We start from the raw sequence: 57,671 nt of genomic DNA, 5'->3' as shown, positions 1-57,671 counted from the left end.
CGTCGCCTTGCGAGCGAGGTTCGCCTTCACGCCGCGCAGCCACTTTTCGGTCGCGGCTTCGCCGTCGTGCGCGATCATCGCCGCGACGAGTGCCGTGTTGTACGGATGCTGCCCCGAGCGGATGCAGACCTTGCCCTTCCATTTCGGATCGGCGAGATCCTCGTAGCGGAACGCGTCGACCTTCAGGTCCTTCTCCACGTACAGCACGCGATCGCGCAGCGACAGCGCGTACCAGTCGCCCTGCGCGCCGCGCAGGTTCGCGGGGATCGCGTCGTCGAGCACCTTCGAGCGTACCGGCTGCGCGAGCCCGCCGTCGACGAGATCGAGCAGGTTGCCGATGTCGACCGTCATCAGCACGTCCGCCGGCGACTGCGTGCCTTCCGCCTTCACGCGCTCGAGCAGGCCGTCCTTCACGAACACCGTATTGACCTTGACGCCGCTCTGTTTCGTGAACGCGTCGATGAGCGGCTGGATCAGCTTCGGTTCGCGGGTGGTGTACAGGCTCACTTCCTCGGCCGCGTGGGCCAGCGGCGCGAATGTGGCGGCGGCAAGGGCCAGGGCGCCGGCGAGCGGCAGCAGGCATGTGCGCGGATTCGACATGGAGACTCCAATGAGGCAGGCGGACGAGGAAGCGTTCCGGGGCGAGCCTGCCGCCTGAGCGACCCGAAACATTACAAAGCGAAAGATTTCGGATTCTAGATCGGAATGGGAATGATTATCAAATGAAAGGTGATGGAAAGTGCTGCGGAAGGAACGGGGAGGGGCACGGCGACGGGGCGTCGCGGCACGGGCGCAAGCGCGTAGAATGCCCGCTTCAACGAATTCGACGGAGCCGCACCGACCATGAACGATCAGCGCAAGAAGAACCCTGTCCGCAACGTGAGCATCCTGATCGTCGTGGTCGTGCTGTTCGTGATCGGGACGATCTTGTACAACGCGATCTCGCAGAAGCGTGCGTACGACGAGGCCCATCCGGCCGAGGCCGCGAGCGCCGCGTCGCACTGACGCTGACACGGATGCGCATGGTCGCTGCGTGGCCCGGTCGGGCGGCCAGCGATGTGTGTGTGGGAAGCGGGAAGCGGCGGCGGGCGACGCGCGAAGCGCCGCGTTACGCCGGGAGAGACGCGGGCGCCGAAGCCGGCGCGCCGCATGCAAGGATCAGGCGTGCGTCATCGTGACGCAGGCGCAAACTTCGGGCGGATCCGAGCGTAGAACACGGCCGCGAGCAGCGCGAGCCATGCCGCGCCGACGTAGAGCGCGACACGCGTATCCTCGAACCAGCCGAGCATCACGATCACGAAGCCCATGAACGCGATCGTCAACGCTGGCGCGACGGGCCACAGCGGCACCTTGAACTTCAGCGCCGCGACTTCCGCGCTCGACAGGCGACGGCGCATCGCGACCTGCGACAGCAGGATCATCAGCCACACCCACACGGTCGCGAACGTCGCGATCGCCGCGACCACCAGGAACACGTCCTTCGGCATCAGGTAGTTGAGCAGCACGCCGACCAGCAGCGCGCCGGCCATCACGAGCACCGTGACCCACGGCACGCCGTGCCGCGACGTCGTCATCAGCACGCGCGGCGCCTGGCCCTGCCGCGCCATCCCGAACATCATCCGGCCCGCGCCGAAGATGTCGCTGTTGATCGCCGAGATCGCCGCGCTGATCACCACGAGGTTGAGGATCGTCGCGGCCGACTTCACGCCGAGCGCCGAGAAGATCTGCACGAACGGGCTGCCGTCGCTGCCGACGCCGGTCCACGGGCTGATCGACATCAGCACGACCATCGTCAGCACGTAGAACAGCAGGATGCGCGCGGGCACCGCGTTGATCGCGCGCGGAATCACGCGCTCCGGGTCCTTCGCCTCGCCGGCGCTCATCCCGATCACCTCGATGCCGCCGTACGCGAAGATCACGACCGACAGCGACGCGATCAACCCGCCGATCCCGTTCGGGAAGAAGCCGCCGTGGTTCCACAGGTTCGCGAACGTCGGCACGTCGGCCGAATGGCCGAAATGCATGCCGCTCAGCAGGATCGCGACGCCGCCGCCGATCATCGCGACGATCGCGCCGACCTTGATGATCGACAGCCAGAATTCGAGCTCGCCGAACACCTTCACGTGGCACAGGTTCAGCCCGCAGATGACCGCGACGACGCCGAGCACCCAGATCCATTGCGGGACATCCGGAAACCAGAAGCCCATGTAGATGCCGAACGCGGTGATGTCGGCGATCGCGACGATCACCATTTCGAGCGTGTAGGTCCAGCCGGTGACGAAGCCCGCGAACGGCCCGAGGTTTTCCGTCGCGTAGTGGCCGAACGAGCCCGCGACGGGCTCGCGCACGGCCATCTCGCCGAGCGCGCGCATCACCATGTAGACGGCCGCGCCGCCCAGGATATAGGCCAGGATCACCGCCGGGCCCGCGAGCTGGATCGCGGACGCCGAGCCGTAGAACAGGCCGGTGCCGATCGCCGAGCCCAGCGCGAGAAAGCGGATGTGCCGCGCGCTCAGGTGGCGCTGCAAGTTTTTCATCGAGTCTCCGATATCGTTTTATGCGACGGACCGGGCAAGCGGGACCGGTCCCGATGGCTCAAGTTGTCTATACAACTTAAATGTGAACGAATGATAACAAGCCGGGCCATGTGACCGGAATCGGGTATTCCCTGACTGGCGCAACCGGCGGAATCGGGCGTGGGGCCATCGCGCGGCGGGCGCGCGGGCCCTGTGGGGCGTGCGGGGCGGGCGGGGCATGCGTCGGAAGGGGATTGCGGGAGCGGGGCGCGCCGCTGGCCGGCCTGCATGCGCGGGCGGCCGGCGGCGGGACAACTTCATGCCGTCATGCGGGCAGGCGAATGACGCTTGCGTCCTTGCGGATCAGCAGCGACGACGCGAGCATCTGCTTGCACTGGTGCGCGAGCACCTTCAGGTCGTGCGTGAGCTCGGCGCCCACCGCGTCGGATTTTTCCGCGGACACGACCATCGCGTCGAGGTCACGCGTGATCTGCTTCGTCGCGTCGAGCTGGTCGGCCGGCGGCGGCTCGCCGGCTTCCGCCTTCTCGAGATTCTCGAGCACGGCGGACAGGCCGCGGCGCAGCGCATCGTCGTGGACGAGGTGCGCGTCGGCCGCGCATGCGCTTCGGATCAGCGGGGCGGCGGCGGTGATCTGCGCGCCGAGCACGTGCGTCTGCACGAGCAGGTCGTTCAGTTCGGGCACGAAGCGCTGGTGCGCCTTCGGCTCGATCATCATCCGCTGGAACGCCTGGCCGAGGTTCGCGAACGCGATGTGCACGTCCTTGCGCGCAAGGCGGTAGCGGTAGTCGTCGTCGAGGGTGGCGGCCGGTGTCTCGATCGCCGCGGCGACGACCGGCACGACCGCCGCGCCGTCGGCGGCCGGCACCGGCGGAGGCGATGCACCGCGCCCGGCGCGCCAGACGGCCTCGAAATACTTGCGGGTCGACGTCAGCATGTCGCTGACGAGCTTGCCCATCAGCCGGTATTCCCAGTACGGGAACAGGCGGCTCGCGGCGATTGCGATCATGCAGCCGACCACCGTGTCGATCGCGCGCTCGCCGATGATCCGCATGCTGCCCGGCGCGAGCAGGTGGAACATCAGCAGTACATAAGACGACGTGAATACGACGCTCGCCGCGTAGTTGAACAGCAGCAGGCTGTAGCTCATCACCATCGACCCGAACATGATCGCGATCAGCAGGTGCGGCTCCTTGACCGTGTAGATCAGCGCGATGCTCGCCGCGCAGCCGATCAGCGTGCCGACGATACGCTGGGCGTTGCGCTGCTTGGTGAGCGAGTAGCCGGGTTTCAGGATGATGATGGTCGTCATCACGATCCAGTACGCGTTCGTGAGCGGCAGCAGCCGGCCGAGCCAGAAGCCGACCGCGACCGCGATCGTCACGCGCAGCGCGTGGCGGAAGCTCGGCGAGCGCATGTTCAGGTTCGAGAAGATCAGCAGCGGCGACATCCGGCGCCGCTGCAGGAAGCGCGTGAGCGCCTTGTCGATCTTCAGTTCGGTCTGCTGCGGGTCGGCATGGCCCGACAGGTTGCGGCGCATCCGGTCGATCAGGCGCGTCGCGCTCCAGATGCGCCGGAACGTCGCGAGCACGGCCGCGTAGGCTTCCGCGTTGGTGGCCGGAAAGCTCTTCTTGCGCATCAGCTCGATCTCGTACTCGATCGCGCGCAGTTCGGCCTTCACGCTGATGCGCGAATGCGGCGCGCGGTTCTCGAGCACCGCGAGACCGATCTCCTCGAGATCGGCGGCCGCCTTGCAGATCAGGTCGCGATAGAAAATGATCAGGTCGGAGCCGCCGAACGTGTTGCGTATGAGCGGGTAGTCGGTGTGTGCGCCAACGAACAGTTCGTGCAGGTCGACGCTGTTGATGAACAGGTTGTACATCGTCGCGCGGCCGGGATCGAGCTTGCCGCGGCGCAGCTTCGGCAGGTTGCGCAACACGATGTCGCGCGCGGTTTCCTGCGTCTCGACCGCGGTGATCTGCTTCGCGACGAGATTGCGGTAGCACTCGTCGAGATCGGCGTCGAGATCGTAGAACCGCGCGCGCGCGAGCAGGTAGTCGGCGCACGCGAACAGGCTTTCGGCGAGCGCTTGCTGCTCGATCCGGCGCGCCTGCCATTGCGACACGAGCGTCGCCCAGTACGTGTACCAGAGGCCGCCCGCGAGAATCCAGCCGGCATTGATGAACGCCTGCAGCGGCGTGAACTTCTCCTCGAGCGTCATCACCATCATGAACAGCGTCGCGAAGCTGATCTGCGGCCAGCGGTTGCCGTAGACGACGATCAGCGACAGCACGAACGTGAGCGGCACGATCGTCAGCCACAGCGCGAAGATGTTCGGCGTGGCGAGGCCGGTCGCGAGCGCGGCCAGGAAGCCGATCACGCTGCACGCGAGCATTTCGTTGTGCTTGTACTTCAGCGGGCCCGGCATGTCGACGACGCACGCGCCGAGCGCGCCGGTCGAGATCGTGAAGCCGAGCTCCCGGTTGTGAAACACGATCAGGCACAGCACGGCCGGCAGCGATACGCCGACCGCGATCCGCAGGCCGCCGAAAAAGTACTGGCTGTAGAAAAACTTTCTGATTTCGACCGAATAGCGCATCGATGGGCTGAATGACAGACGAAGACGCCCGGGGCGGCGTATTGACTGGCGACGAGTCTATCGTATTTCGCGGTCCGCAAAACCTGGCCGTTCGGACGAGGTTCATCGCGACGGCCCTTTTGCTATCCTTGGTGCTCCCGTGCGCCCGGCCCGTCCGGTGCGAGGCTCCGACACCCGCTTCATGCTCCATCTCTTCTATTCGAACCGTCACGAGACGCTGGCCGACGCGCTGCTCGACGACCTGGCCGCGTTCCCGGCCCGCAACGGCCCGTGGGCGCCACAGCAGGTCATCGTGCCGAGCGCGGCGCTGCGCCGGCGTCTGGAACTCGACATCGCCGCGCGCCACGGCGTGTGCGCGAACGTCGAATTCACGTATCTCGCGCAATGGCTGTGGGCGCAGATCGGCCGCGTGCTGACGGTGCCGGCACGCTCGCCGTTCGCACCCGATCGCCTCGTGTGGCGCTGCTACCGGCTGTTCGCGCAGGGCGCGGGCGGCGCGCCGTGGCTCGCGTCGCCGCGGCTGGCCGCGTATCTGTCCGCGTCCGACGATGCAATGCGCTACGAGCTCGCGCAGCGCGTCGCGGCCGTGCTCGATCATTACCTGACTTACCGGCCCGAATGGCTGGCCGCATGGCAGGCCGGCGAATCGGTGCTCGCGGGCGACGCCGCGCCGCGCGGGATCAGCGACGCCGCACGCGACGACGAGCGCTGGCAAGCCGCATTGTGGCGCGCGCTGCTCGCGGAGCTGAGCGACAGCGGCACGCCGCCCGCGCATCGCTTCCTCGTGGAGGCGCGCAACCTCGATCCCGAAACCGTCCCGCGTGCCGACTGGCCGGAATCGGTCAGCGTGTTCGCGCTGCCGACGATGCCGCCGCTGCACGTCGCGCTGCTGCGCGAGCTGTCGCGCTGGATCGACGTGCGCGTCTATGCGCTCAACCCGTGCCGCGAATTCTGGTTCGACATCGTCACCGCCGCGCATGCCGAGGCGCTCGACGCGGCCGGCCGGCTCGACTACCAGGAAGTCGGCCATCCGCTGCTCGCCGAGTGGGGCCGGCAGACGCAGGCGCAGCTGCACATGTTGCACGAACTGACTGAAAGCGCCGCGTCGGGCGATGCGTCGCGTTTCGTCGGGAATCCCGCGCCGACCTGGCTTGCGCGCGTACAGAACGCGATCCTCGACCTGCAGCCGGAGGCCGCGCTCGGAGAAGCGCCGGTCGAGCGCGGGATCGAGGTGCACGTGTGCCACAGCCTCGCGCGCCAGCTCGAGGTGCTGCACGACCGCCTGCTCGCATGGTTCGATGCGGACGCGACGCTGCAGCCGTCCGACGTGCTGGTGGCGGTCGCGGATCTCGCGGCGGCCGGGCCGCTGATCGATGCCGTGTTCGGCACGGCGGGCGCCGGCGGCGCGCGCGTGCCTTACCGGATCACCGGCCTGCCGCCATCGCAGGCGAACCCGGTCGCGCGCGTGCTGCTCGAATGGCTCGCGTTGCCGGAACGGCAGGTCGGCGCGCCGGAGCTGGTCGAATGGCTGCGCGTCGACGCGGTGGCGGCCCGTTACGGCATCGACGCGGCCGCGCTCGAGACGGTGCAGACCTGGCTCGCGGCCGCCGGCGCGCGGCGCGGGCTGTCGCCGACGGCGAGCGACGATGCGGCGGTGCCTGCGCCGCGCCATACGTTTTCCGATGCGCTCGCGCGGCTGTTCCTCGGCTATGCGATGCCCGAAGGCGCGGCACCGGTCGGCGCGTGGCTGCCGATCGAGGCGGCAACCGGCAGCGAGGCCGAACTGCTCGGCCGGCTCGCGCGCTTCACGGACGATCTCGACGGCTTCTCGCGACGGCTTGCCGACGCACACACGCCGCGCGCATGGAGCGAACTGTTCGCCGACACGCTCGCACGGTTCTTCGACTCCGGCGCCGCGTATGCCGATGCGCTCTCGGGCGTGCGCGACGCGCTCGACGCGATGCTCGCCGCGATGACGGAAGGCACCCCCGACGAGGCGTTGCCCGCGGCCGTCGTGCGCGCGGGGCTGGCCGCCGCGCTCGACGATCCGGCGCGCGGCGGGGTGCCGTGGGGCGGTGTCACGTTCTCGTCGCTGACGAGCTTGCGCGGGCTGCCGTACCGCGTCGTGTGCCTGCTCGGGATGGACGACGGCGTGCTGCCGAGCCTCGCCCGCGCGGACGAGTTCGACCTGATGGCCGTGTTGCCGAAGCTCGGCGACCGGCAGCGCCGCGACGACGAGCGCAACCTGTTCCTCGACCTGCTGCTCGCCGCGCGCGACCGGCTGCTGATTGCCTATACGGGGCGCAGCATTCGCGACAACGCGCCGTTGCCGCCCGCGGCGCTCGTCGACGAACTGCTCGATCATCTCGCGCTCGTCACGGCCGGCGAGGACGCCGCGCCGGACGCGGTCGATGCCGCGCGGCGCGCGTTCATCGTCGAACATCCGCTGCAACCGTTCGCGGCCGAGTATTTCCGGCCCGGCAGCGAACTGGCTTCGTACGACGCCGAGCGCGCGACACTCGCGTCGCTGCTGGCAGCCGAAGCCGCGCGCGACGCGACGCGCGAGCAGCCGTTTTTCGCGCAGCCGCTGCCGGCCGAGCCGGTCGAGCCCGTCGCGTTCAGCGAATTCGAACGTTTCTGGCGGCATCCGGCCCGCGCGCTGCTGCGTGCGCGGCTCGGCATCGTGCTGTCCGACGCGCAGGCCGAACTGCTCGACACGGAGCCGTTCGCACTCGACTTCGCGGGCAGCGACGCGCTCGCCGAGCGCGTGCTGCCGCTTTTGATCGAATCGGACGAAGGCGGCGTGCACGATCATGCGCTGCGCATCGCGGACGCCAGCCCGGAACTGCCGGGCGGCGCGACGGGCGCGGTGTGGCGCGACCAGGCGCTCGGCTCGATGACGCAGCTCGCGTCGAACGTGCGGCGTGCGCTGGCCGACGGCATGGAACGGCGGCCGTTCACGCTCGCGATCGCGCCCGCATGGCCCGACACCGACCAGGCGCTGTTCGGCGCCGACGACGCGATGCTGTCGCGCGATGCGGTGAGTGCGCCGCTCGAGCTGCACGGCACGCTGAACCGGCTGACGCCGGCCGGCCAGATCATCTATCGCTATGCACGGCCGAGCGCGCGCGACTACCTGTCCGCGTGGCTCGCGCATCTCGTCTATTGCGCGGTGGAGCCCGGCGGTCCGCGCCGCACGCTGTGGTTCGGCAGCGGCGGCGCCTTCGAGCTGACGCCGGTCGCGGCGCCGCTCGAGCGCCTCGCGCCGCTGGCCGCGCTGTTTCGCGCGGGGCGGCGCATGCCGCTGCGCTTCTTCCCGCGCAGCGCATGGGCGTGCGTGTCCGACGGCGAGGCGAAGGCCGCGAGCGTATGGATCAACGAGCGCGTGGTGAGCGAAGCCGACGATCCGGCCATCGCGATCGCATGGCGCGGCGCGCATCCGTCGCTCGACGAGCCGTTCGGCACGCTCGCACGGCTCGTGTTCGAGCCGATGCTCGAACACCTGAAGGAGGTCGCATGAGCGCCGCATCCCAGCCGCAGGCGGCGCTCGAACTCGACGTGTTCGCGTGCCCGCTCGACGGCGTCAACCAGATCGAGGCGTCGGCCGGTACCGGCAAGACCTGGAACATTTGCGCGCTTTACGTGCGCCTGTTGCTGGAGAAGGATCTCGGCGCGGACGAAATCCTCGTCGTGACCTTCACGAAGGCGGCGACGGCCGAATTGCACGAACGGATCCGCGGCCGGCTGGCGCAGCTCGCCCATGCGCTCGATACCGGTGACGACGGCGGCGATCCGTTCGTCGCGCGCCTGCTCGAGACGACGCTCGGCGCAGCCGGCGCGCTCGACCCCGAGACTGCCGCGAAGCGGATCCGGCGTGCGCTGCGCGCATTCGACCAGGCGGCGATCCACACGATCCACGCGTTCTGCCAGCGTGCGCTGCAGGAAGCGCCGTTCGCGGCCGCGATGCCGTTCGCGTTCGACATGCAGGCCGACGACGCGGCGCTGCGCTTCGAGCTTGCGGCCGACTTCTGGCGCACGCGCGTCGAACCGCTGGCCGCACGCTGGCCGGGCTTCGCGACGTGGCTCGTCGATTCGGGCGCGGGCCCGGCCGCGCTCGACGCGCAGCTCGCGCGCCGGCTGAAGAAGCCGCTCGCCGCGCTGCGCTGGGACGGCGTCGACGAACCGGACGAATCGGCCGAGGCCGCTGCCGCCGAGTGCTTTGCGGAAGCCGCACGGATGTGGGCCGCCGAGCGCGACGCGATCGACGCGTTGCTGCGCACCGCGCAGCCCGCGCTCAACCAGCGTTCGCACAAGCCCGACGCGCTCGCCGATGCGCTCGCAGCATGGTCCGCGCATTTCGCGCAGGGCAATGCCGCGGCCGCGCTGCCGAAGGCGGCGCTCAAGCTCACGCGCACCGCGCTCGTGAAGGCGACGAAAAAGGGCGGCGCAACGCCCGAGCATGCGTTCTTCGATGTCGCCGATGCGCTCGAAGCGGCGGTGGCCGCGGCCGAGGCCGCGCAGCGCGCGCGCTGGCTCGCGCTGATCGCCGACTGGCTCGACACTGCACCGGGCGCGCTGGCCGAACGCAAGCGCACGCGCCGCGTCGTGTCGTTCGACGACCTGCTCGCGAACCTGTATCACGCGCTGCATGCGCATCCGTGGCTCGCCGAGACGCTGCGCGCGCGCTATCCGGCCGCGCTGATCGACGAATTCCAGGATACCGACCCGCTGCAGTTCGCGATCTTCGACCGGATCTTCGCGCCGGGCGGCCCGCTCTTTCTCGTCGGCGATCCGAAGCAGGCCATCTACAGCTTCCGTGCGGCGGATCTGCACACGTATCTCGCCGCGCGAGCCAGCGCGAGCGCGTGCTACACGCTCGCGGTCAACCAGCGCTCGACGCCGGCGATCGTCGATGCGTGCAACCGCTTCTTCATGTCGAACCCGCGCGCGTTCGTGCTCGACGGGCTCGACTATTACGCGGTGCGGGCCGGCACGCGCGTGCGTGCACCGTTCGTCGACGGCACCGATCCAGGCCCGGCCGGCGATTTCCGGATCTGGGCGCTGCCGGGCGGCGACGGCACGCTGCTCAAGCGCGACGCACAGGCACAGGCCGCGCAGGCGTGCGCGGCCGAGATTGCCCGGCTGATGCGCGGCGCGCGCGAAGGGCATGTGCGGCTCGGGCGTACGCCGCTGTCGCCGGGCGACATCGCGGTGCTGGTGCAGACGCACCGGCAGGGCAGCCTCGTGAAGCGCGTGCTCGCGACGTGGGGCATCGGCAGCGTCGAGCTCGCGCAGGCGTCGGTGTTTTCGACCGGCGACGCGGAGCAGCTCGAGCGCGTGCTGGCGGCGATCGATGCGCCGGGCGACCTGCGGCGCCTGCGCGCGGCGCTGGCGGCCGACTGGTTCGGCCTCGATGCGGGTGCGCTGTGGCGAATGGAGCAGGGCGACGCGTCGCGCGAAGCGGACGACAGTGCGGACGCGATGAGCTGGGTCGAGCGCTTCTCGCGTTATCGGCTGCTGTGGCGCGAACGCGGCTTCGCGGTGATGTGGCGCACGTTCACGCGCGAGTTGCGGATCGCCGAGCGGCTGATGGCCGGCGCGGACGGCGAACGCCGCGTGACCGACATCAACCATCTGGCCGAGCTGACGCAGGCGCGCGCGTCCGCGCAGCCGGGCATCGCGCCGACGCTGCGCTGGCTCGCCGCGCAACGGCTCGACGGCGGCGGCGAGGAAGCCCAGTTGCGTCTCGAATCCGATCGCAACCTCGTGCAGATCGTGACCGTGCACAAGTCGAAGGGCCTCGAATACGCGGTCGTGTTCTGTCCGTTCCTGAACGACGGCGGGCTGCGCGAGCCGCCCGCGTCGGCGCTGCCCGACGCCCGCGAGTATCACGACGACGCGGGCGACGCCGTGCTGCATTACGGGTGCGACGACGAAGCCGCCGAGCATGCCGCGCGCCAGGCGCTGCGCGAACAGGCGGCCGAACGCGCGCGGCTCGTCTACGTGGCGCTCACGCGCGCGGTCTATCGGTGCTATCTCGTCGCCGGGCCTTATCTGTCGTCGCGCTCGACCCGCGAGGCGCGGCGCAGCGTGCTGAACTGGCTCGTGGCCGGCGCCGGCCAGTCGTTCGACGCGTGGCTCGACGAGCCGCCCGACGAAGCGGCGCTCGATGCGGCGTGGCAAGCACTCGCGAGCGGGCCCGTGAGCGTTGCACCGTTGCCGGTGCCGGCACGCCGTGAGCGGCTCGCGGCCGGGCACGACGCATCGCAGACGCTCGCGGCACGTCATGCGACGCGCGTGTTGCGCGACGCGTGGCGGATGGCGAGCTTCAGTTCGCTGACCGCGTCGATGGCACGCGAGGAAGCAGGCGTCGCGCTCGTGCCGGACGACGAGCTGCGGCCCGATCACGATGCGCTTGCCGCCGTGGCGCCGGACGGCGCGTTCGTCGTGGCCGACACGGCGGCGGCCGAGCCGCCGGACGACGACATCCTTGTGTTTCCGCGCGGCGCGGCAGCGGGCGAATGCCTGCACCGCCTGTTCGAACTCAGCCGGTTCACCGAGCCCGATTCGTGGCACCGGGCGGCGCTCGGCGCGTTGCACGACCGGCCGGTCGAGGCCGAGCCCGAACTCGCGACGCGCCTGCCGGCGATGATGGCGCGGCTCGTCGGCGATGTCGTGCGCACGGAGCTCGTGCCGGGCATGCGGCTTGCGGATCTCGATCCCGCCAGGCGGCTCGACGAAATGGGTTTTCTGTTCCCGGCGCCGTCGCTCGAGCTGGGCGCGCTGCGCCGGTTGCTGGTTGCGCACGGCTATCCGGACGTTGCGCTGGACGCGGGCATGCTCGCCGGTTTCATCAAGGGTTTCATCGACATGATCGTCGAACACGACGGCCGCTTCTGGATCGTCGACTGGAAGTCGAACCACCTCGGCAATACGCCGGATGCCTATGGTCCGCGCGCGCTCGACGTCGCGATGGCCGATCACGCGTATCACCTGCAGGCACTGCTCTATACGGTCGCGCTGCATCGCTATCTGCGCGGGCGGCTGCCCGACTACGACTACGACACGCACATGGCGGGCTACCTGTACCTGTTCGTGCGCGGCGTGCGGCCCGGCTGGCGCAGCGGCGGCGAACCGGCCGGCGTGCATGCGCGGCGGCCCGCGCGCGAACTCGTCGATGCGCTCGACCGGATGATGGAAGGGGGCCGCGCATGAACGTCACCGACGATACGCTCGAATTCACCGCTGGCCTCGTCGCGCGCCTGCCCGAGCCCGCGGATTTCGGCATCGCGCTCGCGGAAGGGTTCGCGCGGCGCATCGGCGACCTGTCGCGCCGCGCGGGTGCGCCGGCCGCGGCCGCGCGCTGGGCGGCACGCGCCGCGTTCGCGACGAGCCGGGCGACCGCGGGCGGTCACGTGTGCGTGTCGCTCGGCGCGCTCGCGCAACGCTACGAGGAACCGGTCGACGACGTGCGCGCGGCGCTTGCCGCGAGCGGCGTGGTGGCGTTCGGCACGCTCGCGCGCGGCGACGAGCGGCCGCTGATCGTCGACCGGCTCGACCATCTGTATCTGTCGCGCTATTTCGACTACGAACGTCGGCTCGCCGATGCGCTCGTCGCGCAGGCCGGCGCCGCCGCGCCGGGCGACGCGCTGTCGCCGGACCGGTTGCGCGACAGTCTCGCGCGTTACTTCGGGCCCGCGACGGGCGACGTGGACTGGCAGCGCGTCGCGGCGATCGTTGCGCTGACGGGACGCGTGACGATCGTCAGCGGCGGCCCCGGCACCGGCAAGACGACGACCGTCGTCGGCGTGCTGGCGTGCCTGCTCGACGCGCATCCGGGCTTGCGCATCGCGCTGGCGGCACCGACCGGCAAGGCCGCGCAGCGGATGCAGGAAGCGCTGCACGCGCGGGCGGGCGACCTGCCGCCGGAACTTGCCGCGCGCCTGCCGGACACGTCGTACACGCTGCACCGCCTGCTGGGCGGCGGCGGCGCGGCGGGCTTCCGCCATCATCGCGACAATCCGTTGCCGTACGACCTGATCGTGGTCGACGAGGCGTCGATGATCGACGTCGCGCTCGCCGCGCATCTGCTCGATGCGCTCGCGCCCGGCGCTCGGCTCGTGTTGCTCGGCGACAAGGACCAGCTTGCCGCGGTCGAAGCAGGCGCCGTGTTCGCCGAACTCAGCGCCCGGCCGACGTTTACCGCCACGGCGCGCACGCGCATCGCGGACGCGCTCGGGGTCGACGAGGCGGCGTTCGTCGCGGCGTTGCCGGTGCCGGACGGCGAGGCGGCGGGGGCGGCCGGGGCGGTTGCCGCGCCAATTCCAGCGCCGGCATCCGTTCCGTTACCGGCTGCTCCCGCGCGCAAGGCGTCGGCGCGGCGGAACGTGGATACGCGCCAGGCGTCGCTGTTCGACGACGAGCCGCAGGCTGAAGCGGTTTCGCCGGCCGATGCCGCGCCACCCGCGGCTTCGTTGCCGCCTGCGGCGCTTGCGCCGACCGACACCGATCGCACCTCGGCCGCCGCCGATCCTGCATGGATCGAGGCCGGCGAGCTCGCGTGGCTCGACGCGGTCGAGCTCACGCCGTTCGATCCGGCCGCTGCGGGCGATTCGGCATGGGCGTCGACCGTTGCAACGCGCGCCGCGGACGGCGTTGCCGCCGCGTCCCCCGCACCCGCACCGCTCGCGGACTGCGTCGTGTGGCTCGAACGCAATTACCGCTTCGGTCTCGATTCGGCGATCGGCCGCCTGTCGCTCGCGATCCGTCGCGGCGACGTGCAGGGCGCGCTCGACGCGTTGCCGACGGACGAGGCCGCGGCCGCGTCGTTTCATGACGATGCGGGCGACACGCTTGCGGCGTCGACCGTCGAGCGGCTCGCGCGCCGGTTCGGCGCCTACCTCGATGCGTTGCGCGCCGCGTTGTCCGCGCCGGTGCCCGACCCGTTGCCGTTGTTCGATGCGCTCAACCGCTTCCGGATCCTGTGCGCGACGCGCACGGGCTCGCGCGGCGCCGAGCACGTCAATGCGCTGGTGGCCACGCATGTGCGGCATGCCGCGCGCGTGCCGCTCGCGGTCGGCGCACACTGGTTCACCGGGCGGCCGATCATGGTGACGCGCAACGACTATGCGCTCGGGCTGTTCAACGGTGACATCGGCATCGCGCTGCCGGACGCGCACGGCGTGCTGCGCGTGTGGTTCCGCCGCGCGGACGGCTCCGCGCGCGCCGTGTCGCCTGCAGCGCTGCCGCCGCACGAAACGGCGTTCGCGCTGACCGTCCACAAGTCGCAAGGCTCCGAATTCGACGAGGCCGCGCTCGTGCTGCCGGCGTCGTTCAGCCGCGTGCTCACGCGCGAACTCGTCTATACGGCCGTCACGCGCGCGCGTACGCGCGTGCAGGTGATCGGCCCGCGGCGTGTGCTGGCGCAGGCGGTCGCGACGCGCACGCAACGCGATTCGGGCCTCGCGGCCCGCGTCGACGAGGCACTCGCGCGGCGCCGCAAGGAGACGTCGCGATGATGATCCGCTACACGCTCGATCCGGCCGAGGTCGAATGGACCGCCGTGCGCGCACAGGGCGCGGGCGGCCAGAACGTCAACAAGGTATCGAGCGCGATTCACCTGCGCTTCGACATCCGCGCGTCGTCGCTGCCGCCCGTCATCAAGGAGCGGCTGCTCGCGCTGTCCGACCAGCGCATCACGCGCGACGGCATCGTCGTGATCAAGTCGCAGGAATACCGCACCCAGGAGAAAAACCGCGAGGCAGCGCTCGCGCGGCTCGATGCGTTGATCGGCAGCGTCGCGTTCACGCCGCGCGCGCGTGTGGCGACACGGCCGACGCGCGCATCGAAGGAGCGGCGGCTCGAACACAAGTCGCGCCGCAGCGTGGTGAAATCCGGAAGAGGGAAGGTGATCGACTGACGGAAGATCGGCCCGGCCGGCATGGCGGGGCGCCGCCGCGCCCGTCAGCGCATCACGGTGCCCGCGCTGTCGAGCACGAAGTCGACGCAGAACACGACGAGGCGGCTTTGCGCGCGAATCGCGACGGCCGCCGTGTAGCAGTCGCGGCCTTCGGTCAGCGAGAAGTGCGGGCCCATCAGCGCGACGCGCCCCGGCGCCGCGATCGCGCGCTGGAAGTACGGGCGCCGCGACCAGTTGCTGTGCGTCTCCGGGAACAACGGTGCGAGCCGCGTGCCGCTCGCCTGGCCATCCTCGGGGCGCGCGCCGATCGACGGCAGGAACTGTTCGCCGATCTCGTCCGTGACGAACACGCGGCGCGCGGCCGGCACCGCGAATACGCGCTGCGCGGCGTCCTGCAGGTTGCCGCTCGCGGAAAAGGCAGCCGCGCCGGTGAGCACGAGCCGCTCGATCGCATCGAAGCCAGGTTGCTCGGCGATCGCAGGCGTATGCCGGCGCGCGATGAAGCGTTGCCACGCGGCGTCGAGCATTGCGGGCGCCGCGGCGCTCGCGTGCGCGATCGACGCATCGGGCTGGCCGAACTGGAAGCCCTGGACGAAATCGATATCGGCTTCCATCAGCGTCTGCAGCGCGTCGTCGCTTTCGACACCCTCCGCGAGCACCATTGCGCCGGCCTGGTGGAGCATCGATACCAGGTGATGCATGATGCGGCGATCGTCGGCCGACGCGTTCGCGCGCTCGACGAGCGAGCGATCGAGCTTGACGATATCGGGTCGCGCGCGCCACACGCGGTCGAAATTCGAGAATCCGGTGCCGAAATCGTCGATCGCGATCAGGAAGTCGCGATGCTGGATCATGTCGATCGTGCGGGCGAGCGCGGCTTCGTCGCGCGACGGCTGCTCGACGACTTCCAGCACGATGCGGTTCGGCGGCAGCGCGAAATGACGGCACAGCGCCTCGACGAATTCGCGCTGCACGAGGCCCGAATCGAGCACGCGTGGCGTCACGTTCAGGAACAGCCAGCCGTCGCCGATGCCCTGCGCGACGAAGTTGGCCGTATGCAGGCAGCGGGCGAGCCGGTCGAGCAGCAGCGCGTCGGCAGCAGCGCGCGTCTTGTCGAACAGCGCGACAGGCGAAGCCAGCGTACCGTTCTCGTCCACGACGCGCAGCAGCGCTTCATAGCCGACCACGCGCTTGTGCGTGATCGACAGCACGGGTTGGAACACGCTGCGCAGCGTCGTGTCGCGATACGTGGCGATCCAGCCGCTGGGCGTCGGTGTCAGGCGTTCGAGCAGGGAATCGAGCGAGAGGTCGCGGGCGGGCTTCATGTCAACGACGCCCTGGGGCGATCGGGGGACGGTATCGTGCGCGCCACGCAGAAGCCGTCGCACGCGCAGGTGGACGCGAAAGAACGTGGTGCATCGTGACCGCCTTCTGCGGATGAGTGCTACGAGTGTAACGGGAATGGCGCGGCGCGCGTATCAGGGTAACTCCAGACGCAAACGCTACACCGTCGCGTGGACCGGGCTGTCCGCCCGCAAGCGCGACACGCAAGGGCCGCCGGTCGTGCACGCGGCGACAGCGCCGCGTGTGCCGCGTGCATTGCGTGCGAAGAAGGCCGGCGGATCAGGAAAACGGAAAAACGGACAAGCCATGCGGCTGCATCGGCATCAGATGCAAAACGACCTGCGCCGTCGCGCTCCGGTCCATGCGCGGCGCTCGACGAACGGTGGCCGGCGCGTCGCGGGAAACCTGCAACCGGCAGGGTGCGGGCCCTGCGCGTCGCTCAGGTCGCTTCGCCGCCGCGCGGGCCCAATCCGGGAATCCGCTTGATCACGCCGGTCGCAAGCGCGGTGCCGACGAGCACGATCGCGCAGCCTTCGATCATCACGACCGACACATGTTCGCTGAGGAACAGCGCGCCCCACAGCAGGCCGAACACCGGGATCACGAACGTCACCGTAATCGCGCGGGCCGGGCCGACATGCGCGATCAGGTAGAAGAAGATGAAATACGCGATGCCCGTGCAGGCGATGCCGAGCGCGAGCACGGCGCCCCACGCATGCGCGCTGACGGCAGCCGTGGGCCAGGTCGCGATCGCGAACGGCAGCAGCAGCACGGTCGAGCCGATCATGCTGCCGGTCGCGTTGACGAGCGGGTCGACGCCGCTGAGCGTGCGCTTCGTGTAGTTGGCCGCGATGCCGTACAGCAGCGTCGCGCCGAGCGCGGCGGCGGCAGCCAGCGCGGTGGCGCTGGCGCCGGTGCTGCCGTTTGCGTTGGCGACCTGGTCCCACACGAGCGTGAGCACGCCGGCAAAGCCGATCACGAGGCCGAGTGCGCGCGGCAGCGACAGCTTGTCCTTCAGCCAGAGGTAGGCGACGAGCGCGCCCCACAGCGGCGTCGTCGCGTTGATCACCGACGTCACGCCGGCCGACAGCGTCAGCTCGGCGAACGCGAACAGGCAGAACGGGATGCCCGAGTTCAGCGCGCCGACGACGAACAACGGCCATGCGCGACGGCGCAGCTGCGCGCCGAGCTCGGCGGGCTTGAAGCGCGTCAGCGCGAAGCCGGTGAGAAACAGCGCGCCGATACCCACGCGCAGCGCCATCAGCGGCGCGACACCGAAGTCGGCGACGCCGACCCGGATGAACAGGAACGACGCGCCCCACAGGGCGGCGAGGACGGTCAGCAGAAAGGCGTTCTTGGGCGACATCGAGCGTGGCGGGCGAGGGGACGGGATGCAAAGGATCTTACACCGCGTTACCGCGCCGTCGTTTCACGATCGGATGAAACGGCAAGAAACGGCCAGAAACGGGAATGTCGCCGGTCGCCGGCCCGGGGCGACCGGCCGCGCGAGACCGGCTGCGGATGGAGCGGCGCGCTCAGTGATGGTGGTGCCAGCCGCCGCGTCCGCCGAAGCCGAAATTGAGCGACAGCGCGGGTCCCCAATAACCGCCCCATGCCGGCGCATACGCGGGCGCCGGGTAATAGTAGGCGGGGCCCGGATCGACGTACACGGGCGCCGGCTGTACCGGTGCGGCCGCGTAATAGCCGCCGGGATAATAGCCGTACGGGTAGTAGCAGCCGGCGAGCGTCGTGCACGCGAGCGCCGCGGCGGCGAGTGCGACGAGGGTCCTGTTCATGATGTCTCTCCGGCGGAGCCGGCAATCGGCAGATGCTTAAGCTTAGGCCGCGCGGCGATGACAAGATGCGCAAAACGGTAACGGATCATTTCCGGGCCGCTGCGTCGTGTTGCGGCGCCGCATACGAAAAACGGCGCTTCCGCCGCGCGGAAACGCCGTCAGGCCGGAGCTTGCCGCGCGTCGCGCGGCAGCCGGGTAAGCCGGCCGGCTTATTTGCCGACCTGGTTGCCGATGATGCCGCCGGCGGCTGCGCCGCCCAGCGTCGACAATGCGTTGCCGCCGATCGCCGCGCCCGCGACGCCGCCGACACCCGCACCGATTGCCGTATCGCGCTGGCGCCGCGTCATCGAATCGCAGGCCGACAGGCTGGCCACCGTCGTGACGAGCAGCGCGCATACCCCAAAACGCCGAATCGAAGCATTCATGATCGTTGTCCTTGCGGTAGTGAACGGAAGGTCGCATGGCCGGATTGCGGCCGCGCATGAAACCAATCTACCTGCCGTCCCACCGGGCTGCTGTAAGGACTTGTTAAGACTCCGACGGTTTCGTAATCAATTGTTTCCCTTGCGCCGGCAGGCACGACGCATGCGCGGGCACGCAAAAAAGCCCGCTCGAAAGCGGGCTTGGTGCAGTGCGCCACGATGCGGTCCGTGCGGACCGCCGCGCTCGCTGGCTGACTTACTGACGGTGATAGATCTCGGCGCCGGTCTTCACGAACTCGACCGCCTTGACTTCCATCCCCTTCTTCAGCGCTTCGCTTTCCGACACGCCCTGTTGCGCCGCGAACTCGCGCACGTCCTGCGTGATCTTCATCGAGCAGAAGTGCGGGCCGCACATCGAGCAGAAGTGCGCGACCTTCGCGGAATCCTTCGGCAGCGTCTCGTCGTGGAATTCGCGCGCCTTGTCCGGGTCGAGGCCGATGTTGAACTGGTCTTCCCAGCGGAACTCGAAGCGCGCCTTCGACAGCGCGTTGTCGCGGACCTGCGCGCCGGGGTGACCCTTGGCGAGGTCGGCCGCGTGCGCGGCGAGCTTGTACGTGATGATCCCTTCCTTCACGTCGTCCTTGTTCGGCAGCCCGAGGTGCTCCTTCGGCGTCACGTAGCACAGCATCGCGGTGCCGAACCAGCCGATCATCGCGGCGCCGATGCCCGACGTGATGTGGTCGTAGCCTGGTGCGATGTCGGTGGTCAGCGGCCCGAGCGTGTAGAACGGCGCTTCCTTGCACCAGTCGAGCTGGAGATCCATGTTCTCCTTGATCAACTGCATCGGCACGTGCCCGGGGCCTTCGATCATCACCTGCACGTCGTGCTTCCACGCGATCTGCGTGAGTTCGCCGAGCGTCTTCAGCTCGCCGAGCTGCGCTTCGTCGTTCGCGTCGTAGATCGAGCCGGGGCGCAGGCCGTCGCCGAGCGAGAAGCTCACGTCGTACGCCTTCATGATCTCGCAGATCTCTTCGAAGTGTTCGTACAGGAAGCTTTCCTTGTGATGCGCGAGGCACCACTTCGCCATGATCGAGCCGCCGCGCGACACGATGCCCGTCATCCGGTTCGCGGTGAGCGGCACGTACTGCAGGCGCACGCCCGCGTGGATCGTGAAATAGTCGACGCCTTGCTCGGCCTGCTCGATCAGCGTGTCGCGGAAGATTTCCCAGGTCAGGTCCTCGGCCTTGCCGTTGACCTTCTCGAGCGCCTGGTAGATCGGCACCGTGCCGATCGGCACCGGGCTGTTGCGGATGATCCACTCGCGCGTTTCATGGATGTGCTTGCCGGTCGACAGGTCCATCACCGTGTCGCCGCCCCAGCGGATCGCCCACGTCATCTTGTCGACTTCCTCGCCGATCGACGACGTGACGGCCGAGTTGCCGATGTTCGCGTTGATCTTCACGAGGAAGTTGCGGCCGATGATCATCGGCTCGGATTCCGGGTGGTTGATGTTCGCGGGGATGATCGCGCGGCCGCGCGCGACTTCGTCGCGCACGAACTCGGGGGTGATCTCGGCCAGCGCGTTCGCGCCGAAGGCCGCGGCGCCGAACGCCTGGCCCGGGTGCTGGCGGCCCATCATCGCGGCGAGCTTCGCGCCGTTCGGGCCGCTCGACTTCAGGCTCTCGATGTATTCGGCGCGGCGCTGGTTCTCGCGAATCGCGATGTATTCCATTTCCGGCGTGATGATGCCTTGCCGCGCGTAGTGCATCTGCGTGACGTTCTTGCCGGCCTGCGCGCGGCGCGGGTTGCGGTGCAGGCCCGGGAAACGCAGGTCGGCGGTAGCCGGGTCGGCCGCGCGTTCGAGGCCGTACTGGCTCGACAGGCCGTCGAGCACTTCGGTGTCGCCGCGTGCCTCGATCCAGCGCTGGCGCAGCGCGGGCAGGCCCGCGCGGATGTCGATCTTCGCGTCCGGATCGGTGTAGGGGCCCGACGTGTCGTACACGTAGATCGGCGGATTCTTTTCGCCGCCGAAGCCGGTCGGCGTGTCGGCCTGCGTGATTTCACGCATCGGCACGCGGATGTCGGGCTGCGAGCCGGTTACATACACCTTTCGCGAATTGGGCAGCGGCGCGACGGCTGCAGCGTCGACGTGGGCGTCGGCAGACAGAAACTTCGGATTGGCGTTCATGCAATCTCCTGTGTGAGCGCCGGGCAGGCGCTTCGGCGCTTGCCCGGAGCCCTTGACGAATGTGGGGCTCGAGCTAAGCAGGAGACGAGGCTTGGTGAGGCGGCGGATTTCGTCAGAAGGATGGCGGTGAAATCCGTACGCTTCCCTGCGCTGGCATTATCCAGATCAGGTTCAAAGGGTATTTCTCACCCGCAATGCCGGTTGTTTGACCGAACGCATTGCAGGACCCCCGCGTTAGCAGCGCACACGATACACTGGCTTGGCGGCGGTTTCAACCGGGACGGGATCGGCCGTCCCGGTGCGGCCGCAGCATGGCGGGCGGTGTGATGGCCCGTCGAAATGACGGCGCGCTTCGCCGCCGCGCGGCCCCACGGCTCGGCCGGCCGCGGCGAAGCGGTGCAACATGGCGCGCCTTCGCGCGACCTCACAAAAAAAATTTCGCAGCGGCTGTCATTTCCCGCGACGTCGTCCGTCTATTCGGCTCCTTAAACCCATGTTTTGGAGAGATGTCATGAAAAACGTACTGGTCGCCACCTGTGTCGCTGCTTTCGCCACGCTTGCAACGGGCGCGTATGCGCAGAACGACGCGATGTCGCAAAACGGCTCGTCGATGTCGAAGGACGCGATGGGTCACGACGCGATGGCGAAGGACGGCGCGATGAAGAAGGACGCCATGAAGAAGCATGCGATGAAGAAGGACGCGATGAAGAAAGACGCGATGTCGCACGACGAGATGGGCAAGGCGAAGTCGGACGACAAGATGGCGCCGTCGAACTGACGGAGCCGGACAGGGCGTGCGGCCGGCGCGTGTGCTCGACGACGGCCGCCCGCGTCTCGTTTTGTCTCGACTCGTCTCGTCTCGTCGACGCGTTCCGGGAGTCTTCATCATGCAAACCGTTCCCGCCAGCGGGCGCGCGGCCGTCACGCCGCCCGCCCGCAAGATTCATCCCCTGTGGGTGCGCGTGAGCCACTGGCTCAACGCGCTCGCGGCGATCCTGATGGCGCTGTCCGGCTGGCGCATCTACGATGCGTCGCCGATCTATCCGCCGTTCGTGTTTCCGCACGGCATCACGCTCGGCGGCTGGCTCGGCGGCGCGCTGCAATGGCATTTCGCGGCGATGTGGCTGCTGGTCGGCAACGGGCTGTTCTACCTGACGATGTCGATCGCGACCGGGCGCCTCGCGCGCAAGATGCTGCCCGTCACGCCGGCGTCCGTGTGGCGCGACGTGCGCGCCGCGCTGCGCGGCCGGCTCGCGCACGACGATCTGAGCGTCTACAACGCGGTGCAGCGTGCCGCGTACCTGGTCGCGATCGTCGATCTGATCGTGCTGGTGCTGTCCGGGCTGACGATCTGGAAGTCGGTGCAGTTTCCGCTGCTGCGCGAACTGTTCGGCGGTTATGACAACGCGCGCGTCGCGCATTTCTGGGCGATGTCGCTGCTCGTCGCGTTCTTCGTCGTGCACGTCGCGATGGCGCTGCTGGTGCCGCGCTCGCTGCTCGCGATGCTGCGCGGGCGCTGACCCGTCAACTCCGGGTGAAGGAAATCATCATGTCGGATTCCGAATACAGGCGCGCTGATTCGCGCTGGACGCTCGACCGCAAGTCGCTCGAACTCGACGTGCGCCGCGAGCTGGAGATGCCGTCGCGGCGGCTGTTCAATCGCCGCATCCTGACGCTCGGCGGCCTGACGATGCTGACCGGCTGCACGCTGAAGGACGACGCGTCGGTCAACACGTTCCTCGAGAAGGTGTCGCGCATGAACGACCGCGTGCAGGCGTGGCTCTTCAGCGGCGAGCGGCTCGCGCCGACCTACACCGAGGCCGACATCACGCGGCCGTTCCCGTTCAACGCGTATTACGGCATCGACGACGTGCCGCACGTCGACGCATCGACGTACCGGCTCGTGCTGTCGGGCCGCGTGACGGGCAAGCGCGTGTGGACGCTCGACGAGCTGTATGCGCTGCCGCACGCGGAGCAGATCACGCGGCACATCTGCGTGGAAGGGTGGAGCGCGATCGGCCGCTGGGGCGGCACGCCGTTCGGCGCGTTTCTGGCGCGTGCCGGCGCCGATACGCACGCGAAATACGTCGGCTTCAAATGCGCGGACGACTACTACGAAAGCATCGACATGCCGACCGCGCTGCATCCGCAGACGCTGCTCGCATTCGACTACGACGGCCATCGCCTGCCGCCGGAATTCGGTTTCCCGATGAAGCTGCGGATGCCGACCAAGCTCGGCTACAAGAATCCGAAACACATCATGGAAATCTTCGTGACCGATACCTTCCCGGGCGGCTACTGGGTCGATCAGGGGTACAACTGGTTCGGCGGATCGTGATGCGGCGGCGCGCGAACGCGTGCTGCCTGCGTCGCGGCGTGTCACACGGATTCGCGCACCTGCAGGTCGACGCGCAGGCCGACCGCCGCCGCCATGTTCACGAGCGCGTCGAGCCCGAACAGGTTGATCTTGCCGCGCAGCAGATCGGACACGCGCGGCTGCGTGACGCCCAGCCGTTGCGCGGCCTGCGCCTGGCTGAGCTCGAGCTGCGCGATGCGCTGCTTGAGCGCGATCATCAGCTCGGAGCGCAGCTTCATGTTCTCGGCTTCGGCCGGCCGGCCTTCGAGTGCGTCCCAGACGCTCGCATGACGTTCGTTGCTCATCGTTTCCTCTCCATCATCAGCGCCCGGTAGCGTCGGGCCGCCAGGTCGATATCGGTCTTGCAGGTGCGTGCCGACTGCTTGCGGAAGCAATGCAGCACGTAGATCGCGTCGGCGAAGGTCGCGACGTAGACGATCCGGAACGCACCGCTCGCATCGCGCAGGCGAATCTCCCGCACGCCCGGGCCGACGGTTCGCATCGGCTTCCAGTCGTCGGGCGCGAGGCCGCGCTGCACCTGGTCGATCTGGTGGCCGGCTTCGCGGCGCGCGAGAAGCGGAAAGCCGCGCAGGTCGTCGAGTGCGGTGCCGACGAACACGACGGGCTTCGGCGCGAGAATGGTGGAATTATACAAAATTTTGTATGGGTGGTGTGCGGGTCGAAAGGGCGAATGTCGGCGGCCGGATGCGCCTGCCGACCGTCACCGATCATCACCATAAGCGCGAAGCGACCGCTGAAGCGCATGACTGGCCATCAGGCCGATGGAGCGATCGCTGCTGCAGGACGGGATGCCGGGCGGCCCGCGCGACGCCCGCGCCGCGCGTATCCGGCTCCCGCTCCGGTTGGTCCGGATGCCGAAAAATGTCGCGCCGAAACGTCAGTCGATAAGCTTTCAGACTGGTCTGATGATGCTTTCGAATCCTTGATGCCATAATGCCGAGCGTGCGCAGCCGAAGCGGCTCGCGCCCGTTTTTCGACCCTCTGCCGCCGCTTGCCGGTTCTTATTCGTCGCCGTTCGCACTGCCATGTCGTTCCGCACGTCCGTCTCCGCCTTCCCGGTCCAGTCAGGGCCGTTTGCCGGTTTCTCCGGCGTCTTTCAGCGGAGCACGCGACACGTCGTGCGGGCGGCCTGAACGATGACCCCGCTCGACCGCCTCCTCGATTTCCTCGCCCGCCTGCCGATCCGGATCCGCCTGCCGCAAAGCCGCGGCGGCCGCGTCGCGCTCGCCCTCGTCTTCATCTATTTCGTCTGGGGTTCGACCTACAGCGGCCTGCATTTCGCGCTGCAGTCGTTCCCGCCGCTGCTGCTGTCGGGACTGCGCAACCTGCTCGGCGGGATCGGCCTGTTCATCTTCGCGCTGCGGCGCAAGCCCGAATGGCCGACGCTGCTCGAAATCCGCAACTCGGCGATCGTCGGCACGATGCTGGTCGCGCTGTCGTCGGGCACGATCGCGCTCGGGATGCGCACGGTCAGCAGCGGCTCGGCCGCGGTGATGGTCGCGACGGTGCCGCTGTTCGCGACCGTGATCGCGGCGGTCGCCGGGCGCGCGGTGACGAAGGGCGAGTGGGCGGCCGTCGCGCTCGGGATGGTCGGCATCGTCGTGCTGAATTCGGGCGGCGCGGCCGCCGCGAACTCGGCGCTCGGCACGATCTGCGTGCTGGCCGGCGCGCTGTTCTGGGCGGGCGGCGCGCATCTCGCGACGCGGCTCAAGCTGCCGTCCGACCTGTTCCTGTCGACGTCGCTGCAGATCGGCCTGGGCGGGTTGATGTCCACGATCGGGGCGTGGCTGATGGGCGAGCGCATCGAGCAGGTCGCGGTCGCGCCGGTGTTCGCGTTCGTGTACCTGATGGTGTTCTGCACGATGGCCGCGTACGTCGCGTACGGCTACCTGATTCGCCACACGAGCCCGATCATCGCGAGCAGCTGCATGTATGTGAACCCGATCGTCGCGGTCGCGCTCGGCGCGCTGATGCTCGGCGAGCCCGTGACGACGGCAACCGTGGTCGCCACCGTCGCGATCCTCGGCAGCGTCGGGCTGTCGTTCCTGTTCGATCCCGCGCGCCGGCCCGCGGCGCGCGCGGCGGCCGATGCTGCGCCGGGCGTGGTGACCGTGGCGACCGCGGCAACCGTCGCCGCCGAACCGACGGCGGATGCGGCGTCAGTACCGGCTCAGGCGGCGATGCCGGAGCCGGCACCGATCCTCGCGCCTTCCGCGGTACCGCTTGCGGTGCCCGCACCGGCCGCCGTCGTGGACCCGGCCGCGGTCATGGATCCCGCGCAGGCATTCACGCCGCCGCCGGCCGTCAATCCGGCCGCGTCGCGGGCCGACGCATGACGCCGGTGCGCGACGCGGCGTTCAGCCGCGTCGTGCGCCGCGATGGTGGGACCAGCCGGCGAGTGCGGTAAACAGCAGGCCGGCCGCGCACATGCCGATCCAGCCAAAGGCGTGCCACGCGGCGACACCGGCCGACGAGCCGAGCGCGCCGCCGATGAAGTAGCACACCATGTACACGGTATTCACGCGGCTGCGCGCCTCGGGCTTCAGCGCGTAGATGCGCGACTGGTTCGAGATCTGCGCGGCCTGCACGCCGACATCCAGCACGATCACGCCGATCACGAGCCCGACGAGGCTCGTCCCCGACAGCGCAAAAATCACGAACGACGCCGCGAGCAGCGCGATCGCGAGCGAGATGATCGCGCGCGGGCCGCGCGTGTCCGCGAAACGGCCCGCGTACGGTGCAGCCAGCGCACCGGCCGCGCCGACGATGCCGAACAGCCCTGCGGCCTGCGGGCCGAGGTGGAACGGCGCACCGGCGAGCAGCAGCGTGAGCACCGGCCAGAACGCGCTGAACGCGGCGAACAGCGCGGCGCCCGTCAGCGACGCCTCGCGCAGCCCGCGCAGTTCGACCGCCAGGTGCCACATCGAGCCGAGCAGCTTGCCGTACGGCAGCGTCGACGTCGGCGAGCTGCGCGGCAGCCGCAGCACGATCACCGCGGCCAGCGCGACGAGCGCCGCGACCGACGCGCCGAACACCGCCCGCCAGCCGAAATATTCGGCGACGAAGCCGGCCGCCGTGCGCGCCAGCAGGATGCCGAGCAGCAGGCCGCTCATCACGGTGCCGACCGCATGCCCGCGCTCGGCCGGCGGCGCGATCTCGGCCGCGAACGGCACGGCCTGCTGCGCGATCGTCGCGAGCACGCCGATCGCCAGGCTCGCCACGGCCAGCACCGCCAGCGACGGCGCGGCCGCGGCGACGATCAGCGCGATCGACAGGCCCGCGATCTGCATCAGGATCAGCCTGCGACGATCGAAGCGGTCGCCGAGCGGCGCGAGCAGGAACATCCCGGCCGCATAGCCGAGCTGCGTCGCGGTCGGCACCGCGCCGATCCATGACGCGCCGTCCGGGAAGGCCGAGCGGAAGCTGTCGAGCAGCGGCTGGTTGTAGTAGATGTTCGCGACCGACACGCCCGCGATCGTCGCGAGCAGCAACAGCAGGCTGCGCGAGTAGTGGGGCGAGGCGGCGTCGGTCGGACGGTCGGTGGAGGCGGCGGACATGGCGGCAACGGAACGGAGTTGGGCGGCGTGGCGCGCGGCGCGGCGTCGGTGGCGCAGGCGGCCGGGCGCCGAGCGAGCGTGCCGATCATACCGGAGCACCGGGAATCGTGCCGGCGGTGCTGCGGCCCAGCGGCCCTGCGGCCCAACGGCTCAGCGGCTCAGCGGCTCAGCGGCCCAGCGGCCCAGCGGCCCAACGGCCCAACGGCCCAACGGCCCAACGGCTCAGCGGCTCAGCGGGCCCAGCGGCCAGAAGCCCAGAAGCCCAGAAGCCCAGAAGCCCAGAAGCCCAGAAGCCCAGAAGCCCAGAAGCGCAGAAGCGCAGAAGCGCAGAAGCGCAGAAGCGCAGAAGCGCAGAAGCGCGGTCGGCTGCGCGGCTGGCGCGATCGCAGCATGGCGGGCCGCGCTCAACCGCAATCAACCGCAATCATTCGACGCGGCCCCGACCGGCCGCAGCCGCTCGTCATGCATCCGCGATTGCGTACGGTTCAGTCGACCAGTTCCCCGCTCGGCTCATAGAACGGATACGGCCCGTCGCCTTCGTCCACGTACACGTGGTGGGACGTCATTCCCGTGTCCGGCGTATGGACGTGCACCGCGAACGCGGGCGGCTCGAGCCGGAACGCGGACGGCGCGTCCGCTCGCAAATCGAACGCGACCTGGTGCGCGGGCGCCGGCACGGCCGATGCGAGCGTGCCGCCGAAGCGCGTGAACATCGTCCGGTGCACGTGGCCGCACAGCACGCGCTCGACGTTCGGATAGCGCCGCAGCAGCGCGTCGAGTTTCGTGGCGGCGGCGGGCGCGAGGCGCAGCGCGTCCATATGTCCGATCCCGGACACGAACGGCGGGTGATGCAGCGCGACGATCACCGGCCGGTCGCGCGCGGCGTCGAGTTGCGCGGTGAGCCACGCGAGCCGCGCATCGCACAGGTCGCCGTGGCTCGTGCCGGGCACCTGCGAATCGAGTGCGAGCACGCGCACGGCGCCGACGTCGAGCGCGTACTGCACGAACTCGCCGTCCTGCAATTCGGGACGATCGGCGAACGCGCGGCGCAACCCCGCACGATCGTCGTGATTGCCGACCATCAGGTAATACGGAATCTCGAGCGGCGCGAGCAGGTCGCGCAGGTGGCGGTATTCGTCGTCGTGGCCGAAGTCGGTCAGGTCACCGGTGACGAGCACCGCGTCGGGCCGCGGCACCAGCGCGTTCAGCTTCGCGATGCAGCGCGCGAGCGCGGCGGCCGTGTCGACGCGGCGGTACGCGAGCTGGCCCGGACGCTTGATGTGGAGATCGCTGATTTGAGCAAGCAGCATCGTCGTTCCTCGGAATGTGTGGTTATCGTGGGGCGGTGTTACGCGGCGAGTGCGATCAGGCCTTCCGGCGCGATCGTGAGGCCGACCGCCGTGCCGCGCGCGAGCTCGATGCGGCCCGGTACGTCGATCACGAGCGCGTCGGGTGCCGCATGCTCGATCGTGAGCCGCGTGCGTTCGCCGAGGAACGCGCACGCGCCGATCGCGCCGCGCAGCGGCGCATGCGCGGGATCGGCGAGCTGCGCATCCTCCGGACGGAAGAACCACTCGTCGGCGGCATGCGGCGTGACGATCGCGCCCCCCGTCGTCACGAGCGCGCCGTCCTGCCATTGTCCTGCAAGCCGGTTCAGCGTGCCGATGAACTGCGCGACCGTGCGGTTCGCCGGGCGGTAGTAGATGTCGCGCGGCGTGCCGATCTGCTCGATGCGGCCCGCGCCCATCACGACGATCCGGTCGCCGAGCTCCATCGCCTCGGCCTGATCGTGCGTGACGTAGACGGTCGTCACGCCGAGCTCGCGCAACAGCGCATTCATCTCGCGGCGCAGCACGTCGCGCAGCTTCGCGTCGAGCGCGGTCAGCGGCTCGTCGAGCAGCAGCACGCGCGGGCGCACCGCGAGCGCACGCGCCAGCGCGACCCGCTGGCGCTGGCCGCCGGACAGCTGATCGACCGGTTTGTCCGCATGCGCGTCGAGCCGCATCATCGCGAGCAGCTCGTCGACGCGTTCGCGCAGCGCGCGCGGCTCGGTCTTGCGGATCTTCAGTCCGTAGCCGACGTTGCCGCGCACCGTGAGGTTCGGGAACAGCGCGTAGTTCTGGAACACCATGCCGACCTGGCGGCGCTCGATCGGCAGCGCGGTCACGTCGTCGCCGCCGAACCGGATCGTGCCGCCGGCATCCGGCGTGTCGAGGCCCGCGATCAGGCGCAGCGTCGTCGTCTTGCCGCAGCCCGACGGGCCGAGCAGCACGAGCGTCTCGCCCGCGCCGATCGACAGGTCGAGCGGTTCGAGCACGGGCGTGCCGCGGAACGTCTTCGCGCAGCGGGTCAGGGTGATGGGGGTGGAATCGAGTTTCATGGGAAGGGTAAGGTCAGCGCAGGGTCAGCGCGGGCGACGCTTCGGCGCGCGCGTGCCGGACGGATCGACGCCGAGCCACTGCATTGCGACGAGGAGCGGCAGCGTCATCAGCAGGAACACGATCGTGTACGCGCTGCCGACTTCGAGGCGCAGCGACGCATAGGTATCGGCGAGCCCGACGGGCAGCGTCTTCGTGTCGGGCGTATGCAGCATCCAGGTCAGGTTGAATTCGCCGATCGACAGCGTGAGCACCGCGAGCGCGCCCGCGACGATGCCGGGGCGCAGGTTCGGCAGCACGATCGTGACGAAGCGCGTGACGAACGACGCGCCGAGGCTCGCCGCGCCTTCCTCGAGCGTGCGCAGGTCGGCGCCGGCGGCGACCGCCGCGACCGCGCGCACCATGAACGGCAGCGTGAACACGACGTGGCCGACGACGATGAACCACAGGCTCATCCGGAACGCGGTGAAGCCGCCGTACACGACCAGCAGCGCGAGCGCCGACGCGAGGCCCGGCAGCGCGACCGGCAGCACGAGCGCTTCCTCGATCACGCGGGCGACGCGGCTCTTGCTGCGCGCGAGCACATAGCCGGCCGGCACGCCGACGACAAGCACGATCGCGAGCGTCGCGAACGCGACGCCGAGCGACAGCGCGACCGAGCCCTGGTACTGCTGCCACACCTGTTCGAGCCAGCGCAGCGTGAGGCCGCTCGACAGCCCCCGGAAATAGTTGACGGTGAGGCCCGCGAGTACCGACATCACGACGGGCACGATCAGGAACGCGCACAGCAGCAGCGTGACGCCCCACTGCAGCGCGGCGATCGCGCGCGCGCCCGACACGCGCGGCGTGCGTCGGGCGGCGCCGTTCGCCTGCGACGAAGCAGGCGACGGCGCGGACGAACCGGAAAGCGATTGCATGAAGGAATCCTCAGGCCGCGGCGGCGGCGGTGTGGCCGGTGAACCGGCGCGCGAGCGCGAGCACGGCCCACGTGACGATGCCGAGCACGATCGACAGGCCGGCGGCCGTCGCGATGTTCGCGTTCAGCGTGAACTCGGTGTAGATCGTCATCGGCAGCACGTTCAGGTCGGTGGCGAGCGTGAAGGCGGTGCCGAACGCGCCCATCGCGGTCGCGAAGCAGATCGCGCCGGCCGCGACCAGGCCCGGCGCGAGCGCCGGCAGGACGATGTCGACGAAGATGCGCCACGGCGACGCGCCGAGCGAGCGCGCGGCTTCCTCGAGCGACGCGTCGAGCTTCGACGCGGCCGCGATCACGGTGACGATCACGCGCGGGATCGAGAAGTACAGGTAGCCGACGAACAGCCCGGCAACCGAATACGCGAACACCCACTTGTCGCCGGTCAGCTTCGCGGACAGCATCCCGATCAGCCCCTGCCGGCCGGCGAGCATGATCACCATGAAGCCGACCACGACGCCCGGGAACGCGAGCGGAAAGGTGAGCAGCGCGAGCAGCACGCGCTTGCCGGCGAATTCGCGGCGCGCGAGCAGCAGGCCCGAGATCGTCGACAGCGCCAGCGTCGCGAGCGTGACGCCGGCCGACAACGCTATCGTTTCGCCGAGGCTCGTCATGTAACGCGCGTTGCCGAGCAGCGCCGCGTATTGCGTGAAGAACGCGCCGTCGGCGGACACCCGCACGAGCGCCGCCATCGGCAGCAGCCAGAACGCGGCGAACACCGCGAGCGCCGGCGCGACGAGGGCGACGCGCCAGCGCAGCGGGAAAGTCAGGTCGAGCATGGCGTGGGTCCGGCGCTTACTGCATCACTTGCAGGTATTGCTGGCCGAACGCTTGCTGGCCGGCCGCCATCTTGCCGAAGTCGACCGATTTCGCCCGGGCGTATTCGCTCGCCGGCAGGAACTTCGCGGCGACGTCGGCGCCGAGCGTCTGCGCGCGCACCGGACGCAGGTACGCATTGGCCCACAGCTTCTGGCCTTCGTCGGACAGCACGAAGTCGAGCACCTTCCTGCCGTTCGCGTCGTGCGGCGCACCCTTCACGAGGCTCATCACGTACGGCACCGCGATCGTGCCTTCCTTCGGAATCACGAACTCGACGTTCGCGTGATCCTTGTACTTCGCGCGATACGCGTCGAAGTCGTAGTCGAGCAGGATCGGAATCTCGCCGGACAGCACGCGCGCATACGCGGTCTGCTTCGGCACGATCGGCGCGTTCGCCTTCAGCTTGCGGAACCAGTCGAGCCCCGGCTTGAAGTCGTCGAGGCTGCCGCCGAGCGCCTGGTTGACGGCCACGGCGCCTGCATAGCCGACGAACGCGCTCGACGGATCGAGGTAGCCGACCATGCCCTTGTATTCGGGCTTCAGCAGGTCGGCCCACGAGCGCGGGACCGGCTTGCCGTCGAGCGCGTCCTTGTTCACGAAGAAGCCGAGCGTGCCCGAGTGGATCGCGAACCAGTAGCCCTGCGGGTCCTTCAGGTTCGCGGGGATGTCGTTCCAGTGCGCGGGCTTGTACGGCGCGATCACGCCCTTGTCCTTCGCCTGGAACGCCGACGACACGCCGAGATAGACGACGTCGGCGACCGGGCTCTTCTGCTCGGCGATCAGCTGCGCGATCGCCTGGCCCGAGTTCTTGTTGTCGAACGGCACGCGGATGCCGGTCTTCTGCTTGATCGCCGCGATCTGCGCGGCCCAGTCGGCCCATTCGGGCGGGCAGTTGTAGCAGATCGCCGATTCGTCGGCATGGGCCGCGGGTGCGAACGCGACGAGCGCGGCGCAGGCGACGGGGGCTGCGAGCACGCGCAGCAGCGAGGTCAGGCGAAAGGACACGATGGATCTCCGGGCGGGGGCGGGGTAGCTTGCGCGCGCCGTGCACGATGGCGCGGCGCGCGCGTTCAGGCTTGGTGCAACTGCAGGTCGGCGGCCGGCGGCGCGACCGTCGCGCCGTCGCGCACCGTATGCGGCAGGATCAGCGACGTGCGCTCGATCGTCGCGCCGCCGATGCATTCGACGAGGCGCTGCCATGCATGACGGCCGATGTCCTGGTTCGGCGTCGCGACGCTCGCGAGCGGCGGTGCGAGCAGCTCGCCGATCGCGATGCCGTCGAAGCCGAGCACCGACAGGTCGTCGGGAATCGAGAAGCCCGCGCGGCGCAAGCCGCGCATCACGACCATCGCGAGCAGGTCGTTGCTGCAGAAGAGGGCGGTCGGGCGCGTGGCTCGCGCGGTGAGGTGCGCGAGCACCGCGTCGGGCAGCTCGGCCGCGTTGAAGTCGACCTCGACCGGCGGCAGCGTCGCGACGCCGGCCTCCTCGAGCGCCTGCGCGTAGCCGAGATGGCGCTGGCGAGCGCGATCCGACGCGGCGAGCGAACCGGCCAGCATCAGCACGCGGCGATGACCGCGTGCCGTCAGCATGCGCACGCCGTCGTAGGCGGCGCTGCGGTTGTCGACCGACACCGACGGGCGGCGTTGCGTGTCGTTGTGCATCAGCACGTAGTGCGGGCCGTCGCGGTCGAGCATGTCGAGCAGCGGATGCGTGTCCGCATCGGCGACGGTCAGGATCAGCCCCTCGACGCGCTGCTCGCGCAGTGTCTCGATCGCGTGGCGCTCGCGCGCCGCGTCGTATTCGGTCGTCATCAGGATCAGCTTGAAGCCGGCCGCGGTCGCGAGTTCGTCGATGCCCTGCAGGCAGTCGGCGAATACAGGGTTCGACAGCGTCGGCAGGACGACACCGACGAGCCGCGTGCGCTCGCCGCGCAACTGCCGGCCGAGCGGGCTCGGGCGGAACTGCAGCGTGTCGATGGCGGTGCGGATGGTCGCCAGCGTGGCGGGGCTGACGGTATGCGGCGCGTTGATCGCACGCGAGACGGTGGCGATCGAGAAGCCGGCGAGCGCGGCGACGTCCTTGATGGTCGGGGGCATGAAGTTACGCGATGTAAACGTTTTCGACGGGAGAATTATCGAAAGCGTTTGTGACTTCGCGATGACTGACGAGACGTCTGTTTCGTAAAAGATGCGATACAAACATCAGACGGTTGGCGCCCGGCGAGCGGGGCGGATTCGATTGTATCGGCGGATGCTGCGGCGCGGGAGGAAATCGGCGACGGTGTCGCGCCGACGTCGATTGCGGCGCTCGAGTTCGGGTGTGGACAGGGCAGGCCGACATGCTGCATCGCGATGCAATGCGCGCGAATCAGCTAATGCATGCGCAAGCAATGGTAGAATCGCGTCCGCCCTTTTGCCGGGGTGATGAAATTGGTAAACATAGCGGACTTAAACGATTGAGTGCCCGGCCGGAAACGACCGGTGCAGAACCCTTCAAATTCGGTGAAACCCCTGACGCGCGCCGTGCGTCGAGGCAACGCCGAGCCAAGCCTCGCGGTACGACCGCAGCGAGGAAGGTGTAGAGACTAGACGGGGGGCGCCTAAGGCGCACGGGCGGCAACACCGCCCGCGCGCGACGGCGAAGGCATAGTCCAGCGCACGAACGGCTTCGTTTCGACGACGCCGGCTTTGAAAGAAGCAGTGTGACGAAAATCCGCCGCCTTAACTGGCTTGCCGGTTCGAGTCCGGTCCCCGGCACCAAGATCGCTTCCATGCGATTCCATGACGTTCCGAAAACCCGCGAGAAACAAGCCGCTCGCGGGTTTTTTGTTTTCAGGTCGTGCTTCGCTTCGATGGCGGCGGCCGGTTCCCGTAGATCCCCCGCGCTGGCCAAACGCAAACGTACCGGCGATTGAAATATCGATTCCCCGCGATTTGCTTCAGGCGTCCGCTCGTCGCGCGAATGAAGCGCGCTTCAACACCCGGCTATCCGCTTTCCGCGCCGAAAAACAGCCGGCGTTCTGGAGAGCACCTTTCCGCTGCAGGCCACTAACAGTAGAAAAACGGCTCATTACACTGCGCCCGTCGCATCGCGGGGAAACATCGATGCGACGAACATTCGCAGCACGCAACCGTTGCGACCAGCAAACGAAAGACCTGGGGGTAAATCGTCATGAACATGCGTTTGGGGATCATCGCACCCGCCGCCTTGCTTGCTGCCGCGGCGCATGCACAAAGCAGCGTGACGCTGTATGGCAAGATCGAGGACGGTATCAACTACACGAGCAACGCACGCGGCCACGGCACCGTGCAACTGCAAAGCGGCTATGACTACGGCAGCCGCTGGGGCATCAAGGGCACCGAAGACCTCGGCGCAGGCTACCAGGCGATTTTCACACTCGAGAGCGGCTTCGACGTCAACAACGGAAAAATGAGCCAGGGCGGCCGGGAATTCGGCCGTCAGGCGTTCGTCGGCATCGCGTCGGACCGATACGGCACCCTGACGTTCGGTCGTCAGTACGATCCGAGCGTCGACATCTTCTCGCCGCTCACCGCAAACGGCAACTGGACCGGCTACCTGTTCTCGCATCCGTACGACAACGACAACACCGACTACTCGTTCCGCGTGAACAATGCGGTCAAGTACGTGTCGCCCGTATGGCACGGCGTTACCGCGGAGGCGATGTATGGATTCAGCAATCAGGCGGGCGGCTTCGCGAACAACCGTCTATATGGCGCCGCGCTGCAATACCAGCAGGGCGGGCTGACGGTCGGCGCCTCGTATTTGAAGATCAACAACGCACGCAATGCCGATTCGAACGGGGCGATCACCGGCGACAACACGTTCGATGCATCGTCGCAGCAGAACATCGGCATCGGCGTGAATTATGCGTTCTCGAATGCCCTCGTGGGATTCACGTATTCGCACGTCGACGTCTACGATCCGACTTCGAACGCGTATTTCACCGGTACGACGCAGCCGGCGGGCGGTGCGTGGCAGTCGTGGAAGTTCGACAACTTCGAGGTGAACGGCCTCTATCACTTCACGACAGCGTTCTACGTCGGCGCGGCATATACGTACACGCAGGCCCGCGTCGCGTCGACGGTCGGCGCGTTCAATCCGAAGTGGCATCAACTGAGCACCAAGTTGAACTACGACTTGTCGAAACGCACGTCGGTATTCGTCGAAGGTGTCTATCAGCATGCGCTGAACGCGCACACTGGAACCGACTTCGACTACGCGTACGTTCCGGGCGCCGCCGATATCTCGTCGGGCCCGAATCAATTCGTCGCGCGAGTCGCGCTGCTGCATCATTTCTGACGCTGCTATCCGGGCGGTTATCGGTCATGTGTGGGTAAAAAAGTCCTGAACTTCGGGCTTGAAGGGAAATGTCGGCTCGACGGGCCATGGCGGGCCACTTCGCTGCGACGAAAGCGCCGCCGTGTGATACTTGGCACGTACGTCGCACAGGCCGTCGCCACCATCGTCGCGCACGTGACGCGGCCGATGGAATCAAACGACGTTTCCCTCCCGCAAGACCACCCGCCATGACCGACTCGAACTACCACTATTACGAACCGTCGCAAGGCCACGGGCTGCCGCACGATCCGCTGAACGCGATCGTGGGCCCGCGCCCGATCGGCTGGATTTCCTCCCGCGGCAACGACGGCACGCTCAACCTCGCGCCGTACAGTTTCTTCAACGCATTCAACTATCGTCCGCCGATCATCGGCTTTTCGAGCACCGCCGCGAAGGACAGCCTGCGCAACGTGCAGGAAACCGGCGAGTTCGTCTGGAACCTCGCGACGCGCGACCTCGCCGACCGGATGAACCAGACCTGTGCCGCCGTGCCGTACGACGTCGACGAATTCGAACTCGGCGGCCTGACCGCGATTCCGTCGCGCCTCGTCGGCGTGCCGCGCGTGGCGGAAAGCGGCGTCAACTTCGAATGCAAGGTGACCGACGTGATCCGGCTGCGCGATCACCGCGGCGTCGAGACGCCGGCCACGCTGGTGCTGGGCGAGGTCGTCGCCGTGCATATCCGTCACGACCTGCTGAAGGACGGCATCTTCGATACGTTCGGCGCGGGCATCATTCTGCGTGCGGGCGGCCCGTCCGCCTATGTGCACGTGACGCCCGACAGCCGCTTCGACATCGCGCGCCCCGACGCCTGACGCGTCGCATCATCGACGCGTCGCGCCATCGCGCCGTCGCGCGCCGGAACGATCCGGCGCGCGAGCGCTGAAGCACGCGGACGCGCACCGACAAAGACCAAGACCCCGCCGAAATCCAGGATTTCACGGGGTCTTTCGCTTCGTACCCTCCGACACGCGTGACAGACGCGCATCGATTCCGCGCTCCCCGACGCGTTGACGCATCGCAGCACACGCAACCGTCCTTCAAACCCACCGGCAATGCCGCTCGCCCATCGTCGCCGCCATGGCAAATCTGCTCACCCCGAACGAGCGGGTTGGGCATCGACGTCCGGCACGGCAAGGCATACATTCCCAAGGTTGGCGTGCTTATCCGCGTGCCAGCCTGCGCGTGAGCCGGCAACCGGCCGCGCGTTCCAATCAGCGTGAGACACAATCGAGCGTGGAGACGACACGATGAGCCTGTCAGAGCCATTGCGTCTGCATGTGCCGGAGCCCACCGGGCGCCCGGGCTGCAAGACGGATTTTTCCTACCTGCATCTATCGCCGGCCGGCGCGGTTCGCCGCCCGCCGATCGACGTAGCGCCGGCGGACACCGCCCATCTCGCCCGCAGCCTGGTGCGCGTGCTCGACGATCACGGCGAAGCCCTCGGCCCGTGGGCGCCGGATCTCGACGATGCGCGCCTGATCGCCGGGATGCGCGCGATGCTGAAGACCCGCATCTTCGACGCGCGGATGATGATCGCGCAGCGTCAGAAGAAAATCTCCTTCTACATGTTGAGCCTCGGCGAAGAGGCGATCGGCGCCGCGCATGCGATGGCGCTGCGTCACGGCGACATGTGCTTCCCGACCTACCGCCAGCAAAGCATCCTGATCGCGCGCGACGTGCCGCTCGAACGGATGATCTGCCAGCTGATGTCGAACGAAGGCGACCCGCTGAAGGGGCGCCAGCTTCCGGTGATGTACTCGGACCGCGAAGCCGGCTTCTTCTCGATCTCCGGCAATCTCGCGACGCAGTTCATCCAGGCGGTCGGCTGGGCGATGGCGTCGGCGATCAAGGGCGACACGAAGATCGCGTCCGCCTGGATCGGCGACGGCGCGACCGCGGAAGCCGACTTCCACACCGCGCTGACGTTCGCGCACGTGTATCGCGCGCCGGTCGTGCTGAACGTCGTCAACAACCAGTGGGCGATCTCGACGTTCCAGGCGATCGCGGGCGGCGAGGGGACGACCTTCGCCGGGCGCGGCGTCGGCTGCGGCATCGCTTCGCTGCGCGTCGACGGCAACGACTTCCTCGCGATCTACGCGGCGTCGACCTGGGCCGCCGAACGCGCGCGCCGCAATCTCGGCCCGACCTTGATCGAGTGGGTCACCTATCGCGCCGGCGCGCATTCGACGTCGGACGATCCGACCAAATACCGGCCGGCCGACGACTGGGCCCATTTCCCGCTCGGCGATCCGATCGCCCGCTTCAAGCAGCACCTGATCGCGAAGGGCATCTGGTCGGACAGCGCGCACGACGCGCTCACGGCCGAACTGGAAGCCGAGGTGATCGCCGCGCAGAAGGAAGCGGAGAAGTTCGGGACCCTGGCCGACGACCGAATTCCGTCGCCGGCCTCGATGTTCGACGACGTGTACAAGGAGCTGCCCGCGCATCTGCGCCGTCAGCGCCAGGAACTGGGAGCGTGATCATGGCGCAACATGAAACAACGACGGCATCGGCCCAGCCGATGACGATGATCCAGGCGCTGCGCTCCGCGATGGACGTGATGCTCGGCCGCGACGACGACGTGGTCGTGTTCGGGCAGGACGTCGGCTACTTCGGCGGCGTGTTCCGCTGCACCGAGGGGCTGCAGGCCAAGTACGGCAAGTCGCGCGTGTTCGATGCGCCGATCTCGGAAGGCGGGATCGTGGGCGCTGCGGTCGGGATGGGCGCGTATGGCTTGCGGCCGGTCTGCGAGATCCAGTTCGCGGACTACTTCTACCCGGCCTCCGACCAGATCGTGTCGGAAGGCGCGCGGCTGCGCTATCGCTCGGCTGGCCAGTTCACCGCGCCGATGACGATCCGGATGCCGTGCGGCGGCGGCATCTACGGCGGCCAGACGCACAGCCAGAGCCCGGAAGCGATGTTCACGCAAGTCTGCGGACTGCGCACGGTGATGCCGTCGAATCCGTACGACGCGAAAGGACTGCTGATCGCGTCGATCGAGAACGACGATCCGGTGATCTTCCTCGAGCCGAAACGCCTGTACAACGGGCCGTTCGACGGCCATCACGAGCGTCCGGTCACGTCGTGGCTCAAGCATCCGGGCAGCGAGGTGCCGGAAGGCTATTACACGGTGCCGCTCGACACGGCCGCCGTCGTGCGGCCCGGCAACGACGTGACGGTGCTGACGTACGGCACGACCGTCCACGTGTCGCTGGCGGCCGCCGAGGAGACCGGCGTCGATGCGGAAGTGATCGACCTGCGCACGCTGTGGCCGGTCGATCTCGACACGATCGTCGCGTCGGTGCGCAAGACCGGCCGCTGCGTGGTCGTGCACGAGGCGACGCGCACCTGCGGCTACGGTGCGGAGCTGGTGTCGCTCGTCCAGGAACACTGCTTCTACCATCTGGAGGCACCGGTCGAGCGGACGACGGGCTGGGACACGCCGTATCCGCACGCGCAGGAATGGGCGTATTTCCCCGGGCCGGCCCGGGTCGGCGAAGCGTTGCGACGCGTGATGGAGGCCTGAGATGGGGATTCATGTCATCAAGATGCCGGATATCGGCGAAGGGATCGCCGAGGTCGAGCTGGTGGCCTGGCACGTGCAACCGGGGCAGACGATCGCCGAAGACCAGCCGCTCGCCGATGTGATGACCGACAAGGCGGCGGTGGAGATTCCGTCGCCGGTGGCGGGCAAGGTGCTGGAGCTCGGCGGCCGGATCGGCGAGATGATGGCGGTCGGCAGCGAGCTGATTCGTCTCGAAGTCGAAGGCGACGGCAACCTGAAATCGGGCACGAAAGCACACGATGCAGGCCGGGATGCGACGCAGCGACCGGCGGCGGTCGACGTGCCTGCCGATTCATCTTCTATCGCTGAGGGATCCGAAACACATGCGTCGTCGAAGGCAGCGACGCACGCCGCGTCCCGCGCGCCGGCCGAGCCGCGCCGCGCGGAACATGCGGCGCCGCCGCGCGCGGCGCTCGCGCCGGGCGAACGGCCGCTCGCGTCGCCGGCGGTGCGCCAGCGCGCGTGGGACATGGGCATCGAGCTGCGCTACGTGCGCGGCACCGGCGAGGCCGGGCGGATCCTGCATGCGGACCTCGACGCGTATGCGCGCACGGGCGGCGGCGCCGCGCGCGGATCGCAAGCGCGCGGCTACGCCGAGCGCAACGACGCAACCGAGGTGCCGGTGATCGGCCTGCGGCGCGCGATCGCGCGCAAGATGCAGGAAGCGAAGCGCCGCATTCCGCACTTCAGCTACGTCGAGGAGATCGACGTCACCGAGCTCGAAGCGCTGCGCGCCGAGCTGAACCGGCGCCACGGCGACACGCGCGGCCGGCTCACGCCGCTGCCGCTGCTGATCCGCGCGATGGTGATCGCGCTGCGCGACTTCCCGCAGATCAACGCGCGCTACGACGACGAAGCCGGTGTCGTCACGCAATACGGCGCGGTGCACATGGGCGTCGCGACGCAGACGGACGGCGGCCTCACGGTGCCGGTGCTGCGTCATGCGGAAGCGCGCGACGTGTGGTCGATCTCGGCGGAAATCGCGCGGCTCGCCGACGCGGTGCGCGCGAACCGCGCGCAGCGCGACGAGCTGACCGGCTCGACGATCACGATCTCGAGCCTCGGCGCGCTCGGCGGCATCGTGTCGACGCCGGTCATCAACCATCCCGAGGTCGGCATCGTCGGCGTGAACCGGATCGTCGAGCGGCCGATGATCCGCGACGGCGCGATCGTCGCGCGCAAGATGATGAACCTGTCGTCGTCGTTCGACCATCGCGTCGTCGACGGCGCGGACGCGGCCGAATTCATCCAGGCCGTGCGCGAGGTGCTCGAGCGCCCGGCGCTGCTGTTCGTGGAGTGAGCCCGATGAAGAATGAACACACCACGCTCCTCGTGATCGGCGGCGGGCCGGGCGGTTACGTCGCCGCGATTCGCGCGGGGCAGCTCGGCATTCCGACGGTGCTCGTCGAGCGCGAACGGCTCGGCGGCACGTGCCTGAACATCGGCTGCATTCCGTCGAAGGCGCTGATCCACGTCGCCGACGCGTTCGAGCAGGCGCGCGGGCAGGCCGGCGAGGGAATGCTCGGGATTCGCGTGCGCGCGCCGGAGATCGACATCGCGAAAAGCGTCGCGTGGAAGGACGGCATCGTCGAGCGGCTCACGCGCGGCGTCGGCGCGCTGCTGAAGAAGCACGGCGTGCGCGTGCTGCACGGCGACGCGCGCGTCGTCGACGGCAAGACGGTCGACGTCGTCGCCGGCGACCACACGACGCGGATCGCCTGCGAGCATCTGTTGCTCGCGACGGGTTCGGAGCCGGTCGCGCTGCCGTCGATGCCGTTCGGCGGGCACGTCGTCTCGTCGACCGAGGCGCTGTCGCCCGCGTCGTTGCCGAAGCGGCTGGTCGTCGTCGGTGCCGGCTACATCGGGCTCGAACTCGGATTCGTCTATCGCAAGCTCGGCGTCGACGTCAGCATCGTCGAGGCGGCCGAGCGCGTGCTGCCCGCATACGACGCGGAACTCGCGAAGCCGGTCGCCGATTCGCTCGCGCGGCTGGGCGTCGGGCTATGGACGGGCCACAAGGTGCTGGGCCTCGCGAGCGACGGCGCGGTGCGCGTGCAGGCACCCGACGGCGCGGAGAAAACCCTGCCGGCCGATCGCGTGCTGGTCGCGGTCGGCCGCCGGCCGCGCGTCGACGGCTTCGGGCTCGAATCGATGCCGCTCGATCGCAACGGCCGCGCGCTGCGCATCGACGACGAATGCCGGACGTCGATGCGCAATGTATGGGCGATCGGCGACGTCACCGGCGAGCCGATGCTCGCGCATCGCGCGATGGCGCAAGGCGAGATGGTGGCCGAGCTGATCGCGGGACGGCGCCGCAAGTTCACGCCGGCCTCGATCCCGGCCGTGTGCTTCACCGATCCCGAGGTCGTCACGTCCGGCTGGTCGCCCGACGACGCCAAGGCGGCCGGTGTCGACTGCATCGGCGCGTCGTTCCCGTTCGCGGCGAACGGCCGCGCGATGACGCTGCAGGCGACCGACGGTTTCGTGCGCGTCGTCGCGCGGCGCGACACGCACCTCATCGTCGGCTGGCAGGCGGTGGGGCGTGGCGTGTCGGAACTGGCCGCCGCGTTTTCGCAGTCGCTCGAGATGGGCGCGCGGCTCGAGGACATCGGCGGCACGATCCACGCGCATCCGACACTCGGCGAAGCGATGCAGGAGGCGGCGTTGCGCGCGCTGGGACATGCGCTGCACGTGTGAGCATGTGCCGGCCCGTGCGGCTGATCGAAGCCCCGCCACGGCGGGGCTTCTTGTTTGTGTCGATCGCGGGCGTCGGCTTCGTGTCTCCCGCGCCGGATTCGACATGACGGTTCGCGCTTCGACTATCCGGATTGCCGACGATCGGTCAAGGCCGACGCCGCGCTCGACGCGCGCCCGGGCGCGCATGTGATCGGTTCGGAACGCTTGGCCTGAACCGGAACCGGCGACGCCAAGCTGCCGGCGGCACGGCTGAACGAACGGACGGCCAGCGCCGGCGGTTCGCGCACGACGCCGTCAAGCGGGCCGACCCGTTGCAAGACTGTTTCGTCACACCAGGCAATAGCGGACATGTGGCGTGCATGCTGACCTACGATGAAGACATCGCGTCCATCGTCTGCCCAACCATGTGCACCCACTACCGCGCCCCCGATGAAGACCCGGGCATCAGCGAGCTGAGGATCGGCATCGGCGACCTGTTTCGCCGCGATCCGTGGGAACCCGACGTATATCCCGATTACGCGGCGCCCATCGCGCGTGCCGACGGCGACGGTCTCGCGGTCGTCAGCGCGGTGTTCGGCTTCTGGCCGAAGTTCATGCAGCCCGAGCGTCTCGACGAGCACGGCCGCAAACGAAAGAAGCTCGATACGGTGAATGCGCGCGCGGAGACGGTCGGCGCGTCGCGGCTCTACGGCAATGCCTGGCGCAACGGCCAGCGCTGCCTGATTCCGGTGCGCTGGATCTTCGAGCCGTGCTACGAGACGGGCCGCAACGTGTGGCACCGGATCGGTGTCGACGGCTGGCAACCGTGCTGCGTCGCCGGCCTCTGGCGGCGCTACGAAGCGGCCGACGGCCGCGAGCGGATCGGCATGACGATGCTCACGGTCAATGCGGACGATCATCCGGTGTTCGCGCGCATGCACCGGCCCGGCGACGAGAAGCGGGGCGTCGTGATCCTGCGTCGCGACGACTACGACGAATGGCTGCATGCGCGCGACGTCGAGGCCGTGCGGCGCATGCTGACACTCCTTCCTGCGGCCGACATGGTCGCCGCACCCGATCAGGTGTCGCCCGCCGGCGCCTGAGCTTTCATTTTTCATACGCTTTTCATACGCAACCGATTGCTGCGCAGGTCGGACGTATCCCGTTCTCTCAGACGATTTCTAAAATTCCCGGATTCCGGGTAATCACCGATATCAGCCAAGTTGTATATACAAGATCATCCGCTGGCAATGTCGGCACACGTCGTGCCCGTTGCGCGCCAGCGTGCTGACCGTGCGTGCGTGGCGCATGCCGGCGATCCACGGCGCCCCGCACCCGACGAGCCGAAAGGGCGGCTCGGCACGTTTTCCGTCTCGTCCCAACCATTTGTGATCCTCAGTATCTTGGAGATTTACCCGTGTCAACGAATCCCAGTGGAAAAGCCGGCGGTCTGATCGAGGTACGCTCGATCGATTTCATTCCCGACGCCGAACGCCACGGCGGACTGCTGAGCCAGTTCACGCTGTGGCTGTCCGCGAACATGCAGATCACGGCCATCGTCACGGGCGCGCTGGCGGTCGTGCTCGGCGGCGACGTGTTCTGGTCGCTGATCGCGCTGCTGCTCGGCCAGCTCGTCGGCGGCGCGGTGATGGCGCTGCACGGCGCGCAGGGGCCGCAGCTCGGGTTGCCGCAGATGATCTCGAGCCGCGTGCAGTTCGGCGTCTACGGCGCGATGATCCCGATCGTGCTCGTGTGCCTGATGTACATCGGTTTTTCCGCCAGCGGCTCGGTGCTTGCCGGGCAGGCCGTCGCGCAATTGCTGCACGTCGACGACGCGGCCGGCATCCTGTTGTTCGCGGCCGTGATCGTCGTGCTGACGGTGTTCGGCTATCGCGCGATCCACTTCGTCGGCCGGATCGCGAGCGTGATCGGCATCGTCGCGTTCGTCTACATGTTCACGCAGCTGTTCGCGAACCACGACGTCGGCGCGCTGCTCGCGAACCGGCACTTCTCGCTCGCGAGCTTCCTGCTGTCGATGTCGCTGTCCGCGTCGTGGCAGATCGCGTTCGGCCCGTACGTCGCCGACTACTCGCGCTACCTGCCGCGCTCGACGTCGTCGGTCGCCACGTTCCTCGCGGTCGGCCTCGGCTCGGTGATCGGCGCGCAGGCGGCGATGGTGTTCGGCGTGTTCGCGGCGGCGCTGGCCGGCAGCCAGTTCGCGCACCACGAGGTGTCGTACATCGTCGGCCTCGGCTCGACGGGCGCCGTGGCCGCGCTGCTGTACTTCAGCATCGCGTTCGGCAAGGTGACGGTGACCGCGCTCAACGCGTACGGCAGCTTCATGTCGATGGCGACGATCGTCAGTGGTTTCCGCGGCAAGGGCGCGGTGTCGTCGAAGAGCCGTCTCGTGTACATCTTCGGGATGATCTGCGTGTCGACGCTGATCGCGCTCGCCGGCCGCCATTCGTTCCTGAAGGAATTCACCGCGTTCATCCTGTTCCTGCTCGCGTTCTTCACGCCGTGGAGCGCGATCAACCTGGTCGACTACTACTGCTTCACGCGCTCGCGCTACGACGTGCCGGCGCTGTCCGATCCGGACGGCCGCTATGGCCGCTGGAACGCGATGGCGATCACGATCTACGTGGTCGGCATCCTGGTGCAATTGCCGTTCATGTCGACGCACATCTACACCGGTGCGCTCGTCGACGCGCTCGGCGGCACCGACATCTCGTGGATCCTCGGCCTCATCGTGCCGGCCGTGCTGTATTACGTCGGCGCGCGTGCGTCGCGGCGCAGCATCCCCGAGCGCCTGATCCTGCCGCTCGAACGCGGCGAGGTTCATCACTGACGCATCGCGTCGTCCGCCGGGCCGGCCTGCAGCCGGCCTGAGCGGCCCGCCGCGCCGAACCGGGCGCGACCGGCTGCCGCGCTGTACCTCACCTTCGTTATCCGCGATGCCGGCATGGCAGACCACCGTGCCCGGCATCGTTCCATTCTCCTTTCATTGAATAGTAAGACTAAGCAGATGAACGCACGAGACAATCGTTCCCGGGCGCGATCGGCGCATGCCGGTCTTCGCATGGCCGTTACGGCCGCATGCCTGGGTGGGTCGGGCGCCGCGCTCGCGCAGGACGGCGTCACGCTGTACGGCGTGATCGACGAATTCGCGCAGTACGTGAATACCGGCAACGGCTATACCGCGGCGATCGGCTCGGGCGGCCAGTGGGGCAGCCGCTTCGGGCTGAAGGGCGGCGAGGACATCGGCGGCGGCCAGAAGATCGAGTTCGCGCTCGAGAACGGCTTCAACCCGAACGACGGTTCGCTGGCAAGCTCGGGCAGCATGTTCAACCGGCAGGCGTGGGTCGGCATCGCGGGGCAGTGGGGCAAGGTGCGCGCGGGCCGCCAGAATTCGCCGCTGTTCAACGACCAGGGCGGGCAGGACGCGTTCGGCGGCGTCACGCAGGCGTCCGGCATGGACAACCTGACCGTGTTCGCGTTCCGCACCAGCAATACGCTGTCGTACCAGAGCCCCGAGATCGCCGGTTTCCAGGCCGGCCTGTATTTCGGATTCGGCGACGCGGGCGGCGTGCGCTCGGCAGGCTCGAGCCAGCAGTTCGACCTGACCTACGAGCACGGGCCGTTCGCGGCATTCGTCGCAGGCCAGTGGCTGAAGAACAAGACCGCGACCACGACCGATCGCACGATCATGGCCGGCGCGTCGTACGCAATCGGCAAGGCGACCGTGTACGGCGGCTTCTCCGCGGTGAAGTGGGCCGACCTCGGGATCGATTCGCGCGTGTACGGGCTGTCGGTCAAGTACCAGCTCAATCCGGCGAACTACGTCGCGCTCGGCTATGCGTACCTGCATGACCAGACGTCGCAGGGCGACAACGCGGACCAGTTCGGGCTGATGTACGAATACGACCTGTCGAAGCGCACGAGCTTCTACGGCGCGCTGTCGTACCTGCGCAACCGCAACCAGGCCGGCTACACGCTCGCCGGCGCGGCGAACCCGGGCCTGCCGCTCGCGTATCCGGGCGCGAATGCGCGCGGCGTGCAGCTCGGCATCGTGCATCGCTTCTGACGAGGCATCGGGCGCCGGGCCGCGGGTCGGCGCCTGTTTCCCGTCACGGGTGCACGCAATCGCGCGCCGGCATGCGTGCGCCCGCATTCGCGCGCCAACATCCGCGCGCTCACATCCCCAGCCGTTCCGCGAGCGAATGACGCTGCATGCAGCGCTCCATCGCGTCGAGGAACGCCTGCTCGGCCGCGTTCATCTTGCGGTCGCGATGCCACAGCAGGAACACGTCGACGTCGACGAGCCCATCGTCCGGCGGCAGCCGCCACAGGCGTTGCTGCGCGATGTCGTCGCGCACGATGTGCTCGGGCAGGCAACCGATGCCGTAACCGGCGAAGATCAGCCGCCGCACTTCCTCGAGGCTCGGCGACGACGCGACGATGCGCCCGGTGAAACCCTTCTGGTCGCGGAACACGGTGAGCGGCGACAGGCTGTCGCCGATCTGGTCGCTCGTAAACGACACGAAGTTTTCCGCGAGCAGGTCGTCCATCCGCAACTGCGTCTGCCCGAACAGCCGGTGATGGCGGCCGCAGTAGATCGCATAGCGCTGCCGCAGGAAGCAGCGCATCTCCAGCTTGTCGTGCGGCGTGCGGCACAGGCCGAGCCCGGCGGTGGCCGTCTTCTGCAGCAGCGACGACAGGATGTCCGACGAGCGCATCACCTCGATCTGCAGGTCGATGCGCGGATACGCGCGATGGAAGTCGGCGAGGAATTCGTCGTAGACGGGCGACTCGATGCGGCTCACCGTCAGCAGCCGGATCGAGCCGGTGAGGTCGGCCGTGCTGTCGTCGAGCTCCGTTTCGAGCCGCGACACGCCGCCGTAGATGTCGCTCGCGATCCGGTACACGGCTTCGCCGGCCGGCGTCGGCGCGAAGTGCGCGCCGCGCCGCTCGATCAGCTTGCGCTCGAGGGCCTCCTCGAGCCGCCGCAGCGCCTGGCTCACGGCCGGCTGCGTCACGTGCAGGCGCGCGGCCGCGCGGCTCACGCTGCGCTCCTGCATGATCACCAGATACGTGCGCAGCAGGTTCCAGTCGAGGCGGTCGTTGAGGAAGGGGGCGAGGTCGGCGCGCATCGGGTCAGTCATTAGCTGAATTTATACGCGAAATAATAACTTGAAATTTGACTAATGATGTGCGGTCGCCGATAAAGGAGGGGCGCCGCACCGTGCGGCGCGAGGCCGCGACAGACGGCCGGCCATCACGATATCGCGCGTGCCGCGGCGCGCGCCAGGAGCCCGCATGACCCAGTCCCTTCCTTCCGCCCGCCAGCCGGCGCGTGCCGCGACGGCCGCGTTCATCGGCACGATGATCGAGTGGTACGACTTCTACATTTACGCGACCGCCGCCGCGCTCGTGTTCGGGGAACTCTATTTCCCGTCGCATGACCGCTTCGTCAGCACGATGGCGTCGTTCGCGACGTTCGCCGTCGGCTTCTTCGCGCGCCCGCTCGGCGGCATCGTGTTCGGCCACCTCGGCGATCGCATCGGCCGCAAGAAGGCGCTGATGACGACGCTGATGATGATGGGCGTCGCGACCGTCTGCGTCGGGCTGCTGCCCGACTATTCGAAGGTCGGCATGCTCGCGCCGGTGCTGCTGGTCGCGCTGCGCGTCGTGCAGGGGATCGCGGTCGGCGGCGAGTGGGGCGGCGCGGTGCTGATGGCGGGCGAACACGCGCCGCAGGGCCGCCGCACCTTCTTCGCGTCGTTCGCGCAGCTCGGCAGCCCGGCCGGGCTGATCCTGTCGCTGGTCGCGTTCCGCGCGGTCACGTCGATGGACAAGGCCGACTTTCTCGCCTGGGGCTGGCGCCTGCCGTTCCTCGCGAGCTCGGTGCTGCTCGTCGTCGGCATCCTGATCCGGCTCGGCGTGAACGAGTCGCCGGAGTTCGCGCGCGTGAAGGAGACGAACCGTACCGTGAAGCTGCCGGTCGCCGAAGTGTTCCGCTCCGCATCGGGGCTCGTGCTGCTCTGCATCGGCGCGAACACCATCGGGATCGCGGGCGTCTATTTCACCAACACGTTCATGATCGCGTACACGACGCAGTACGTCGGCGTGTCGCGCTCGCTGATCCTCGACAGCCTGTTCGCGGTCGCGATCATCCAGTTCATCGCGCAGCCGATCGCCGCGTGGATCGCCGAGCGCATCGGCGGCGCGCGTTTCCTGAAGATCGCCGCGCTGCTCGCGATGCTGTCGCCGTACCCGATGTTCATGCTCGTGCAGGGCGGCACGTCCGCGTCGCTCGTCGCGGGCATCGCGCTCGCGGTCGTCTGCATGGCCGGTTTCTATTCGGTGATCGCCGGCTTCGTGAGCGGCGTGTTTCCCGCGCACGTGCGCTATTCGGCGATCTCGCTCGCTTATCAGATCTGCGGCGCGCTCGCGGGCGGCCTGACGCCGCTCGTCGGCACCTGGCTCGCGCATCGCTTCGCGGGCCAGTGGTGGCCGCTCGCGGTGTTCTACACGGGGCTCGCCGGCGTTTCGCTGCTTTGCATCGTCGCGCTCGACGCGCGCCGCGCGGCCCGGCCGGCCGCCGCCGAAGCGCTCGGCTCGCGCTGAAACTCAACGAACGAATTCATCGGAGTGCAAATGAAAGACCTGCTGGAAATCGACGGTGCCCGCCTGTGGCGGAGCCTGGCCGACATGGCGCGCATCGGCGCGACGCCGCGCGGCGGTGTGCGGCGCCTTGCGCTGACCGACGACGATCGGCGCGGGCGCGACCTGTTCGCGCAGTGGTGCCGCGACGCGGGAATGACGGTGAGCGTCGATGCGGTCGGCAACCTGTTCGCGCGGCGCGCCGGCACCGATGCGCAGGCCGCGCCGGTGCTGATCGGCAGCCATCTCGACACGCAGCCCGAAGGCGGGCGCTTCGACGGCGTGTACGGCGTGCTCGCCGCGCTGGAGCTCGTGCGCACGCTGAACGATGCGGGCATCGCGACCGACAAGCCGCTCGAGATCGTGTCGTGGACCAACGAGGAAGGCGCGCGTTTCGCACCGGCGATGCTCGGCTCGGCGGTGTTCACGGGTGCGCTGCCGCTCGACGACGCGCTCGCGAAGCAGGATGCCGACGGTGTCACGCTCGGCGCCGCGCTGGACGCATGCGGCTACCGCGGCACGCGCGCGCCGGGCGGCGCGCTCGACGCGTATTTCGAAGCGCATATCGAACAGGGCCCGGTGCTCGAGGCGAACGGCACGACGATCGGCGTCGTCACGGGCGGGCAGGCGATCCGCTGGCTCGACGTGAGCGTGACGGGCGTGGCCGCGCATGCGGGCACGACGCCGATGCCGTATCGCAAGGACGCGTATTTCGCGAGCGCGCAGATCGCGCTCGAACTGGAACGGATCGTCGCGGGCGACGCGCCGCGCGGGCTCGCGACGATCGGCCAGGTCGGCATTCGCAACGCGTCGCGCAACACGATCGCAGGCGACGTGACGTTCACGGTCGACCTGCGCCATCACGCCGACGCGCAGGTCGATGCGATGGAGCGCGAGCTGCGCGATGCCAGCGCGCGCGTGGCCGCCGCGCGCGGCGTTCAGGTGTCGATCGAGACCTGCTGGCGCAGCCCGGCGACGCCGTTCGACCGCACCTGCGTCGAACTGGTCGCGCAGGCGGCGGACGCATTCGGCTACACGAGCGAGCGGATCGTCAGCGGCGCCGGTCACGATGCGATCCTGCTCGCGCGCCGCGTGCCGACCGCGATGGTGTTCATCCCGTGCGTCGACGGGCTGTCGCACAACGAGGCCGAAGACGCGTTGCCCGACGACGTGACGCGCGGCACGAACGTGCTGCTCCACGCGGTGCTCGCGCGCGCGGGCGTCGCGACGCGCGTGGCCGCGGCCGCGCACGACGCATGACACGGCGAATCGACGAGGACCCACGATGAAAACCTATTTCCACCCCGAACAGTTGCTGCACCATCCGCGCACCTACCTGTCGCGCGGCAGGATGCGCGAGCCGCAGGAGGTGCCCGAGCGCGCGGCGCGGCTGGTCGCGGCGGTGCATGCGCTCGACTTCGACGTGCGCGAGCCGGCCGACCGCGGCACCGCGCCGATCGCGGCCGTGCACGACATGAAGTACCTGCGTTTTCTCGAGGAGGCGCATCGCGACTGGAAGCGGATGCCCGACGACTGGGGCGACGAAGTGATGTCGAACGTGTTCGTGCGCGACCCGAACCCGCTGCGCGGCGTGCTCGCGAAGGCCGCGCGCTATCTCGCCGACGGCAGCTGCCCGGTCGGCGCGAACACGTGGCGCGCCGCGTACTGGTCCGCGCAGAGCGCGCTCGCGGCCGCGGCGGACGTGAACGACGGCGCGCGCGATGCGTACGCACTGTGCCGGCCGCCCGGCCATCACGCGCGCCGCGATGCGGCTGGCGGCTTCTGCTACCTGAACAATGCGGCGATCGCCGCGCAGGCGCTGCTCGGCCGCCATCGCCGGGTCGCGATCCTCGACACCGACATGCATCACGGGCAGGGCGTGCAGGAGATCTTCTACGGCCGCGACGACGTGCTGTACGTATCGATCCACGGCGACCCGACCAATTTCTATCCGGTCGTCGCCGGTTACGAGGACGAGACGGGCGCGGGCGCCGGCGACGGCTACAACCTGAACCTGCCGATGCCGCATGGCGCGCCCGAGTCGGCGTTCTTCGAGCGGCTCGACGACGCGCTGCGCGCGCTCGCGCGGTTCCAGCCCGACGCGCTCGTGCTCGCGCTCGGCTTCGACATCTACAAGGACGACCCGCAATCGCAGGTGGCCGTCACGACCGACGGGTTCGGCCGGCTCGGCGGCGCGATCGGTGCGCTCGGCTTGCCGACGGTGATCGTGCAGGAGGGCGGCTATCACCTCGAGAGCCTCGACACGAATGCGCGCGCGTTCTTCGGCGGGTTCGCCGGCGCGCGCTGAGGAGCTGAGGCGCTGAGACGTCGATACGTCGATACGTCGATACGTCGATACGTCGATACGTCGATACGTCGATACGTCGATACGTCGATACGTCGAAGCGGCGGCCCGCGATGCGCGATGTGCGGGCCGTCAACGAAAATGCCCGCACCGGAATCCCGGCGCGGGCATTTCTCAATCGCGGTGCCGCGTATCGGCACCACGCGGATCACCGGGCGCTCACGAATTCGCGGCGACCGGCGCGCGGCGGCGCTGGATCATCTGCAGCGCGACGAGCGCGAGCCCCGCCGCCGCGATCAGCCCGCCGACGAGCGGCACCGCCGCGTAGCCGAAGCCGGCCGAGATCGCCGCGCCGCCCGCTGCCGCACCGACTGCGTTGCCGAGGTTGAACGCGCCGATGTTGACGGCCGACGCGAGGCCCGGGGCTTCGTGTGCGGCACGCATCACGCGCATCTGCAGCGGCGGGACCACCGCGAACGTCGCGACACCCCAGACCAGCAGCGTGACCGCGGCGCCGGCATGGGTGCGCGCGAGCAGCGGGAACGCGGCCATCGTCACGATCAGCAGCACCAGGAAGCCGATCAGCGTGCCGTCGAGCGAGCGGTCGGCGAGGCGGCCGCCGGCGATGTTGCCGATCGAGAAGCCGACGCCGATCAGCACGAGCATCGCGGTGACGAAGCCGGGCGTCGCGCCGGTCAGGTGTTCGAGCGTCGGGGCAACATACGTGTACAGCGTGAACATCGCGCCGGCGCCGAGCACCGTGGTCCCGAGCGCGCCGAGCACGACCGGGCGCGTCAGCACCGACAGTTCGGCACGCAGGTTCGGCATCCTGCCGGCTGCGCCCTTCGGCAGCGCGGCGAACAGGCCGGCGATCGCGATCAGGCCGAGCACGGCGGTCGCCGCGAACGACATGCGCCAGCCGATCATCTGGCCGAGCCAGGTCGCGGCCGGCACGCCGCCGACGTTCGCGATCGTGAGGCCCATGAACATCGTCGCGACCGCGCTGGCCTGCCTTTCGCGCGGCACGAGGCTGGCCGCGACCACCGAGCCGAGCCCGAAGAACGCGCCGTGGTTCAGGCTCGTGACGAGTCGTGCGAGCAGCAGCGTCGTGTAGTCGGGCGCGACGGCCGACAGCAGGTTGCCGATCGTGAAGATCGACATCAGCGCGATCAGCGCCGAGCGGCGCGACCAGCGCGCGAGCAGCAGCGTCATCAGCGGCGCGCCGACCATCACGCCGATCGCATACGCGCTGATCAGCATGCCGGCCTGCGGAATCGACACGTGGACGCCGTCGGCGATCACGGGCAAGAGGCCCATCGGCGAGAACTCGGTCGTGCCGATGCCGAACGCACCGGCGGCGAGCGCCAGCAGCGGCAGCGTGGCGCTGCCGCCCGGGCGGGAAGGGGAAGAAGTCGTGGTGTTCACGCGATGCGCTCCGGTAAGCATGGGGCAACGGCACCGGGCCGTTGTGGACAGGGTGAAGTGTGCCTGCGTTACTTTTGCGGAAAAAGCCGTGCTCGGGCGAAATTATCTTGATTTCATGTCAACAATGCGCGATTGGGGCGGCACGCGCGTACGGCCGCCGGGCGGGGCTTCCCGCGATGCGACGGCCGGCCGCCGGCCGTGCGGACGATCGAACCGTGTCCGGAGCAAGGTTTTCGTCGTCGGACGGAACGCGGCGTCCGGGTGGGTGCGCGATCCGCTTGCGCGCCGCGCTCGACGCGCGGCGGGTGTTCGACGTGATGCGGGCGGCAGGCGGGGCAGGCGGGGGCGGGCCGGCGCGCGGCGTCGTCAGGCCGGTCGGGCGACGGGCCGGGCCAGCCGGCGGGGCCCGCGCGAGCGCGTCATCCTTCCCGCCAACCCACCCTTTGCCGGCGCGGCTTGCCGCCAAAAAAATCCCCGGTCACAGGGGGACCGTGACCGGGGCGGAAAGGCATCCTCTCTTTGGCACGAGGGTGGATGCGGGCGCAGTATATTTCGGTGCATAACGTTTCGAAGTGACGTTAAACGGCCTTTTTGGGCGTCAATTTGAAAATTCCGGCGTGATGGCGTCGATCGTCACCCATTCGAAAGATTGGTCGTGCACTCGGACGGACGTTCCGGGGGCACGATGACGGCAATGCCGGCCGTCGTCCGAAGCGACTGCGCGCAGACGGCCGAATCCGCTGCCGCGCGACGAGGCGGAATCCGCCGGCGTCGCGCGGGTCGCGCATGCCAGGCCGGTCGGTCAGTCCGCCTGTCCGGCCGCGTCGCGCACCGCCTCGAGAAACCGCGCGACGACGGGCGAGCCCGGCGCCGCCGCACCGTCGAACACGAACTCGATGTCGAAGCGGCTCGCGAGTTCGTCGAGTGCGACGAGCCGAACCGTGCGCGGGCACGTCGGCGACGCGCTTTCCGGCACGAATGCGCAGCCCATGCCGGCCGCGACGAGCCCGATCAGCGTCGGGATGTCGCTGCCGACCTGCGCGATGCGCGGCGTGAAACCGGCCCGGTCGCACTGGGCCATCAGGAAGCGGTGGTGCGCGGCGGAGCGCTGCGCGTCGAACCAGACGAACGGTTCGTGCGCGACGTCGGCGAGCGTGCGCGGCGCGTGGAAGCGGCCGCCGGGCGGCGCAGGCATCGCGAGCACGAAGCGATCGCTCAGCAGCCGCACGCCCGACAGATGCGGCGCCTCGTCGCGGCGCCACGCCATGATGCCGCCGTCGAGCTGGCCGCGCATCAGCGCCGCCGCCTGTTCGGCCGACAGCATCGGCGCGATCGACAGCTTCACGTCCGGACACGCGTCGCGAAACGCCTTCAGCACGTTCGCGACGACCGGCAGCGGCAGGCAGTTCGGCAGCGCGCCGAGGCGCAGTTCGCCGAGCTGGCCGGCCGCGCTGCGCAATGCGCGTTCGCGGCTGTCCTGCAATGTCGCGAGCAGGCCCGTCGCATCCTGCAGGAAACTCGCGCCGGCCGCCGTGAGCGTGACGCCCGTCGCGCGGCGGATCAGCAGCGGCGTGCCGATCGCATCCTCGAGCTCGCGGATCTGCCGCGACAGCGCAGGCTGAACGATGCCGGCCGCGCGGGCGCCGGCCATCACGCTGCCGGCTTGCGCGACGGCCACGAAGTAACGCAGGTGACGCAGTTCGATCTGGCGCATGCGGTGTCGGCTCCGGTGTTCGGCCTCGATTCTATGGGTATGCCTGTCAAGCATGGCAAGTGCCATCCAATGGTATTGGAAAGCATGGCGAGCGTGCCGTACGATGGTCGTCGTTGGCGGGCCGGTTCACCGGCCCGTGCGTTCTCCTTGCCCCGATTCCCGACCGTGTCCCGCATCATGCCGCTTCATATCCAGACCCCCTATATCCGCTCGCAAATCGCGTCGCGCCGTCTCGGCAAGAACATCCGGCTGAAGCTCGACGCGCTGCAGCCGTCCGGTTCGTTCAAATTGCGCGGCATCGGCGCGGCGTGCGAAGCACGGCATGCGGCCGGCGCGCGCCGGTTCGTGTCGTCGTCGGGCGGCAATGCGGGCATCGCGGTCGCGTATTGCGGCCGCGAGCTCGGCGTGCCGGTGCTCGTCGTCGTGCCGGAAACCGCGTCGGCCCGCGCGCGCGAACTGATCCGCGTCGAGGGGGCGGAGGTGGTCGTGCACGGTGCGAGCTGGGCCGAGGCGAATGCGTTCGCGCTGTCGACCGTCGGTACGCAGGACGCGTTCGTGCATCCGTTCGACGATCCCGTGCTGTGGCAAGGGCACGCGACGATGATCGACGAGATGGCGGCGGCCGGCCCGAAGCCCGACGCGGTCGTGCTGGCGGTCGGCGGCGGCGGGCTGCTGTGCGGCGTGCTCGAGGGGCTCGCGCGCAACGGCTGGCACGACGTGCCGGTCGTCGCGGTCGGGACGGAAGGCGCCGACAGCTACGCGCGCTCGGTCGCGCACGGGCATCCGGTCGAATTGCCGGCGATCACGAGCATCGCGACGTCGCTCGGCGCGAAGCGGCCGTGCGACGCGGCGCTCGCATGGGCGAAGCGGCACGCGATCCATCCGGTCGTCGTGTCGGACGCGCAGGCGGTGGCTGCGTCGCTGCGGTTCCTGGACGAGCACCGGATCGTCGTCGAGCCGGCGTGCGGTGCTGCGCTGGCCGCGCTCGAAGAACCGGTGCCGGTGCTTGCTTCGGCGTCGGAGATCGCGGTGATCGTGTGCGGCGGCGTGACGGCGACGGCCGAGCAGATGCGGACGCTGAACGCGACGCTGCGGTAACGCGCTCGGGCATGTGACGCAGCGCAGCCGGATCGTGATGCGGACGAAGATGTCACGGTGAAGTGACGGCGAAGTGACGGCGGGGCGGGACCGGTCGCGGGTATCCGCGGAATCGGGGGCGTGTCGTCTGTCGCGACGGGCTGTTTCCGCTCGCGGGTTAAGTCACGCCGGGCGCGCGCAGCCAGTGGCCGGGGGCAAGATCTTCTCGTCTGAGGGTGACGGGGCGGGGATCGGCCGGCGCACCGCGCGCACGGCGCGCGGCGCGGCGAGGGCGCGCGCGGTCAGTTCGCGGACGGCGCGCTGGCGCCGGTCGGCGCGGACGACGCGACGGGGTCGGCAGCAGCGGGTGCGGACGTCTTGCCTGCCGGCGCCGGAGCGGCGTTCGAGGGCGTCGGCGCGGACGCCGCCGGCGCAGGCACGGACGATGCCGCCGTGGTAGCGGCAGACGTCGACGTGGCCGGCGTCGAAGCGGACGTAGGCGCCGAAGCGGAAGTGGGCGTCGAAGCTGAAGCGGGTGCGGAGGCTGACGCGGGCGTCGAAGCCGAGGTGGGCGCCGAGGTCTTAGCAGGTACCGCAGCCGAAGCAGGCGCCGAAGCCTGCGCCGAGGCCGAAGCTTGTGCCGAACCCGAACCCGAACCCGAACCCGAACCCGAACCCGAACCCGGCGCGGCACTCGCCGCAGCCCCCGAACCCACCCCGGTTCCCAACCCCGACCCGACGGCCCGCATCGTCCCCGGCGCGACCACGGCCGATGCCGCAGCAGGCACGGCCGGCACGACCGACGTGCCCGACGTCGGCGCGACGCTCGGCACGGACAGCGGCACCGGCGCCGCCGGCGGCGTCGGCACGACCGGCGTCGTCATCTTCATCGGCTCGCCCTGCGGCGTCGGCGCGGGCTCGGGCAGCGGCGTCACGGGCTCCTTCTCGGCCGCCTTCACGGTCGCGCGATCGCGGCGGGCCGGATCGATCTTCAGGAAATGCTCGACGAGATTGAAGAAGCGCTCGTAGAACACGCCGGCGGGAATCGTCTCGCTCGCGGTCTTCACGAGCGCGTCGTCGCTCGACCCGATCGGCAGCGACAGCGAACCGAACACGCTGAGCCCGACGCTCGCCGACGTATTCGACTTCTTCAGCGTGTAGCGGTCCTGCACCGCGTTCACGTACGCGATGCTCGACGAGCCGTCGGCAGTCGCGTCCGCGCACACGACGTGAAACTCGATCACGACGTGCATGTCGTTGCTCGGCTGGAAATTCTTGCTGCCGTCGACCGCGTCGTTGCGCGACGACGACACGACATAACCCTGGCTCAGCAGCGCGCGCCGCGCGGCCTCGCAGGAAGCGTCGGATTTCGAGTGGAACGTGTGCGCATACGGGCTGCTCGTCGCGTCGAACTGCTCCTGCTGGTAGATCGGCTTGGGTGGCGACGAGCACGCCGCCAGCACGGTCGCGGCCGCGAGCGCGCACGAAACGGAAAACAGGCGAAATCGGTTGTGCATGGCGTCTTTCAATAGGCTCGGCGAGATGCCGCGCGGGGCTGCGGGCGCAACGCACGCGGCGGCGGGGCCGGTGCGATGCGCGTGGCAATCTCGTATGGCCGGGGCGTCATTATAGTTTCGTTTGATGTCGCGCTCGCTTCAGCCGGCCGGCGCCGGCCGCGCGGCGGCGAGCAAGCGCGACGCCAGCGGGTGGTGTTCGCCGCGCCGCGAGCGGATCGCATGGATTTCCTCGGTCACGTCGCCCGCGCGGCCGAGCCGGCGCAGCCCGCGCAGCAGCGATGCGTCGTTCGCGCCGAGTTCGCTGAGCGGAAACACGCCGAGGCCGCGCGCCGCGAACACGGCCATCAGCGCGCTGTCCTCGAATTCGCCGGCAATGCGGGGCACGATCCGTTCCCGCTCCAGCCACAGGTCGAGGCGCGCGCGCAGCGCCGAGTGGGCGGTCGGCAGCAGCACCGGCAGCTCGGCGATGCACGCCGGAAAGCGCTGCCGCGCGGCCGGCGTGACGAGCGCCGCGGGCCCGTACCAGTCGACCGGCGACGCGACGAGCCGCTCGCTCGTCACGCGCAGGTTCGACCCCGACGGCGCGCCCTGGCCGGCCAGCACGAGGTCGAGGTGATGCAGCGCCAGTTCCGCCAGCAGCGCGTCGTGCTCGCCCTCGTGGCACAGCAGCCGCAGCGTGGGTGTATCGAGCACCGGCGCGAGGAGCGCATGCGCGGCGAGCTTCGAGATCCCGTCCGCGAGGCCGACCGCGAGCCGCACGGTCGGCTGGCTGGCCGCCGCGCGCACTTCGTCGGGAATCAGCCGGCCCATCTCGAAGATGACCTCCGCACGCGCATACGCGGCCTGGCCGGCGTCGGTCATCGCGACACCGCGCCCGGCCGGGCGCAGCAACTGGTGGCCGAGCGACTTTTCCAGTTCGCGGACCTGCGCGCTGATCGTCTGCACGGCCATGTCGAGCCGCTCGGCGGCCCGCGCGAAGCCGCCTTCCTTCACCACGACCCAGAAATAGTACAGGTGTCGAAAATTCAGCATCGGATCGTTATTTCGTAAAAACCGAACCAAAGATCAGATTCTCTCTGATTTTTTCGAAGTCGTGGGGTGACTATCATCGGGCTTTCCACCTTCGAATCGGCCCTTTTCATGGACTACCTGCTGACGCTTGCCGCCGACCCCGCCGTCTGGGCCGCGCTCCTGACGCTCGTCGTGATGGAAGTCGTGCTCGGCATCGACAACCTGATCTTCATCTCGATCCTCAGCAACAAGCTGCCCGAAGCGCAGCGCGCCCGCACACAGCGCCTCGGCATCGCGCTCGCGCTCGTGATGCGCCTCGCGCTGCTCGGCAGCGTCGCGTGGATCGCGAGCCTGACCGAACCCGTGTTCACGCTGTTCGATCACGCGTTCTCGTGGCGCGACATGATCCTGCTGTCGGGCGGCCTGTTCCTCGTGTGGAAGGCGACCACC

The 57,671-nt window shown here is 69.0% G+C and carries 45 protein-coding genes and 1 riboswitch (1 of these 46 running past the window's edge); of the genes, 23 read left to right on the top strand and 22 right to left on the bottom strand.

The window, feature by feature from the left end:
• Nucleotides 1-600, bottom strand: the 5' portion of a protein-coding gene (locus tag DID98_RS28465) for a Fe(3+) ABC transporter substrate-binding protein (protein WP_124523876.1). Its footprint begins 444 nt before the window's first position; only the first 600 of its 1,044 coding nucleotides appear in the window; the start codon lies at nucleotides 598-600; the stop codon falls past the left edge of the window.
• A gap of 243 nt (nucleotides 601-843) precedes the next feature.
• On the opposite strand from DID98_RS28465, the gene DID98_RS28460 reads away from it, so the two are divergent.
• Entirely contained in the window at nucleotides 844-1,005 is a 162-nt protein-coding gene (locus tag DID98_RS28460) for a hypothetical protein (protein ID WP_124487525.1), read from the top strand.
• A 164-nt stretch (nucleotides 1,006-1,169) separates the two neighbouring features.
• Here DID98_RS28460 and DID98_RS28455 read toward each other — a convergent pair whose 3' ends face one another.
• Both DID98_RS28455 and DID98_RS28450 read right to left on the bottom strand, forming a co-directional pair.
• Nucleotides 1,170-2,537 carry an amino acid permease gene (locus DID98_RS28455; protein WP_124571816.1) on the bottom strand — a complete coding sequence of 456 codons (1,368 nt, stop codon included), beginning with the start codon at nucleotides 2,535-2,537 and terminating at the stop codon, nucleotides 1,170-1,172.
• A gap of 304 nt (nucleotides 2,538-2,841) precedes the next feature.
• Nucleotides 2,842-5,133: an FUSC family membrane protein gene (locus DID98_RS28450; protein ID WP_124523878.1), complete on the bottom strand. Its 2,292-nt coding sequence runs from the start codon at nucleotides 5,131-5,133 to the stop codon at nucleotides 2,842-2,844.
• A gap of 181 nt (nucleotides 5,134-5,314) precedes the next feature.
• Here DID98_RS28450 and recC point away from each other — a divergent pair, with 181 nt between their 5' ends.
• The 4 genes from recC to arfB are packed head-to-tail and all read left to right on the top strand — an operon-like array spanning nucleotide 5,315 to nucleotide 15,052.
• Nucleotides 5,315-8,653: an exodeoxyribonuclease V subunit gamma gene (gene recC / locus DID98_RS28445; RefSeq protein WP_124571815.1), complete on the top strand. Its 3,339-nt coding sequence runs from the start codon at nucleotides 5,315-5,317 to the stop codon at nucleotides 8,651-8,653.
• Entirely contained in the window at nucleotides 8,650-12,348 is a 3,699-nt protein-coding gene (gene recB, locus DID98_RS28440; RefSeq protein WP_124571814.1) for an exodeoxyribonuclease V subunit beta, read from the top strand. The genes recC and recB overlap by 4 nt, the downstream gene beginning before the upstream one ends.
• Nucleotides 12,345-14,651 (top strand): AAA family ATPase, encoded by a 2,307-nt coding sequence (locus DID98_RS28435; protein WP_124571813.1) that lies wholly within the window; start codon nucleotides 12,345-12,347, stop codon nucleotides 14,649-14,651. Before recB ends, DID98_RS28435 begins: the two co-directional genes overlap by 4 nt.
• Entirely contained in the window at nucleotides 14,648-15,052 is a 405-nt protein-coding gene (gene arfB / locus DID98_RS28430; protein ID WP_044848015.1) for an alternative ribosome rescue aminoacyl-tRNA hydrolase ArfB, read from the top strand. The genes DID98_RS28435 and arfB overlap by 4 nt, the downstream gene beginning before the upstream one ends.
• A 44-nt stretch (nucleotides 15,053-15,096) precedes the next feature.
• On the opposite strand, the gene DID98_RS28425 is transcribed toward arfB, so the two are convergent.
• The 5 genes from DID98_RS28425 to thiC form a co-directional block, all read right to left on the bottom strand.
• Entirely contained in the window at nucleotides 15,097-16,377 is a 1,281-nt protein-coding gene (locus tag DID98_RS28425; protein ID WP_124523883.1) for an EAL domain-containing protein, read from the bottom strand.
• A gap of 458 nt (nucleotides 16,378-16,835) precedes the next feature.
• Nucleotides 16,836-17,762: a DMT family transporter gene (locus DID98_RS28415; RefSeq protein ID WP_124571812.1), complete on the bottom strand. Its 927-nt coding sequence runs from the start codon at nucleotides 17,760-17,762 to the stop codon at nucleotides 16,836-16,838.
• Between the two features lie 169 nt (nucleotides 17,763-17,931).
• Nucleotides 17,932-18,192: a hypothetical protein gene (locus DID98_RS28410; RefSeq protein ID WP_044848012.1), complete on the bottom strand. Its 261-nt coding sequence runs from the start codon at nucleotides 18,190-18,192 to the stop codon at nucleotides 17,932-17,934.
• 209 nt (nucleotides 18,193-18,401) lie between these two features.
• A complete protein-coding gene (locus DID98_RS28405) occupies nucleotides 18,402-18,617 on the bottom strand; it encodes a glycine zipper 2TM domain-containing protein (protein ID WP_044848011.1) in 216 nt (71 codons plus the stop codon).
• A 253-nt stretch (nucleotides 18,618-18,870) separates the two neighbouring features.
• Nucleotides 18,871-20,802: a phosphomethylpyrimidine synthase ThiC gene (thiC, locus tag DID98_RS28400; RefSeq protein ID WP_044848010.1), complete on the bottom strand. Its 1,932-nt coding sequence runs from the start codon at nucleotides 20,800-20,802 to the stop codon at nucleotides 18,871-18,873.
• A gap of 124 nt (nucleotides 20,803-20,926) precedes the next feature.
• Nucleotides 20,927-21,043, bottom strand: a riboswitch (TPP riboswitch).
• A gap of 270 nt (nucleotides 21,044-21,313) precedes the next feature.
• On the opposite strand from thiC, the gene DID98_RS28395 reads away from it, so the two are divergent.
• The 3 genes from DID98_RS28395 (at nucleotide 21,314) to DID98_RS28385 (ending at nucleotide 23,140) form a co-directional block, all read left to right on the top strand.
• Complete coding sequence (locus DID98_RS28395; RefSeq protein ID WP_124571811.1) at nucleotides 21,314-21,580, top strand: pentapeptide MXKDX repeat protein; 267 nt, start codon at nucleotides 21,314-21,316, stop codon at nucleotides 21,578-21,580.
• 109 nt (nucleotides 21,581-21,689) lie between these two features.
• Nucleotides 21,690-22,322 (top strand): cytochrome b/b6 domain-containing protein, encoded by a 633-nt coding sequence (locus tag DID98_RS28390; RefSeq protein WP_124571810.1) that lies wholly within the window; start codon nucleotides 21,690-21,692, stop codon nucleotides 22,320-22,322.
• Between the two features lie 29 nt (nucleotides 22,323-22,351).
• Nucleotides 22,352-23,140: a molybdopterin-dependent oxidoreductase gene (locus tag DID98_RS28385; protein ID WP_124487535.1), complete on the top strand. Its 789-nt coding sequence runs from the start codon at nucleotides 22,352-22,354 to the stop codon at nucleotides 23,138-23,140.
• A gap of 41 nt (nucleotides 23,141-23,181) precedes the next feature.
• On the opposite strand, the gene DID98_RS28380 is transcribed toward DID98_RS28385, so the two are convergent.
• A complete protein-coding gene (locus DID98_RS28380; RefSeq protein WP_124487536.1) occupies nucleotides 23,182-23,463 on the bottom strand; it encodes a helix-turn-helix domain-containing protein in 282 nt (93 codons plus the stop codon).
• On the bottom strand, nucleotides 23,460-23,813 hold the full coding sequence (locus DID98_RS28375; protein WP_124487537.1) for a type II toxin-antitoxin system RelE/ParE family toxin: 354 nt from the start codon (nucleotides 23,811-23,813) through the stop codon (nucleotides 23,460-23,462). The genes DID98_RS28380 and DID98_RS28375 overlap by 4 nt, the downstream gene beginning before the upstream one ends.
• A gap of 502 nt (nucleotides 23,814-24,315) precedes the next feature.
• On the opposite strand from DID98_RS28375, the gene DID98_RS28365 reads away from it, so the two are divergent.
• On the top strand, nucleotides 24,316-25,515 hold the full coding sequence (locus DID98_RS28365; RefSeq protein WP_124571809.1) for an EamA family transporter: 1,200 nt from the start codon (nucleotides 24,316-24,318) through the stop codon (nucleotides 25,513-25,515).
• A gap of 21 nt (nucleotides 25,516-25,536) precedes the next feature.
• Here the strand turns inward: DID98_RS28365 and DID98_RS28360 are convergent, their stop codons facing one another.
• The 7 genes from DID98_RS28360 to DID98_RS28325 all read right to left on the bottom strand — a co-directional run bounded on the left by DID98_RS28360 (nucleotide 25,537) and on the right by DID98_RS28325 (nucleotide 33,002).
• Nucleotides 25,537-26,736 carry an MFS transporter gene (locus DID98_RS28360; RefSeq protein WP_124571808.1) on the bottom strand — a complete coding sequence of 400 codons (1,200 nt, stop codon included), beginning with the start codon at nucleotides 26,734-26,736 and terminating at the stop codon, nucleotides 25,537-25,539.
• Nucleotides 26,737-27,221: 485 nt separating this feature from the next.
• Nucleotides 27,222-28,046 (bottom strand): phosphodiesterase, encoded by an 825-nt coding sequence (locus tag DID98_RS28350; RefSeq protein WP_124523888.1) that lies wholly within the window; start codon nucleotides 28,044-28,046, stop codon nucleotides 27,222-27,224.
• A 38-nt stretch (nucleotides 28,047-28,084) separates the two neighbouring features.
• Nucleotides 28,085-29,116 carry an ABC transporter ATP-binding protein gene (locus tag DID98_RS28345; RefSeq protein WP_124571806.1) on the bottom strand — a complete coding sequence of 344 codons (1,032 nt, stop codon included), beginning with the start codon at nucleotides 29,114-29,116 and terminating at the stop codon, nucleotides 28,085-28,087.
• A gap of 24 nt (nucleotides 29,117-29,140) precedes the next feature.
• On the bottom strand, nucleotides 29,141-30,031 hold the full coding sequence (locus DID98_RS28340; protein WP_124571805.1) for an ABC transporter permease: 891 nt from the start codon (nucleotides 30,029-30,031) through the stop codon (nucleotides 29,141-29,143).
• A 10-nt stretch (nucleotides 30,032-30,041) separates the two neighbouring features.
• On the bottom strand, nucleotides 30,042-30,866 hold the full coding sequence (locus DID98_RS28335; protein ID WP_044844947.1) for an ABC transporter permease: 825 nt from the start codon (nucleotides 30,864-30,866) through the stop codon (nucleotides 30,042-30,044).
• 16 nt (nucleotides 30,867-30,882) lie between these two features.
• Nucleotides 30,883-31,911: an ABC transporter substrate-binding protein gene (locus tag DID98_RS28330; RefSeq protein WP_124487543.1), complete on the bottom strand. Its 1,029-nt coding sequence runs from the start codon at nucleotides 31,909-31,911 to the stop codon at nucleotides 30,883-30,885.
• Nucleotides 31,912-31,976: 65 nt separating this feature from the next.
• The gene (locus DID98_RS28325) at nucleotides 31,977-33,002 is read right to left on the bottom strand and encodes a substrate-binding domain-containing protein (protein ID WP_044844945.1); all 1,026 of its coding nucleotides are present in this window, start codon (nucleotides 33,000-33,002) and stop codon (nucleotides 31,977-31,979) included.
• Between the two features lie 1,075 nt (nucleotides 33,003-34,077).
• On the opposite strand from DID98_RS28325, the gene DID98_RS28315 reads away from it, so the two are divergent.
• The 9 genes from DID98_RS28315 to DID98_RS28270 all read left to right on the top strand — a co-directional run bounded on the left by DID98_RS28315 (nucleotide 34,078) and on the right by DID98_RS28270 (nucleotide 45,593).
• A complete protein-coding gene (locus tag DID98_RS28315; protein ID WP_124571804.1) occupies nucleotides 34,078-35,226 on the top strand; it encodes a porin in 1,149 nt (382 codons plus the stop codon).
• 227 nt (nucleotides 35,227-35,453) lie between these two features.
• Nucleotides 35,454-36,080: a flavin reductase family protein gene (locus tag DID98_RS28310; RefSeq protein WP_124487545.1), complete on the top strand. Its 627-nt coding sequence runs from the start codon at nucleotides 35,454-35,456 to the stop codon at nucleotides 36,078-36,080.
• A 435-nt stretch (nucleotides 36,081-36,515) separates the two neighbouring features.
• Nucleotides 36,516-37,748, top strand: a complete 1,233-nt coding sequence (locus tag DID98_RS28305) for a 3-methyl-2-oxobutanoate dehydrogenase (2-methylpropanoyl-transferring) subunit alpha (protein ID WP_044844942.1) — start codon at nucleotides 36,516-36,518, stop codon at nucleotides 37,746-37,748.
• A gap of 2 nt (nucleotides 37,749-37,750) precedes the next feature.
• Nucleotides 37,751-38,794, top strand: a complete 1,044-nt coding sequence (locus tag DID98_RS28300; protein ID WP_124571803.1) for an alpha-ketoacid dehydrogenase subunit beta — start codon at nucleotides 37,751-37,753, stop codon at nucleotides 38,792-38,794.
• Between the two features lies 1 nt (nucleotide 38,795).
• A complete protein-coding gene (locus DID98_RS28295) occupies nucleotides 38,796-40,133 on the top strand; it encodes a dihydrolipoamide acetyltransferase family protein (protein WP_124571802.1) in 1,338 nt (445 codons plus the stop codon).
• A 5-nt stretch (nucleotides 40,134-40,138) separates the two neighbouring features.
• Nucleotides 40,139-41,530 carry a dihydrolipoyl dehydrogenase gene (lpdA, locus tag DID98_RS28290; protein ID WP_124571801.1) on the top strand — a complete coding sequence of 464 codons (1,392 nt, stop codon included), beginning with the start codon at nucleotides 40,139-40,141 and terminating at the stop codon, nucleotides 41,528-41,530.
• A 404-nt stretch (nucleotides 41,531-41,934) separates the two neighbouring features.
• Nucleotides 41,935-42,612, top strand: a complete 678-nt coding sequence (locus DID98_RS28285; RefSeq protein ID WP_124571835.1) for an SOS response-associated peptidase family protein — start codon at nucleotides 41,935-41,937, stop codon at nucleotides 42,610-42,612.
• Nucleotides 42,613-42,926: 314 nt separating this feature from the next.
• Nucleotides 42,927-44,357 carry a cytosine permease gene (locus DID98_RS28275; protein WP_124487549.1) on the top strand — a complete coding sequence of 477 codons (1,431 nt, stop codon included), beginning with the start codon at nucleotides 42,927-42,929 and terminating at the stop codon, nucleotides 44,355-44,357.
• A gap of 177 nt (nucleotides 44,358-44,534) precedes the next feature.
• Entirely contained in the window at nucleotides 44,535-45,593 is a 1,059-nt protein-coding gene (locus tag DID98_RS28270) for a porin (RefSeq protein ID WP_124571800.1), read from the top strand.
• Nucleotides 45,594-45,702: 109 nt separating this feature from the next.
• On the opposite strand, the gene DID98_RS28265 is transcribed toward DID98_RS28270, so the two are convergent.
• Nucleotides 45,703-46,659: a LysR family transcriptional regulator gene (locus tag DID98_RS28265; RefSeq protein ID WP_124487628.1), complete on the bottom strand. Its 957-nt coding sequence runs from the start codon at nucleotides 46,657-46,659 to the stop codon at nucleotides 45,703-45,705.
• A gap of 166 nt (nucleotides 46,660-46,825) precedes the next feature.
• Between DID98_RS28265 and DID98_RS28260 the strand changes: the two genes are divergently transcribed.
• From DID98_RS28260 to DID98_RS28250, 3 genes are read left to right on the top strand one after another with little or no spacing between them, the layout of a single operon-like run.
• Entirely contained in the window at nucleotides 46,826-48,136 is a 1,311-nt protein-coding gene (locus tag DID98_RS28260) for an MFS transporter (RefSeq protein ID WP_124571799.1), read from the top strand.
• A 30-nt stretch (nucleotides 48,137-48,166) separates the two neighbouring features.
• Nucleotides 48,167-49,432, top strand: coding sequence for a Zn-dependent hydrolase (locus DID98_RS28255; RefSeq protein ID WP_124571798.1), 1,266 nt, complete (start codon nucleotides 48,167-48,169; stop codon nucleotides 49,430-49,432).
• A 25-nt stretch (nucleotides 49,433-49,457) separates the two neighbouring features.
• On the top strand, nucleotides 49,458-50,480 hold the full coding sequence (locus DID98_RS28250) for a histone deacetylase family protein (protein ID WP_124571797.1): 1,023 nt from the start codon (nucleotides 49,458-49,460) through the stop codon (nucleotides 50,478-50,480).
• A 216-nt stretch (nucleotides 50,481-50,696) separates the two neighbouring features.
• Here DID98_RS28250 and DID98_RS28245 read toward each other — a convergent pair whose 3' ends face one another.
• Both DID98_RS28245 and DID98_RS28235 read right to left on the bottom strand, forming a co-directional pair.
• Nucleotides 50,697-51,902 carry an MFS transporter gene (locus DID98_RS28245; protein WP_124571796.1) on the bottom strand — a complete coding sequence of 402 codons (1,206 nt, stop codon included), beginning with the start codon at nucleotides 51,900-51,902 and terminating at the stop codon, nucleotides 50,697-50,699.
• An 802-nt stretch (nucleotides 51,903-52,704) separates the two neighbouring features.
• Nucleotides 52,705-53,616 (bottom strand): LysR family transcriptional regulator, encoded by a 912-nt coding sequence (locus DID98_RS28235; RefSeq protein ID WP_124571794.1) that lies wholly within the window; start codon nucleotides 53,614-53,616, stop codon nucleotides 52,705-52,707.
• A gap of 177 nt (nucleotides 53,617-53,793) precedes the next feature.
• On the opposite strand from DID98_RS28235, the gene DID98_RS28230 reads away from it, so the two are divergent.
• Nucleotides 53,794-54,714, top strand: coding sequence for a pyridoxal-phosphate dependent enzyme (locus DID98_RS28230; protein ID WP_124571834.1), 921 nt, complete (start codon nucleotides 53,794-53,796; stop codon nucleotides 54,712-54,714).
• Between the two features lie 281 nt (nucleotides 54,715-54,995).
• Here DID98_RS28230 and DID98_RS28225 read toward each other — a convergent pair whose 3' ends face one another.
• Both DID98_RS28225 and DID98_RS28220 read right to left on the bottom strand, forming a co-directional pair.
• Nucleotides 54,996-56,210 carry a DUF2242 domain-containing protein gene (locus DID98_RS28225; RefSeq protein WP_124571793.1) on the bottom strand — a complete coding sequence of 405 codons (1,215 nt, stop codon included), beginning with the start codon at nucleotides 56,208-56,210 and terminating at the stop codon, nucleotides 54,996-54,998.
• A gap of 138 nt (nucleotides 56,211-56,348) precedes the next feature.
• Nucleotides 56,349-57,242 carry a LysR family transcriptional regulator gene (locus tag DID98_RS28220; protein ID WP_124571792.1) on the bottom strand — a complete coding sequence of 298 codons (894 nt, stop codon included), beginning with the start codon at nucleotides 57,240-57,242 and terminating at the stop codon, nucleotides 56,349-56,351.
• Between the two features lie 108 nt (nucleotides 57,243-57,350).
• Between DID98_RS28220 and DID98_RS28215 the strand changes: the two genes are divergently transcribed.
• Nucleotides 57,351-57,671 (top strand): TerC family protein (locus tag DID98_RS28215; protein ID WP_375142006.1); only part of this gene is annotated, 321 nt, incomplete at its 3' end.

This window comes from Burkholderia sp. Bp8984, from assembly GCF_003853755.1.
GTDB lineage: Bacteria > Pseudomonadota > Gammaproteobacteria > Burkholderiales > Burkholderiaceae > Burkholderia.
The sequence above is the reverse complement of the archived record's forward strand: the minus strand, read 5'-3'. Positions and strand labels throughout refer to the sequence as shown.

What these genes read in the sequence shown, in the direction of transcription:
- DID98_RS28460 (WP_124487525.1), top strand. Translation starts at nt 844, where the DNA reads ATGAACGATCAGCGCAAGAAGAACCCTGTCCGCAACGTGAGCATCCTG.
- DID98_RS28455 (WP_124571816.1), bottom strand. Translation starts at nt 2,537, where the DNA reads ATGAAAAACTTGCAGCGCCACCTGAGCGCGCGGCACATCCGCTTTCTC.
- DID98_RS28450 (WP_124523878.1), bottom strand. Translation starts at nt 5,133, where the DNA reads ATGCGCTATTCGGTCGAAATCAGAAAGTTTTTCTACAGCCAGTACTTT.
- recC (WP_124571815.1), top strand. Translation starts at nt 5,315, where the DNA reads ATGCTCCATCTCTTCTATTCGAACCGTCACGAGACGCTGGCCGACGCG.
- recB (WP_124571814.1), top strand. Translation starts at nt 8,650, where the DNA reads ATGAGCGCCGCATCCCAGCCGCAGGCGGCGCTCGAACTCGACGTGTTC.
- DID98_RS28435 (WP_124571813.1), top strand. Translation starts at nt 12,345, where the DNA reads ATGAACGTCACCGACGATACGCTCGAATTCACCGCTGGCCTCGTCGCG.
- arfB (WP_044848015.1), top strand. Translation starts at nt 14,648, where the DNA reads ATGATGATCCGCTACACGCTCGATCCGGCCGAGGTCGAATGGACCGCC.
- DID98_RS28425 (WP_124523883.1), bottom strand. Translation starts at nt 16,377, where the DNA reads ATGAAGCCCGCCCGCGACCTCTCGCTCGATTCCCTGCTCGAACGCCTG.
- DID98_RS28415 (WP_124571812.1), bottom strand. Translation starts at nt 17,762, where the DNA reads ATGTCGCCCAAGAACGCCTTTCTGCTGACCGTCCTCGCCGCCCTGTGG.
- DID98_RS28410 (WP_044848012.1), bottom strand. Translation starts at nt 18,192, where the DNA reads ATGAACAGGACCCTCGTCGCACTCGCCGCCGCGGCGCTCGCGTGCACG.
- DID98_RS28405 (WP_044848011.1), bottom strand. Translation starts at nt 18,617, where the DNA reads ATGAATGCTTCGATTCGGCGTTTTGGGGTATGCGCGCTGCTCGTCACG.
- thiC (WP_044848010.1), bottom strand. Translation starts at nt 20,802, where the DNA reads ATGAACGCCAATCCGAAGTTTCTGTCTGCCGACGCCCACGTCGACGCT.
- DID98_RS28395 (WP_124571811.1), top strand. Translation starts at nt 21,314, where the DNA reads ATGAAAAACGTACTGGTCGCCACCTGTGTCGCTGCTTTCGCCACGCTT.
- DID98_RS28390 (WP_124571810.1), top strand. Translation starts at nt 21,690, where the DNA reads ATGCAAACCGTTCCCGCCAGCGGGCGCGCGGCCGTCACGCCGCCCGCC.
- DID98_RS28385 (WP_124487535.1), top strand. Translation starts at nt 22,352, where the DNA reads ATGTCGGATTCCGAATACAGGCGCGCTGATTCGCGCTGGACGCTCGAC.
- DID98_RS28380 (WP_124487536.1), bottom strand. Translation starts at nt 23,463, where the DNA reads ATGAGCAACGAACGTCATGCGAGCGTCTGGGACGCACTCGAAGGCCGG.
- DID98_RS28365 (WP_124571809.1), top strand. Translation starts at nt 24,316, where the DNA reads ATGACCCCGCTCGACCGCCTCCTCGATTTCCTCGCCCGCCTGCCGATC.
- DID98_RS28360 (WP_124571808.1), bottom strand. Translation starts at nt 26,736, where the DNA reads ATGTCCGCCGCCTCCACCGACCGTCCGACCGACGCCGCCTCGCCCCAC.
- DID98_RS28350 (WP_124523888.1), bottom strand. Translation starts at nt 28,046, where the DNA reads ATGCTGCTTGCTCAAATCAGCGATCTCCACATCAAGCGTCCGGGCCAG.
- DID98_RS28345 (WP_124571806.1), bottom strand. Translation starts at nt 29,116, where the DNA reads ATGAAACTCGATTCCACCCCCATCACCCTGACCCGCTGCGCGAAGACG.
- DID98_RS28340 (WP_124571805.1), bottom strand. Translation starts at nt 30,031, where the DNA reads ATGCAATCGCTTTCCGGTTCGTCCGCGCCGTCGCCTGCTTCGTCGCAG.
- DID98_RS28335 (WP_044844947.1), bottom strand. Translation starts at nt 30,866, where the DNA reads ATGCTCGACCTGACTTTCCCGCTGCGCTGGCGCGTCGCCCTCGTCGCG.
- DID98_RS28325 (WP_044844945.1), bottom strand. Translation starts at nt 33,002, where the DNA reads ATGCCCCCGACCATCAAGGACGTCGCCGCGCTCGCCGGCTTCTCGATC.
- DID98_RS28315 (WP_124571804.1), top strand. Translation starts at nt 34,078, where the DNA reads ATGAACATGCGTTTGGGGATCATCGCACCCGCCGCCTTGCTTGCTGCC.
- DID98_RS28310 (WP_124487545.1), top strand. Translation starts at nt 35,454, where the DNA reads ATGACCGACTCGAACTACCACTATTACGAACCGTCGCAAGGCCACGGG.
- DID98_RS28305 (WP_044844942.1), top strand. Translation starts at nt 36,516, where the DNA reads ATGAGCCTGTCAGAGCCATTGCGTCTGCATGTGCCGGAGCCCACCGGG.
- DID98_RS28300 (WP_124571803.1), top strand. Translation starts at nt 37,751, where the DNA reads ATGGCGCAACATGAAACAACGACGGCATCGGCCCAGCCGATGACGATG.
- DID98_RS28295 (WP_124571802.1), top strand. Translation starts at nt 38,796, where the DNA reads ATGGGGATTCATGTCATCAAGATGCCGGATATCGGCGAAGGGATCGCC.
- lpdA (WP_124571801.1), top strand. Translation starts at nt 40,139, where the DNA reads ATGAAGAATGAACACACCACGCTCCTCGTGATCGGCGGCGGGCCGGGC.
- DID98_RS28285 (WP_124571835.1), top strand. Translation starts at nt 41,935, where the DNA reads ATGTGCACCCACTACCGCGCCCCCGATGAAGACCCGGGCATCAGCGAG.
- DID98_RS28270 (WP_124571800.1), top strand. Translation starts at nt 44,535, where the DNA reads ATGAACGCACGAGACAATCGTTCCCGGGCGCGATCGGCGCATGCCGGT.
- DID98_RS28265 (WP_124487628.1), bottom strand. Translation starts at nt 46,659, where the DNA reads ATGCGCGCCGACCTCGCCCCCTTCCTCAACGACCGCCTCGACTGGAAC.
- DID98_RS28260 (WP_124571799.1), top strand. Translation starts at nt 46,826, where the DNA reads ATGACCCAGTCCCTTCCTTCCGCCCGCCAGCCGGCGCGTGCCGCGACG.
- DID98_RS28255 (WP_124571798.1), top strand. Translation starts at nt 48,167, where the DNA reads ATGAAAGACCTGCTGGAAATCGACGGTGCCCGCCTGTGGCGGAGCCTG.
- DID98_RS28250 (WP_124571797.1), top strand. Translation starts at nt 49,458, where the DNA reads ATGAAAACCTATTTCCACCCCGAACAGTTGCTGCACCATCCGCGCACC.
- DID98_RS28235 (WP_124571794.1), bottom strand. Translation starts at nt 53,616, where the DNA reads ATGCGCCAGATCGAACTGCGTCACCTGCGTTACTTCGTGGCCGTCGCG.
- DID98_RS28230 (WP_124571834.1), top strand. Translation starts at nt 53,794, where the DNA reads ATGCCGCTTCATATCCAGACCCCCTATATCCGCTCGCAAATCGCGTCG.
- DID98_RS28225 (WP_124571793.1), bottom strand. Translation starts at nt 56,210, where the DNA reads ATGCACAACCGATTTCGCCTGTTTTCCGTTTCGTGCGCGCTCGCGGCC.
- DID98_RS28220 (WP_124571792.1), bottom strand. Translation starts at nt 57,242, where the DNA reads ATGCTGAATTTTCGACACCTGTACTATTTCTGGGTCGTGGTGAAGGAA.